At 44.2% G+C, this 57,671-nt stretch carries 51 protein-coding genes (1 of these 51 running past the window's edge); 42 read left to right on the top strand and 9 right to left on the bottom strand.

What is annotated here, in order from left to right; translation table 11 throughout:
- The 6 genes from GKR48_RS00640 to GKR48_RS17715 form a co-directional block, all read left to right on the top strand.
- Positions 1 to 1,373, top strand: partial view of an ornithine decarboxylase gene (locus GKR48_RS00640; protein WP_154626159.1) — the 3' portion only. It extends 787 nt beyond the left edge of the window; only the last 1,373 of its 2,160 coding nucleotides appear in the window; its start codon lies off the left edge, out of view; the stop codon is at positions 1,371 to 1,373.
- 99 nt (positions 1,374 to 1,472) lie between these two features.
- Positions 1,473 to 2,408: a uridine-preferring nucleoside hydrolase UriH gene (gene uriH, locus GKR48_RS00635; protein ID WP_154626157.1), complete on the top strand. Its 936-nt coding sequence runs from the start codon at positions 1,473 to 1,475 to the stop codon at positions 2,406 to 2,408.
- A gap of 16 nt (positions 2,409 to 2,424) precedes the next feature.
- Positions 2,425 to 2,898 (top strand): DUF6882 domain-containing protein, encoded by a 474-nt coding sequence (locus GKR48_RS00630; protein WP_154626155.1) that lies wholly within the window; start codon positions 2,425 to 2,427, stop codon positions 2,896 to 2,898.
- Between the two features lie 195 nt (positions 2,899 to 3,093).
- Positions 3,094 to 3,705 carry a hypothetical protein gene (locus tag GKR48_RS00625; RefSeq protein WP_154626153.1) on the top strand — a complete coding sequence of 204 codons (612 nt, stop codon included), beginning with the start codon at positions 3,094 to 3,096 and terminating at the stop codon, positions 3,703 to 3,705.
- Between the two features lie 214 nt (positions 3,706 to 3,919).
- On the top strand, positions 3,920 to 4,945 hold the full coding sequence (gene dusA / locus GKR48_RS00620) for a tRNA dihydrouridine(20/20a) synthase DusA (protein ID WP_154626151.1): 1,026 nt from the start codon (positions 3,920 to 3,922) through the stop codon (positions 4,943 to 4,945).
- Between the two features lie 97 nt (positions 4,946 to 5,042).
- Positions 5,043 to 5,216, top strand: a complete 174-nt coding sequence (locus tag GKR48_RS17715; protein ID WP_195848207.1) for a hypothetical protein — start codon at positions 5,043 to 5,045, stop codon at positions 5,214 to 5,216.
- Positions 5,217 to 5,299: 83 nt separating this feature from the next.
- Here GKR48_RS17715 and GKR48_RS00615 read toward each other — a convergent pair whose 3' ends face one another.
- Entirely contained in the window at positions 5,300 to 6,283 is a 984-nt protein-coding gene (locus GKR48_RS00615; RefSeq protein WP_154626149.1) for a quinone oxidoreductase, read from the bottom strand.
- A gap of 212 nt (positions 6,284 to 6,495) precedes the next feature.
- On the opposite strand from GKR48_RS00615, the gene dnaB reads away from it, so the two are divergent.
- The 3 genes from dnaB to GKR48_RS00600 all read left to right on the top strand — a co-directional run bounded on the left by dnaB (position 6,496) and on the right by GKR48_RS00600 (position 10,558).
- A complete protein-coding gene (gene dnaB, locus GKR48_RS00610) occupies positions 6,496 to 7,905 on the top strand; it encodes a replicative DNA helicase (protein WP_036955040.1) in 1,410 nt (469 codons plus the stop codon).
- 309 nt (positions 7,906 to 8,214) lie between these two features.
- A complete protein-coding gene (gene alr, locus GKR48_RS00605; protein ID WP_154626147.1) occupies positions 8,215 to 9,297 on the top strand; it encodes an alanine racemase in 1,083 nt (360 codons plus the stop codon).
- A gap of 64 nt (positions 9,298 to 9,361) precedes the next feature.
- Positions 9,362 to 10,558, top strand: a complete 1,197-nt coding sequence (locus tag GKR48_RS00600; protein WP_336431095.1) for an amino acid aminotransferase — start codon at positions 9,362 to 9,364, stop codon at positions 10,556 to 10,558.
- An 84-nt stretch (positions 10,559 to 10,642) separates the two neighbouring features.
- On the opposite strand, the gene uvrA is transcribed toward GKR48_RS00600, so the two are convergent.
- A complete protein-coding gene (gene uvrA / locus GKR48_RS00595; RefSeq protein WP_154602086.1) occupies positions 10,643 to 13,477 on the bottom strand; it encodes an excinuclease ABC subunit UvrA in 2,835 nt (944 codons plus the stop codon).
- A 344-nt stretch (positions 13,478 to 13,821) separates the two neighbouring features.
- Between uvrA and GKR48_RS00590 the strand changes: the two genes are divergently transcribed.
- The 4 genes from GKR48_RS00590 to ilvN all read left to right on the top strand — a co-directional run bounded on the left by GKR48_RS00590 (position 13,822) and on the right by ilvN (position 16,821).
- Positions 13,822 to 14,340, top strand: coding sequence for a single-stranded DNA-binding protein (locus GKR48_RS00590; protein ID WP_036955024.1), 519 nt, complete (start codon positions 13,822 to 13,824; stop codon positions 14,338 to 14,340).
- Between the two features lie 302 nt (positions 14,341 to 14,642).
- Positions 14,643 to 14,732: an ilvB operon leader peptide IvbL gene (gene ivbL / locus GKR48_RS00585; RefSeq protein ID WP_108479355.1), complete on the top strand. Its 90-nt coding sequence runs from the start codon at positions 14,643 to 14,645 to the stop codon at positions 14,730 to 14,732.
- A 104-nt stretch (positions 14,733 to 14,836) separates the two neighbouring features.
- Positions 14,837 to 16,534, top strand: a complete 1,698-nt coding sequence (gene ilvB / locus GKR48_RS00580) for an acetolactate synthase large subunit (protein WP_154626204.1) — start codon at positions 14,837 to 14,839, stop codon at positions 16,532 to 16,534.
- Between the two features lie 2 nt (positions 16,535 to 16,536).
- On the top strand, positions 16,537 to 16,821 hold the full coding sequence (gene ilvN / locus GKR48_RS00575) for an acetolactate synthase small subunit (protein ID WP_132497153.1): 285 nt from the start codon (positions 16,537 to 16,539) through the stop codon (positions 16,819 to 16,821).
- Between the two features lie 45 nt (positions 16,822 to 16,866).
- Here ilvN and GKR48_RS00570 read toward each other — a convergent pair whose 3' ends face one another.
- Entirely contained in the window at positions 16,867 to 17,424 is a 558-nt protein-coding gene (locus GKR48_RS00570; protein ID WP_272522383.1) for a helix-turn-helix domain-containing protein, read from the bottom strand.
- Positions 17,425 to 17,764: 340 nt separating this feature from the next.
- Here GKR48_RS00570 and GKR48_RS00565 point away from each other — a divergent pair, with 340 nt between their 5' ends.
- Entirely contained in the window at positions 17,765 to 18,961 is a 1,197-nt protein-coding gene (locus GKR48_RS00565; RefSeq protein ID WP_154626142.1) for an MFS transporter, read from the top strand.
- Positions 18,962 to 19,030: 69 nt separating this feature from the next.
- Here the strand turns inward: GKR48_RS00565 and GKR48_RS00560 are convergent, their stop codons facing one another.
- Complete coding sequence (locus tag GKR48_RS00560; RefSeq protein WP_230088542.1) at positions 19,031 to 20,716, bottom strand: ArnT family glycosyltransferase; 1,686 nt, start codon at positions 20,714 to 20,716, stop codon at positions 19,031 to 19,033.
- Between the two features lie 552 nt (positions 20,717 to 21,268).
- On the opposite strand from GKR48_RS00560, the gene GKR48_RS00555 reads away from it, so the two are divergent.
- The 3 genes from GKR48_RS00555 to GKR48_RS00545 all read left to right on the top strand — a co-directional run bounded on the left by GKR48_RS00555 (position 21,269) and on the right by GKR48_RS00545 (position 25,511).
- A complete protein-coding gene (locus GKR48_RS00555) occupies positions 21,269 to 22,615 on the top strand; it encodes an NCS2 family permease (RefSeq protein ID WP_154626140.1) in 1,347 nt (448 codons plus the stop codon).
- 292 nt (positions 22,616 to 22,907) lie between these two features.
- Entirely contained in the window at positions 22,908 to 24,557 is a 1,650-nt protein-coding gene (locus GKR48_RS00550) for a Na+/H+ antiporter (RefSeq protein WP_154626138.1), read from the top strand.
- A gap of 66 nt (positions 24,558 to 24,623) precedes the next feature.
- Positions 24,624 to 25,511, top strand: coding sequence for a carboxylate/amino acid/amine transporter (locus tag GKR48_RS00545; RefSeq protein WP_154626136.1), 888 nt, complete (start codon positions 24,624 to 24,626; stop codon positions 25,509 to 25,511).
- Here the strand turns inward: GKR48_RS00545 and metR are convergent.
- Positions 25,408 to 26,364, bottom strand: coding sequence for an HTH-type transcriptional regulator MetR (gene metR, locus GKR48_RS00540; protein WP_154626134.1), 957 nt, complete (start codon positions 26,362 to 26,364; stop codon positions 25,408 to 25,410). The two genes, GKR48_RS00545 and metR, sit on opposite strands and share 104 nt — an antisense overlap.
- A gap of 108 nt (positions 26,365 to 26,472) precedes the next feature.
- On the opposite strand from metR, the gene metE reads away from it, so the two are divergent.
- Positions 26,473 to 28,752, top strand: coding sequence for a 5-methyltetrahydropteroyltriglutamate--homocysteine S-methyltransferase (gene metE, locus GKR48_RS00535; RefSeq protein ID WP_154626132.1), 2,280 nt, complete (start codon positions 26,473 to 26,475; stop codon positions 28,750 to 28,752).
- Positions 28,753 to 28,809: 57 nt separating this feature from the next.
- Here metE and GKR48_RS00530 read toward each other — a convergent pair whose 3' ends face one another.
- Positions 28,810 to 29,199, bottom strand: a complete 390-nt coding sequence (locus GKR48_RS00530) for a YidB family protein (RefSeq protein WP_154626130.1) — start codon at positions 29,197 to 29,199, stop codon at positions 28,810 to 28,812.
- Positions 29,200 to 29,625: 426 nt separating this feature from the next.
- Here GKR48_RS00530 and ltnD point away from each other — a divergent pair, with 426 nt between their 5' ends.
- The 17 genes from ltnD to tatC all read left to right on the top strand — a co-directional run bounded on the left by ltnD (position 29,626) and on the right by tatC (position 45,522).
- Positions 29,626 to 30,534 carry an L-threonate dehydrogenase gene (gene ltnD, locus GKR48_RS00525; RefSeq protein ID WP_154626128.1) on the top strand — a complete coding sequence of 303 codons (909 nt, stop codon included), beginning with the start codon at positions 29,626 to 29,628 and terminating at the stop codon, positions 30,532 to 30,534.
- Positions 30,531 to 31,808 (top strand): 3-oxo-tetronate kinase, encoded by a 1,278-nt coding sequence (gene otnK / locus GKR48_RS00520; RefSeq protein WP_154626126.1) that lies wholly within the window; start codon positions 30,531 to 30,533, stop codon positions 31,806 to 31,808. The genes ltnD and otnK overlap by 4 nt, the downstream gene beginning before the upstream one ends.
- On the top strand, positions 31,801 to 32,442 hold the full coding sequence (gene otnC, locus GKR48_RS00515) for a 3-oxo-tetronate 4-phosphate decarboxylase (RefSeq protein WP_154626124.1): 642 nt from the start codon (positions 31,801 to 31,803) through the stop codon (positions 32,440 to 32,442). The genes otnK and otnC overlap by 8 nt, the downstream gene beginning before the upstream one ends.
- A 10-nt stretch (positions 32,443 to 32,452) precedes the next feature.
- On the top strand, positions 32,453 to 33,232 hold the full coding sequence (gene otnI, locus GKR48_RS00510; protein ID WP_154626122.1) for a 2-oxo-tetronate isomerase: 780 nt from the start codon (positions 32,453 to 32,455) through the stop codon (positions 33,230 to 33,232).
- Positions 33,233 to 33,241: 9 nt separating this feature from the next.
- On the top strand, positions 33,242 to 34,009 hold the full coding sequence (locus GKR48_RS00505) for a DeoR/GlpR family DNA-binding transcription regulator (protein ID WP_036954967.1): 768 nt from the start codon (positions 33,242 to 33,244) through the stop codon (positions 34,007 to 34,009).
- A 56-nt stretch (positions 34,010 to 34,065) separates the two neighbouring features.
- Positions 34,066 to 35,025 carry a D-erythronate dehydrogenase gene (denD, locus tag GKR48_RS00500; RefSeq protein ID WP_154626120.1) on the top strand — a complete coding sequence of 320 codons (960 nt, stop codon included), beginning with the start codon at positions 34,066 to 34,068 and terminating at the stop codon, positions 35,023 to 35,025.
- Between the two features lie 11 nt (positions 35,026 to 35,036).
- Entirely contained in the window at positions 35,037 to 36,413 is a 1,377-nt protein-coding gene (locus GKR48_RS00495; protein WP_036954960.1) for a GntP family permease, read from the top strand.
- 300 nt (positions 36,414 to 36,713) lie between these two features.
- Complete coding sequence (gene udp, locus GKR48_RS00490; protein ID WP_006658334.1) at positions 36,714 to 37,469, top strand: uridine phosphorylase; 756 nt, start codon at positions 36,714 to 36,716, stop codon at positions 37,467 to 37,469.
- A 281-nt stretch (positions 37,470 to 37,750) separates the two neighbouring features.
- Positions 37,751 to 38,533, top strand: a complete 783-nt coding sequence (locus GKR48_RS00485) for a tyrosine-protein phosphatase (RefSeq protein ID WP_154626118.1) — start codon at positions 37,751 to 37,753, stop codon at positions 38,531 to 38,533.
- 184 nt (positions 38,534 to 38,717) lie between these two features.
- A complete protein-coding gene (locus GKR48_RS00480) occupies positions 38,718 to 39,248 on the top strand; it encodes a DedA family protein (protein ID WP_154626116.1) in 531 nt (176 codons plus the stop codon).
- A gap of 105 nt (positions 39,249 to 39,353) precedes the next feature.
- Positions 39,354 to 40,709 carry a DNA recombination protein RmuC gene (rmuC, locus tag GKR48_RS00475; protein WP_336431094.1) on the top strand — a complete coding sequence of 452 codons (1,356 nt, stop codon included), beginning with the start codon at positions 39,354 to 39,356 and terminating at the stop codon, positions 40,707 to 40,709.
- Positions 40,710 to 40,784: 75 nt separating this feature from the next.
- Positions 40,785 to 41,540: a bifunctional demethylmenaquinone methyltransferase/2-methoxy-6-polyprenyl-1,4-benzoquinol methylase UbiE gene (gene ubiE / locus GKR48_RS00470; RefSeq protein WP_154626114.1), complete on the top strand. Its 756-nt coding sequence runs from the start codon at positions 40,785 to 40,787 to the stop codon at positions 41,538 to 41,540.
- 1 nt (position 41,541) lies between these two features.
- Positions 41,542 to 42,195, top strand: coding sequence for a ubiquinone biosynthesis accessory factor UbiJ (locus GKR48_RS00465; RefSeq protein WP_154626112.1), 654 nt, complete (start codon positions 41,542 to 41,544; stop codon positions 42,193 to 42,195).
- Positions 42,182 to 43,816, top strand: a complete 1,635-nt coding sequence (gene ubiB, locus GKR48_RS00460) for a ubiquinone biosynthesis regulatory protein kinase UbiB (RefSeq protein ID WP_154626110.1) — start codon at positions 42,182 to 42,184, stop codon at positions 43,814 to 43,816. The genes GKR48_RS00465 and ubiB overlap by 14 nt, the downstream gene beginning before the upstream one ends.
- 113 nt (positions 43,817 to 43,929) lie before the next feature.
- Positions 43,930 to 44,217, top strand: a complete 288-nt coding sequence (gene tatA / locus GKR48_RS00455) for a twin-arginine translocase TatA/TatE family subunit (protein ID WP_154626108.1) — start codon at positions 43,930 to 43,932, stop codon at positions 44,215 to 44,217.
- A 3-nt stretch (positions 44,218 to 44,220) separates the two neighbouring features.
- Positions 44,221 to 44,757 carry a Sec-independent protein translocase protein TatB gene (tatB, locus tag GKR48_RS00450; protein ID WP_036954940.1) on the top strand — a complete coding sequence of 179 codons (537 nt, stop codon included), beginning with the start codon at positions 44,221 to 44,223 and terminating at the stop codon, positions 44,755 to 44,757.
- 3 nt (positions 44,758 to 44,760) lie between these two features.
- Positions 44,761 to 45,522: a Sec-independent protein translocase subunit TatC gene (gene tatC / locus GKR48_RS00445; RefSeq protein WP_036954937.1), complete on the top strand. Its 762-nt coding sequence runs from the start codon at positions 44,761 to 44,763 to the stop codon at positions 45,520 to 45,522.
- 86 nt (positions 45,523 to 45,608) lie between these two features.
- Here the strand turns inward: tatC and rfaH are convergent, their stop codons facing one another.
- Positions 45,609 to 46,103, bottom strand: coding sequence for a transcription/translation regulatory transformer protein RfaH (gene rfaH, locus GKR48_RS00440; RefSeq protein ID WP_154626106.1), 495 nt, complete (start codon positions 46,101 to 46,103; stop codon positions 45,609 to 45,611).
- 174 nt (positions 46,104 to 46,277) lie between these two features.
- Here rfaH and pepE point away from each other — a divergent pair, with 174 nt between their 5' ends.
- From pepE to fre, 3 genes are all read left to right on the top strand, one after another.
- A complete protein-coding gene (pepE, locus tag GKR48_RS00435) occupies positions 46,278 to 47,003 on the top strand; it encodes a dipeptidase PepE (RefSeq protein WP_036954932.1) in 726 nt (241 codons plus the stop codon).
- A 111-nt stretch (positions 47,004 to 47,114) separates the two neighbouring features.
- Positions 47,115 to 48,587, top strand: a complete 1,473-nt coding sequence (gene ubiD, locus GKR48_RS00430; RefSeq protein WP_006658346.1) for a 4-hydroxy-3-polyprenylbenzoate decarboxylase — start codon at positions 47,115 to 47,117, stop codon at positions 48,585 to 48,587.
- Positions 48,588 to 48,597: 10 nt separating this feature from the next.
- Positions 48,598 to 49,299, top strand: a complete 702-nt coding sequence (fre, locus tag GKR48_RS00425; protein ID WP_036954929.1) for an NAD(P)H-flavin reductase — start codon at positions 48,598 to 48,600, stop codon at positions 49,297 to 49,299.
- Between the two features lie 248 nt (positions 49,300 to 49,547).
- Here the strand turns inward: fre and fadA are convergent, their stop codons facing one another.
- Positions 49,548 to 50,714 (bottom strand): acetyl-CoA C-acyltransferase FadA, encoded by a 1,167-nt coding sequence (fadA, locus tag GKR48_RS00420; RefSeq protein WP_154626104.1) that lies wholly within the window; start codon positions 50,712 to 50,714, stop codon positions 49,548 to 49,550.
- A 4-nt stretch (positions 50,715 to 50,718) separates the two neighbouring features.
- A complete protein-coding gene (fadB, locus tag GKR48_RS00415; RefSeq protein ID WP_154626101.1) occupies positions 50,719 to 52,911 on the bottom strand; it encodes a fatty acid oxidation complex subunit alpha FadB in 2,193 nt (730 codons plus the stop codon).
- Positions 52,912 to 53,169: 258 nt separating this feature from the next.
- Between fadB and pepQ the strand changes: the two genes are divergently transcribed.
- The 4 genes from pepQ to hemG are packed head-to-tail and all read left to right on the top strand — an operon-like array spanning position 53,170 to position 57,170.
- Positions 53,170 to 54,504: a Xaa-Pro dipeptidase gene (pepQ, locus tag GKR48_RS00410; protein WP_154626099.1), complete on the top strand. Its 1,335-nt coding sequence runs from the start codon at positions 53,170 to 53,172 to the stop codon at positions 54,502 to 54,504.
- Positions 54,504 to 55,130 carry an IMPACT family protein gene (locus GKR48_RS00405; protein ID WP_154626097.1) on the top strand — a complete coding sequence of 209 codons (627 nt, stop codon included), beginning with the start codon at positions 54,504 to 54,506 and terminating at the stop codon, positions 55,128 to 55,130. The genes pepQ and GKR48_RS00405 overlap by 1 nt, the downstream gene beginning before the upstream one ends.
- Positions 55,131 to 55,145: 15 nt before the next feature.
- The gene (gene trkH / locus GKR48_RS00400; RefSeq protein ID WP_108479348.1) at positions 55,146 to 56,597 is read left to right on the top strand and encodes a Trk system potassium transporter TrkH; all 1,452 of its coding nucleotides are present in this window, start codon (positions 55,146 to 55,148) and stop codon (positions 56,595 to 56,597) included.
- A gap of 48 nt (positions 56,598 to 56,645) precedes the next feature.
- On the top strand, positions 56,646 to 57,170 hold the full coding sequence (hemG, locus tag GKR48_RS00395) for a menaquinone-dependent protoporphyrinogen IX dehydrogenase (protein ID WP_154626095.1): 525 nt from the start codon (positions 56,646 to 56,648) through the stop codon (positions 57,168 to 57,170).
- Positions 57,171 to 57,671: the final 501 nt, after the last annotated feature.

Genomic DNA, 57,671 nt, shown 5'->3' with positions numbered 1-57,671 from the left:
AATACTTAAGAAACGCGGTGAGCGAAGTGAAGCCTGAAAAAGCACAGGCAGAAAAACCGTTCCGTCTTGCCGTGATCCAGCTCGGGACTTATGACGGCACGGTCTACAACGCGAGGCAAGTGGTGGATAAGATAGGGCATCTTTGCGAATACATTCTGTTTGATTCCGCGTGGGTGGGTTACGAACAGTTTATTCCGATGATGCGCCAATGCTCGCCGTTACTGCTGGAACTGAACGAGAATGACCCCGGTATTATGGTGACTCAATCGGTTCACAAACAGTTAGCGGGCTTTTCCCAAGCGTCACAGATCCATAAAAAAGATAACCATATCAAAGGCCAAGAACGCTTTGTTTCCCATAAGAAACTGAATAACGCGTTTATGATGCACGCCTCTACCAGCCCGTTTTACCCGCTGTTTGCTTCACTGGATGTGAATGCGCGTATGCACCAAGGGGAAGCGGGGGAAATGATGTGGATGGAGTGTGTGAGACAAGGAATTGAGGTCAGAAAATCCATTATTCAGCACTGCCGTTACTTTAGACCGTTTGTGCCAGAGTTAGTGGATGGCAAGCCGTGGCATGAATACCCAACCGAGCAAATTGCGTCGGAACAGCGTTTCTTTAATTTTATTCCGAAAGAACGTTGGCACGCGTTTGATGGCTACGCGCAGGATCAATATTTCGTTGACCCGTGCAAGCTGATGCTAACGACACCGGGGATTGATGTCGAAAGCGGGGAGTATGAATCTTTCGGGGTTCCGGCAACAATTTTGGCGCATTTCCTGCGTGAACACGGCGTTATCCCTGAAAAATGCGATTTGAACTCCATCTTGTTCTTGTTAACCCCTGCGGAATCGCGTGAAAAGCTCGAACTGCTGGTTTCTCATTTAGTGCGTTTCGAGCAGCTTCTGGATGAAGACGCGTTATTTGAAGACGTATTACCGTCAGTGTATCAGCGTTATCAGGAACAGTATCAAGGGTATACTTTGCGTCGATTATGCCAAGAAATGCATCAATTAAGCGTGGATTTTAATATTAAACAGCTGCAAAAAGAGATGTTCCGTAAGGCGCATTTCCCTGTGGTGAAAATGAACCCACAACAGGCACATCTGGAGTTTATTCGTGGCAATGTGGAGTTACTGCCTCTGGATGAACTAGAAGGGCGTATTGCTGCAGAAGGGGCGTTGCCTTATCCGCCGGGCGTGCTGTGTGTCGTGCCGGGGGAGGTGTGGTCGGGTCCTGTTCTTCAGTATTTTAAAGCACTGGAAGCAGGAATTAATGCCTTGCCGGGCTTTGCACCTGAGCTGCAAGGGGTCTATATTTCGAAAAATGAAAATGGGCCAAAACGCGTGTATGCGCATGTTTTGAAATAAATTTCATCGTATTCAGACATCAAGCATAGATTTTGCCGAATGAGATAGCTAAATTGGGATCCGCGAAATGTGGATCCCGATTGACGATAAGGCAACCCTATGACGAAAAAGATTATTTTAGACTGTGACCCTGGGCATGACGATGCCATCGCTATGCTACTGGCTTACGGTAATCCAGACATCGATTTACTCGCCGTCACCACGGTTGCAGGCAACCAAACTCTCGAAAAAGTCACCCGTAATGCCCGCGCTATTGCTGAAATGGCGAATATTCGCGGTATTCCTTTTGCAGCAGGCTCTGCGCGCCCATTAGTGCGTGAAGTGGAAGTGGCACCCGATATTCATGGAGATTCTGGGTTGGATGGCCCTGAACTTCCAGTACCTACGTTAGCGTTGGATGAACGCCATGGGGTGAATTTGATCATCGATACGATTATGTCCCACCCACCAAAAACCGTTACTTTAGTGCCTACGGGGGCGCTGACCAATATCGCATTAGCCGCAAGATTAGAACCTCGGATTGTGGAGCGCGTGAAGGAAGTGGTGTTGATGGGCGGGGGCTACCATGTGGGAAATTGGAGCCCGGTTGCGGAATTTAATATCAAAATAGACCCAGAAGCGGCACATATTGTTTTTAATGAAAAGTGGCCGTTAACGATGGTTGGTTTGGATCTCACTCACCAAGCATTGGCAACGCCAGATGTGGTGGCGAAAATTGCCGAAATTGATACTAAATGCTCGCAGTTTGTCGTCGAATTGCTGGATTTCTTCGGCAAAATGTATAAACAGGCTCAGGGCTTTGATGCACCGCCGGTGCATGATCCTTGTGCCGTTGCCTACGTGATTGACCCGTCGGTGATGACTACCCAGAAAGTCCCTGTGGATATCGAATTAACGGGAACGCTGACTCTCGGTATGACGGTGGCAGATTTTCGCCATCCAGCCCCAGCGGATTGCCATACGCAGGTTGCTGTGAAATTAGACCGCGATAAGTTTTGGCAAATGGTTATCGACGCACTGAAAAATATTGGCTAACGGAATTGTATTTAACATGAACAGTGAATTAGAACAGATGCCTTACGAGGCATTAATTGAACGCAGCATGAATTCCCTGCAATTGAAAAACCAGTTCCATTGCGATAATTGGAAACTGGATGAAGCCAGTTGGTCAGTGGATCAAGATGAAGGCACCATTATTTTTCATGCGCCGGACAATATAATGGTGACGGCGCCTGTGCAAATAGTTGGTACTTATGATCAAAATGTGGGGAGTTGGATGTGGGGCTGGGCGAATAGCTCTATTGACCCATCATTAATGCAGGATGCGATTGCGGTTAAAGCCTACGGCGAGCGCCAAGATAATAGCTTGCTGACTTCCCGCGTGAGTGATATCGAAGAGTATGATGCATGGCAACTCGCTGCATTAGCATGTGAGCTAAATCAACAGCAAGGTGTTTATCGTGGCGTTGCAGGAAGTACACTGATTTTTATGACATTCGGTCAAATTTCCCTTCAAAAAATCTAAGCCATAAACGCCTTTTTTATTGTTGATAAAAAGGGCGTCTGGTTTCAGTCTGTTTATTCTTATTAACTCATGATTAGCTTGCTAATTTTTATTCGGAAAAAGTGTTTTTCTATATGCGTTATATTCAGAAATTCAGAAAGTATTGGAATGCGAATATTTTCTATTTTTTTTCATGAAACGCATAAGGAACCTTACATGTACGAAGGCCAAAAACCGGAAAAGGCATTACCTGAGAGCGCACAATTGCAATGGGTTATCCAAGGGATGGGGGCTTACAATACCCTAAAAGCCACACTAGAAAACCACATAACGAATATCACGAACAAAGTAGATAGCAATCATGAAATTCTGAAGGAAAAACTGGATGATAAGCATGATTCTGCTTTGGCAAGAATGGATGATAGGTGTGGTGTTTTGCAAGAAAAAATAGATGCTTTACAAATAAAAATGGATGAGCGATGTAATGCTTTGCAAGAGAGGATGGATGAACGATGTAATGCCTTGCAAACAAAAATGGATGAACGATGCAACAGTTTGCAACAGAAAATGGATGAACGATGTAGTGCTTTGCAAGAGAAAATGGATGAACGATGTAATGCTTTGCAAGCAAGAATGGATATTCGATGCGATGCTTTGCAAGAAAAGATAGATGATAAATATAATATATTAGTTCAGTCTATTTTGAGATCAGAACAATCAGTTCTTAACCAGATTAAGGATATGCAATCCGCTAATTTAAAATGGTTTATTGGGATTATTGCTGGCACAGGCATTGCATTTTATAAAGTATTTACCATGAGCCCATGAGGTTGAAATCCAGCCAACGTCTTCTTGCTTTTTAATTATTTGAATATCGATAGAACATTATTAAAACAAAAATCCCAGAAAGTTGCTTAATTCCTCGAAAATGATCCGCACAGTTTATTATGACAAAAGAAAGCCAGCTGTTAAAATGCGGCTTTCTTTTGCTATTTCACAACAGCATAAGCCTTAAATTCGATATCAACGCCAAAAGACCAACATGCAACAAAATCAAACGATAGAAAAAAATACACCATCAACAACAGATGGTTACAAAAATCTTAACCGCTTCTCGGTTGCGCCTATGCTTGATTGGACCGACCGTCATTGTCGTTATTTCCATCGCTTATTAACGAAAAATACGTTGCTGTATACCGAAATGGTGACGACGGGTGCGATCATTTATGGCAAAGGCGATTATCTTGCTTACAGTGAAGAAGAGCACCCTGTTGCTTTGCAATTGGGCGGCAGTGACCCTGCGGCTTTAGCGCAATGCGCAAAATTAGCGCAAGAACGTGGCTACGATGAAATCAACCTGAACGTTGGTTGCCCATCAGACCGTGTGCAGAACGGGCGTTTTGGTGCATGTTTAATGGCGGATGCTCAGCTGGTCGCAGATTGTGTCAAAGCGATGCGTGACGTGGTGTCTATCCCTGTGACGGTGAAAACACGTATTGGGATTGATGAGCAAGATAGCTACGAATTTTTATGCGAATTCATTGATACCGTCTCCACAAAAGGGGACTGTGACATGTTTATTATTCATGCTCGCAAGGCGTGGTTATCAGGATTAAGCCCAAAAGAAAACCGTGAAATTCCCCCGCTGGATTACCCTCGCGTATACCAATTAAAACGTGATTTCCCGCATCTCACTATGGCTATCAATGGGGGAGTTAAAACTCTCGAAGAAGCTAAAGAGCATCTAAAACATTTAGATGGCGTGATGGTGGGTCGTGAAGCGTATCAAAATCCGTCAATTTTAACCGCAGTAGATAATCAATTGTTTGATGAAACAATGCCAATTGTCGATAGCGTTGCCGCTGTTCGTAGCATGTATCCATACATCGAAAAAGAGCTGTCTAACGGGGCTTATTTAGGGCATATGACTCGCCATATGTTAGGGATTTTTCAAGGCATTCCGGGCGCTCGTCAATGGCGTCGCCACTTAAGTGAAAACGCCCATAAACAAGGTGCCGACTTATCAGTGGTTGAACAAGCTCTCGCGTTTGTGACTCGTGGCGAGTAAATATTACTTAAATGAAATTGCGATTTTGGTTGATGCGGGCTGAATAGGATTATCTGCATGCTATGATAAAACTCATTAATGAATGAGGAAGAATCAGATGAAAACATTAATCGCAACCTCTTTGCTGCTGTTAGTTGCTGGATGTTCGGGGTCAGGTGGGCAGATGCGAGAACCACCAAAGCAAGATCCTTATGAGGGAACGGTGCTAAACACCATTAAAGAGAACCAGCAGATCTACAAAGAGCAGCAAGCACGCAAAGGGCACTATTAATTAGTGCAACTGAAGCTCGTAAAAATTGCCGTTGTTAGAATTTTAAAAGCGCCAGTTATTGATAGCTGGCGCTTTTTTATGAATTAAGGAATGAGCAAGCTTGAGCCTTGGGTTTTACGTTGTTCCAGTGTTTGATGGGCTTTTTGGGCATCTTTCAGTGCAAAAATTTGGGATACCGGCACATCCACATTCACTTTGCCACTTAAAATCATGTCAAACAGGGCTTTGCTGGCTTGGTCTAACTCTTCTCTGTTAGTGACATAGCCACCTAGTGATGGGCGGGTAACATACAGAGAGCCTTTTTGATTTAAGATCCCTAAATTAACCCCAGTTACGGCTCCAGAAGCATTACCAAAGCTCACCATCAAACCGCGACGTTTCAGTGAATCTAAAGACGCCAACCACGTCGCTTGACCTACGGAGTCATACACGACATTCACTTTTTCGCCGTGAGTGATTTCTTTTACTCGCTCAGCAATATTTTCGGTTTGGTAATTAATGACTTCCCATGCGCCTGCGGCTTTCGCACGCTGCGCTTTCTCTTCAGAGCCAACGGTACCAATCATTTTCGCGCCTAACGCTTTTGCCCATTGGCAAGCAATTAGACCAACACCACCTGCTGCAGCGTGGAATAAGAAAACTTCATCTTTTTGAACTTGGTAGGTTTGATTGAGCAGGTAGTAAACCGTCATACCCTTAAGCGAACAGGCTGCTGCTTGTTCGAAGGTGATGCCGTCAGGTAAGTGTGCCACGGCATTGACGGGCACATTATGAACTTCACTGTATGCGCCTAGAGGACCTTGTGCGTAAACAACGCGATCACCCGGTTTGAAACCTGTGACTTGGGAGCCAGTTTTAACCACTACACCCGCCGCTTCTGTGCCAAGCCCACATGGCAAACTTGCAACTGGATACAGTCCACTACGTACATAGGTATCAATAAAGTTAATACCAATTGCACGGTTTTCGATTTGGATTTCGTTTTCAGCCGGTGCATTCGGGGAATAGTCGACAAAATTGAGAACTTCAGGACCACCATGTTGCGAAAATTCAATACGTTTTGCCATGATCATCTCCAATGAGTGAGTTTGTTTTTATTAACAGTATCAATTGCTCCATCATAACGCGATGCTTTAATGAGAAGAATTATCGGTTTGTGCGCTGCGTTAAGATTGTGCCTGCAATAATATCTTGTGCAGATAACAATAAAGACGCCACATGACACCTAAGATTGGCGTATACTAACTGTTGGTTAATTATAGACGTGGATATTTCAAGTATGGCTAAAAAACCCTCCTCAGATTACAAGACAAACCCACCGCGCGATCAGCAAATGGAAGGCTTAAAACTTCCGCCGCACTCTATCGAAGCGGAACAGTCTGTATTGGGGGGACTGATGTTAGACAACGAACGTTGGGATACGGTGTCCGAGCGTGTTACATCAGCGGATTTTTTTAGTCGCCCTCACCGTACTATCTTTGCACAAATGCAAATCCTGCTTGAGCAGGGCAAGCCTATTGACTTGATCACCTTGTCAGAATCCCTCGAACAGCAAGGGGAATTGGACAGCGTTGGGGGCTTTGCTTACTTAGCTGAATTATCGAAAAACACCCCAAGTGCGGCGAACATCAACGCTTATGCAGACATCGTCCGTGAACGTGCCATTGTGCGCGATATGATCTCCGTCGCCAATGATATTGCTGATGCTGGGTATGACCCACAAGGCCGCAGCAGTGAAGATCTCCTCGATTTCGCGGAAACCAAAGTTTTCCAAATTGCAGAATCGCGCGCGAATAAAGATGAAGGTCCGAAAGGGATCGAAGCGATTTTGTCGGAAACCGTTGAGAAAATCGAACAGCTTTATCAGCAGCCTCATGATGGTGTCACCGGAGTTTCCACGGGCTATCAAGATTTAGATAAGAAAACTGCGGGGTTACAAGGCTCAGATTTGATTATTGTTGCAGCACGTCCATCTATGGGTAAAACCACCTTTGCGATGAACTTGTGTGAAAACGCCGCGATGACTGAAGAAAAACCGGTGCTTATCTTCAGTTTGGAGATGCCCGGCAACCAGATCATGATGCGTATGCTCGCGTCACTGTCTCGCGTCGACCAAACTCGCATTCGTACAGGTCAGCTTGATGATGAGGATTGGGCGCGTATCTCAAGTACCATGGGCATATTGATGGAAAAACGCAATATGTACATCGATGACTCATCGGGGTTAACACCAACGGAGGTACGTTCTCGTGCTCGCCGAATTTATCGCGAACACGGTGGGCTAAGCCTGATTATGATCGACTACCTTCAGTTAATGCGTGTGCCAGCGTTGTCCGATAACCGTACATTAGAAATCGCTGAAATTTCTCGTTCTCTCAAAGCGTTAGCAAAAGAATTAAACGTACCAGTAGTGGCGCTTTCCCAGTTAAACCGTAGCTTGGAGCAACGAGCAGACAAACGTCCAGTAAACTCCGACTTACGTGAATCAGGCTCCATCGAGCAAGACGCCGACTTAATCATGTTTATCTACCGTGACGAGGTCTATCACGATAACAGCGACCTCAAAGGGGTGGCGGAAATTATTTTAGGTAAACAGCGTAACGGCCCGATAGGGACGGTGAGGCTGACGTTTAATGGGCAGTGGTCGAGGTTTGATAATTATGCGGGGCCGGCCTACGACGACGAATAACCTCGTCATACTTCACACTGTGGCGTTGTTGGCTGCGTTCGCTAACCTGAGTCACATACTTATGTATGCTCCCCAGGCTTAGCTTCTCTTGCCGCCTAGCCACAGTGCGAATTATTTAGAGGTTGGTAAGCTCGTCATATTTTGAGCTGTAGCTGTGTTGGTTGCTCTCAGCTACCCTAGTCACATACTTGTGTATGCTCCTAGGAATAGCTTCGTTTACCGCCTTGCTACAGTTCAAACTATTTAGAGCTTATAGAAAATTGAAGACTAAATAAGTTAAATTTTAAAATGAATAATTAAGAGGAAGAAATGAAAGCGGCAACCGCATTAATAAACCGCCGCGCTCTGCGACACAACCTGCAACGCGTGAGAGAATTGGCGCCGAATAGCCGTCTGATTGCAGTTGTTAAAGCAAACGCTTATGGTCATGGATTAATTGGAGTTGGCACCGAAATTCAAGGAATTGTCGACGGTTTTGGGGTGGCGCGTTTAAATGAAGCCCTGCTGCTTCGACATCAAGGCGTGACAAAACCGATAGTTTTATTAGAAGGTTTCTTCGAAAAATCCGATTTGCAGTTGATGGTGGAATACAACATCGATACGGTGATCCACTGCATTGAACAACTGGAAATGCTGGAAAATGCCCAGCTTGCCAAAAAAATCAAAGTATGGATGAAACTCGATACTGGCATGCATCGCCTTGGCGTACTTCCTCAGCATGCGGAAAGTTTTTACCAACGTCTTCAAAGCTGTAGCAACGTTGATTTACCTATCAATATTGTTAGCCACTTCTGTCAGGCCGATGCGCCTGAACTCCCAACCACCAAAAAACAAATCGAATGCTTCCAACAGTTTGTGTCTGACAAACCGGGTGAAAAATCCATCGCGGCATCCGCGGGGATCCTCTTATGGCCAGAAGCCCATTATGACTGGGTTCGCCCCGGTATTATGATGTATGGCGCCTCACCGCAAGAAGGTAAAAGCGCTGCAAGCTTCGGTTTATTACCCGTCATGACCTTAAAATCCAGCCTGATTGCTGTGAGAGAGCATTCGGCAGGGCAGTGTGTTGGCTACGGCGAAACATGGTGCAGTGAACGTAATACCCGCCTTGGGGTGGTAGCGATTGGTTATGGAGATGGTTATCCGCGTAACGTGCCATCAGGAACGCCTGTTCTAGTCAATGGACGAAAAGTGCCGATTATTGGACGAATTTCCATGGATATGACTGTCGTGGATTTAGGGCCAGATGCCACCGATAAAGTGGGGGATGACGTCATTCTATGGGGAAATGCTCTGCCAGTGGAAGAAATTGCCGCACAAACAGGCATTATTAACTATGAGCTTTTGACGAAATTGACCTCACGAGTCGCAATGGAATATGTAGACGAATAGGTTTTAAAGGGTTATTTTCACAAGACAAAAGTAATAAAGAAAACCTACAAGTAGGAGATATCCTGTGTACCAACATGTTGATGCTTATCCGGGCGACCCAATTTTATCGCTGATGGATGAATTTAATAAAGATACTCGTGAAGGCAAAATTAACCTGAGTATTGGTCTTTATTATGATGCAGAGGGGAAAACCCCTGAGCTGGAAACCGTCGGCACAGCGAAAGCTGCACTGAGAAAACTTCCGGCAAGTGCATCGCTTTATCTGCCAATGGAAGGTTTGAAAGATTACCGTACTGAATTACAAAAATTGGTGTTCGGCGAAAATTGCCCGTTAATCGCTCAAGAGCGTATCGCTACCGTACAAACCATTGGTGGCTCTGGCGCACTGAAAATCGGGGCTGATTTTTTACACCATTATTTCCCGAATTCAGAAGTCTGGTGCAGTAACCCAACATGGGAAAACCACGCTTCTATTTTCTCTGGCGCTGGCACAAAAGTGCATTATTACCCTTATTTTGATGAAAAAACCAAAGGGGTTAAATTTGATGAAATGCTGGAAACTTTCAAGAAGTTACCAGAAAATAGCATCATCTTAATGCACCCATGCTGCCATAACCCAACAGGCTCCGATTTAACGCCTGCTCAGTGGGATGAAGTGACGAAAGTGGCACTTGAACACAAATTGATCCCATTCTTAGATATCGCATATCAAGGTTTTGCGGAAGGTATCGATGAAGATGCTTATGCAATTCGCACGATGGTAAAAGCGGGTCTGCCAGTATTCGTCAGTAATTCATTCTCGAAAATCTTTGGTATCTACGGTGAACGTGCGGGTGGTTTATCTGTTATCTGTAAAGATAAAGATGAGCGCGATCGCGTGCTGGGGCAATTGAAAGCGGGCGTTCGTCGTCTGTATTCAAGCCCACCGTCTAACGGCGCGAAAATTGTTGCAGCAGTACTGACTGATAGCCAACAAAAAGCTAAATGGCTGGATGAAGTGGAAGAGATGCGCCTGCGTATTTTAGATATGCGCACCGTCTTGGTGGATGAGCTGAAAAAAGCGCTACCAAACAAAAACTTCGACCACCTGTTAAAACAACGTGGTATGTTCAGCTACACTGGTTTTTCTCAACAACAAGTTGACCGTCTGAAAGATGAGTTTGCGGTTTATTTAGTTGGAACCGGTCGTGTGTGTATGGCTGGGGTGAACCGTCATAACGTGAAGCGTATCGTGGAAGCGTTTGCAGCAGTTAGCCAGTAATAGTTAGTAACGAACGGTTATATAAGCATTAAAAAGGGGAACTCAGTTCCCCTTTTTCTATCTTAATTGACGGTTTTAGTTAACTCAGTAGCCACGCGCTAAGATAGGCTTCAAGAAACGCGCAGTATGGGATTTTTTACATTCAGCCACTTGTTCTGGGGTACCTGAAATTAAAATTTCACCGCCACCGCTACCGCCTTCAGGGCCTAAGTCGACAATCCAGTCTGCCGTTTTGATCACATCCAAGTTATGCTCGATGACGACGATGGTATTGCCTTGGTCACGTAGTTGATGCAAGACCACAAGCAGTTGCTGGATATCGGCAAAGTGCAATCCGGTGGTTGGTTCATCTAAGATATAGATAGTTTGTCCGGTGCCGCGTTTAGACAACTCGCGAGCTAATTTCACGCGCTGGGCTTCACCACCTGACAAGGTTGTCGCAGATTGGCCTAAGCGAATATAAGACAGACCCACATCCATCAGTGTTTGTAACTTACGCGCGAGTGCAGGTACAGCATCAAAGAACTCACGGGACTCTTCGATGGTCATATCCAGCACTTCATGGATACTTTTACCTTTGTATTTGATCTCTAAGGTTTCGCGGTTATAGCGCTTGCCTTTACATTGGTCACACGGCACATAGACATCGGGTAGGAAGTGCATTTCCACCTTAATCACCCCATCCCCTTGGCACGCTTCACAACGGCCGCCTTTGACGTTAAAACTGAAACGCCCTGGGTTATAGCCACGAGTCCGTGACTCTGGTACACCTGCGAACAGCTCACGAATTGGTGTAAAGATACCCGTGTAAGTGGCTGGGTTCGAACGTGGAGTACGTCCAATAGGGCTTTGGTCGATATCGATCACTTTATCGAAATGCTCTAAACCTTCGACATTGGTATACGGCGCAGGGTTAATCACTGTAGCGCCATTTAACTGACGCTGAGCGATAGGGAATAACGTATCGTTGATAAGCGTCGATTTACCGGAACCAGAAACCCCTGTAATACACGTAAATAAACCAACAGGAATATTCAGAGTAACATTCTTCAGGTTGTTGCCTGTTGCGCCAGAGACAGTCAGCACTTTATCTTTATTAAACGGAACACGCGTTTGTGGAATATCAATCTTGCGCTCGCCGCTTAAGAACTTACCGGTTAACGATTCAGGGTTAGCAACAATATCTTCCAATGTGCCTTGCGCTACAATTTGCCCACCGTGAACACCGGCTCCTGGGCCAATATCAATCACATGGTCGGCTGCTCGGATCGCATCTTCATCATGCTCAACCACAATGACGGTGTTTCCCAAATTACGTAGGTGAATCAAGGTTTCCAGTAATCGGTCATTATCGCGCTGATGGAGTCCTATAGACGGTTCATCCAGCACATACATTACCCCAACCAGACCCGCTCCAATTTGGCTTGCTAGGCGGATGCGCTGCGCCTCACCACCGGATAAGGTTTCTGCGGAGCGTGAAAGGCTTAGGTAATTCAGCCCCACATTCACTAAAAACTTCAGGCGGTCGCTGATCTCTTTCAGAATTTTTTCGGCAATCTTGGCGCGTTGTCCGCTGAGTTTTAAGTTTTGGAAAAATTCCATCGCATGACCGATGCTGTAATCTGCAATTTCAGGCAGCGTGGTATTTTCCACAAATACAAAACGGGCTTCTTTACGCAGACGGGTTCCTGCACAAGTCACGCAAGGGCGGTTGCTAATGTATTTTGCTAACTCTTCGCGCACCGCGGTGGATTCCGTTTCTTTATAACGGCGTTCCATATTGTTAAGCACACCTTCGAATGGGTGATGGCGTACGGTAATATCTCCGCGATCATTACGGTATTTGAATTCAATAGTTTCTTTGCCTGAACCATACAAAATGACTTTTTGAATGGCAGGGCTGAGTGAGTCATAAGGGGCTTCAACATCGAACTTATAGTGTTCGCCCAATGACATTAACATCTGAAAATAATAGAAATTACGACGATCCCAGCCGCGGATAGCTCCACCCGCAAGGGAAATTTCGGGATTTTGAATCACGCGCTCAGGGTCAAAAAACTGCTGAACCCCTAAACCGTCGCAGCTTGGGCAGGCCCCTGCTGGGTTGTTGAATGAGAATAGGCGCGGTTCTAACTCCATCATGCTATAGCCACAAACGGGGCACGCAAAGTTAGCGGAGAACACTAATTCTTCAGCTTTCGGATCATCCATATCTGCGACAACAGCGGTGCCGCCAGACAGTTCCAGTGCAGTTTCAAAGGATTCCGCAAGACGCTGGGCGATATCGTCGCGTACTTTGAAGCGGTCAACCACCACTTCAATGGTATGTTTTTTCTGTAATTCGAGTTTTGGTGGATCGGATAAATCACAAACTTCACCATCAATACGGGCGCGAATATACCCTTGGCTCGCTAAGTTATCGAGTAACTTAACGTGCTCACCTTTACGCTCTTTCACGACCGGAGCCAGCAGCATCATACGGCGATCGGTCGGCTGTGCGAGGACGTTATCCACCATCTGGCTAACGGTTTGTGCCGCAAGCGGAATATCATGATCAGGACAGCGAGGCTCACCCACACGGGCAAACAATAGGCGCAGGTAATCATGGATTTCGGTAATGGTCCCGACCGTTGAACGCGGGTTATGGGAAGTGGATTTCTGTTCAATGGAAATAGCAGGCGACAGCCCTTCGATATGGTCAACATCCGGTTTTTCCATTAAAGAAAGGAATTGACGAGCATACGCGGATAGTGATTCAACATAACGACGCTGACCTTCAGCATAGAGGGTATCAAAGGCGAGGGAGGATTTCCCTGAACCAGATAGCCCTGTAATAACTATCAGCTTGTCTCGGGGGATGATGAGATTGATATTTTTTAGGTTATGCGTGCGTGCGCCGCGGACTTCGATATTCTCCATTTACCACTTCCCGAATGAATTGATAGTGAACAAAAATGAACTTGGTCGTCTTAATTAATGAGCCAGTACTAATAAACGATTTAGTATTGCACAAAATTTGCTGAATGGATATACAGTATATGTGCTCTTTCTATATCATTTCATAGGGGGCTGATGGCAACTTATCTGTGACGCCAATAATTAGCGTCTATACTAAAAAACAGTAATGCAGATTTCACTTAAATTTGGAAAGCGCTTCGCAACTTATCATCAAGCAATCTCAATTTATGGTGCAATACAGATAGGTCGTGGTAAACTTCACGGTCAGTCCAGAGATTAAAAATTCAATGCATCAGGAGTAATAAATGGCCACCAGAGGCGTAAATAAAGTAATTCTTATCGGTAACTTAGGACAAGATCCAGAAATCCGTTATATGCCTAACGGCGGAGCTGTCGCTAACCTGACTCTGGCAACTTCTGAAAGTTGGCGTGACAAGCAAACCGGTGAAATGCGTGAAAAAACCGAATGGCACCGTGTTGTGATTTTCGGCAAATTAGCCGAAGTTGCTGGTGAATATCTGAAAAAAGGTTCACAAGTTTATATCGAAGGTTCACTGCAAACCCGTAAATGGCAAGACCAAAGCGGTCAAGATCGCTACACCACCGAAGTTGTGGTCAATATCGGCGGTTCAATGCAGATGCTTGGTGGTCGTGGCGGTGATGCACCATCACAAGGTCAAAGCGGTGGGCAAGGCGGTTGGGGTCAACCACAACAGCCACAAGCAGCACAACAGTTCAGTGGCGGCGGCGCAGCGCCAGCGCGTTCACCAGCTCCACAAACCAATGAACCACCAATGGATTTTGATGACGATATCCCGTTCTAATTTCTAAATTAGAAAATCAAAATCATCGATTAAAGCCCTTAATTTTAAGGGCTTTAATTTTTTATGAGCAATTTCAGCTCAAATTATCACGCCTCAGCAACATTCTGTGATATGCCTCTCATTTGAAATCCACAACCAAGAAAAACGAAAAAAAGGGTTGTGAAGGTTAGGATTTTATGGTTTCTTAAATGCAGCAAGCACAAAAATGAAAAATCAGACAGACTTTAGCTAAACATGAAATTCATTAAATATGGATTTTGGCTAAATCAGACAGAATTAAATGACAGGAAATTCTCGTGAAAATGACTGCTAACCGTTCAAACCTACTACTTACCGCGCCACTAGCCGCGGTAGTCGTGCGTGTGGTGGTGGTCGTGGGCTTAGCGCCGTAACGGGAACAAATCACGCGATTTAGAAACCCCGCCGGCGCAAACCGAGCGGGGTTTTTTTATGACCTAAAACTCGGATCCGCAGGCTAGTGAAGGAATAAAAAATGATGAGCGAGTCGGGCACAACATCACCACAAAAAACCTGTTTTACAGGCGCAGAATTAATCGTCCATTTATTGGAAAAACATGGCATTACCATTGTTTCGGGTATCCCTGGCGGGGCAGCATTGCCATTCTATGATGCACTGGGACAGAGCAAAAAAATTCGCCACATACTGGCGCGTCACGAGCAAGGTGCGGGTTTTATTGCACAGGGAATTGCGCGTAGCACAGGCAAAGCGGCGGTGTGTATTTCCTCAAGCGGTCCCGGCGCCACTAACTTAGTGACTGCCATTGCGGATGCGAAACTGGATTCAATTCCACTGGTATGCATCACTGCGCAGGTGCCATCTTCGATGATTGGTACCGATGCGTTTCAGGAAGTGGATACTTACGGCATTTCAATACCGATTACGAAACACAACTATTTAGTGCGCAGTATTGAAGAGCTGCCTCGCGTTATCTGCGAAGCATTCCGTATCGCTGAGTCTGGGCGTCCAGGGCCTGTTTGGATTGATATTCCAAAAGATGTTCAGACTGCAACCATTGAGTTAGATGTGTTGCCAGAGATTTTACCGAAAGATAAAGCCCCAAGTTTCGATATGGAAAAAGTGATCCAAGCGGCGGAAATGATCAACCGTGCGAAGCGTCCAGTACTTTATTTCGGGGGCGGGGTGATTAGCTCTGATTCAACCGCGACGGCTATCGCTTTTGCCGAAAAAGCCTCTTTACCAACGACAATGACTTTGATGGCATTGGGGACCATTCCGATGCGTCATCCGCTGTATTTGGGCATGTTAGGCATGCATGCGGCACGTAGCACGAACATGATCATGGAAGAGTCTGATTTGCTGATTGTTATCGGTGCTCGCTTTGATGACCGCGCCATTGGTAAAGCGGAAAAATTCTGCCCGAATGCCAAAATCATTCACGTTGATATTGATAAAGCAGAAATCAGTAAAATCAAACGTCCAGACATTGCTATCCATGCGGATGCAGGGCAAATCTTAGAATTACTGTTACCGTTAGTTGAGCGCAATGATCGTCAAGAGTGGGTTCAACAAGTCAATGAGCTGAAAAATAATTATCCACTGAACTTAGCTAATGCGGATGATCCATTAGATCACTACGGTTTGGTATTAGCCACCGCACGTGCGGCAGGGGAAGAGGCGATTGTCACGACGGATGTTGGACAGCATCAAATGTGGGCGGCGCAAGCTTATCCATTGTCACGTCCTCGCCAGTGGTTAACATCCGGTGGTTTGGGCACCATGGGCTTTGGTTTACCGGCAGCGATTGGCGCTGCATTGGCTCACCCCGATAAAACCATCGTTTGTTTTTCAGGTGATGGCAGCTTAATGATGAATATTCAGGAACTGGCGACAGCGGCAGAGCATCAATTAAACATTAAAATCATTTTAATGAATAACCAAGCGCTGGGTATGGTGCATCAGCAGCAAGACCTATTTTTTGAGAATCGTATCTTTGCTGCGGCTTATCCTTATCAGACCGACTTTATTAAAATTGCCTCTGGGTTTGGTTTCCAAACGTGTGATTTAAATAATGAAGCCGAGCCTGAAATGGCGCTGGAAGCGATTATGAACACTAAAGGGCCTTGCTTAATTCATGCCTTGATTGATGTCAATCAGAAGGTATATCCAATGGTTCCTCCTGGTGCCGCTAATATTGATATGATCGGAGCGTAATTATGGTATTTGAACATCACCCAATCGCCTTAGAATTAATTGTTCGCAACCATCCGGGCGTTATGTCACATATTTGCGGGTTGTTTGCGCGTCGAGCATTTAACGTGGACGGCATTCTATGTATGCCAATTAAAGATAGGGACGAAAGCCGCATTTGGTTATTAGTTCAGAAAGATGAGCGTTTATCCCAGATGGTTAACCAAGTTGAAAAACTGGAAGACGTCCGTGAAGTTCGCTTTAGCGATGACCTGCGCGTGTTTGAAACCATGCAGGATTATTTGCAGTAATTCTGAATAAATAAGGTCGGCTTACAAGGAGCGTAGGCTGACGAGTTACACGCCATCACTTAAATGTGAATAGGTCATCACGACGGTGGCGTGCACATCCCCCTCAATGCATAAGTAAGCATGAGGAAAGTCTCCGCTGAACGCGTAAAAATCCCCAGCCTCAAGAACGACATTTTGTTCATTTTCTAAGCGCAGCATTAGGGAGCCCGCGTGTACCATAATGTGTTCATGGGTACCGACCATATGCGCGGGGCTATTAATAATGGCGCCTCTTTTCATACTAAGTTGCCAAATTTCAGAGACGTTACCCATACTGATACGGAATTTAAATTGCTCTAAATAATCACCTTCGAGTGGCGTGGCCTTCACCAAATAGGGGTAAGATTCATTTTGGCGTGTAAATAAATCGCTGAGCGGAAAACGCAGAGCTGCCGCAATGGACTCCAAAGTGTCGATGCGCGGATTTGAATCCCCTGATTCCAACTTAGAGAGGGCGGCTTTAGAGATCCCTGATAAATGAGAAAGCTCACTCAGAGAAAGGTTTCTCGCCTGACGTAGCAGACGCACTTTCTGACCAATTTTTATATTTATTTTATTTTCCACGACACTGTCTTCCACAATATTGCTTTTATAAATTCTCATTTCTGCTGTCAATTCTAACATCTTAAATATGAAATGTCAGAAACCCGATATTATGAAAATAATATTTTGCTGAATGCGAATAAATGGAAAAATAATCTAAAAATTATTTTTTAAATACACGGTTATAAAAATAAGATTTATTGTTTTTTCAGTGTGTTATTTTGTTGAATGAATTCATGATATAATTTAATTTGTATTATTCTAATGACTGAATGTGTCACAGTGTTTTATTTCAAATAAATAATATCTTTTCGGAGTTTATATCTGACAATTAATCCTAATTGAGCAGATTAATACAAAAATGAACCCTGCTAATTCGAGTTTTCAACATTTTCGACGTTCTGCTTCTTTTGCTATTTTTACGATTACAACCAGCATTGCCGTTATCGGCATCGTGATTGGTCTCAGTATCCCGATGGTGGCGCTGCGACTGAATAATTTTGGTGTGAGTGAGCTGTACATTGGTATTATCTCTGCGGCTCCAGCCTTGGGGATGTTTTTGATTGCCCCTGTGGTACAGCGCATTGTGAAGTGGTGTGGGAAGCGCAAAGCGATGTTAATCGCGACGGTGATCTCAGCCATTAGCTTACTGCCACTGTTAAGTTCATTGCCTTTATGGTTACTTTTCCCTTTGCGGCTGATTACGGGACTTGCAAGCGGGGTGATGATTTGTTTGGGGGAAACGTGGATCAACGAATTATCCCCTGAAAACAAGCGAGGGCGTATATTGGCGATTTACACGACGGTATTTACCGTAAGCCAATTATTAGGTCCGTCATTTATTGCCTATTATGGTGTGGAAGATAAATCCCCGCTGTTTATTTGTACCTTAATTCACTTAATTTCTGTGGCTTTATTCCTACTTATGGATCAAAAAGTGGGAGATAGGCTCGCAGAAACGGCGTCAGAATCTAACTTTTCAATTGTGCAGTTCGTGAAAGTTGCTCCTGGAATTTGTGCCGGAATTCTATTTTTTGCTTTTTTCGATGGCACTATCCTGTCAATGTTCCCAATTTACGGGATGGGCATGGGGCATACCGAGGCGGTTGCGGCGATGATGATCAGTGCAATTTTGGCGGGAGATGCGATTATGCAAATGCCATTTGGTTGGTTAGCTGACCATATGAATCGCGAAAAACTGTACCGAATTTGCGGCGTGGTGACGTTAGGGGCAAGTATGTTGCTACCGTTCTTAATTACGCACACTTACTTTATTTGGGTTTTACTGTTTGTGTTGGGGGCGACGGCTGGGGCCATTTACACTATCGCTTTAGTACAGATTGGCCAATACTTCAGAGGGAATGAGCTAATTATAGCCAACGCCGCAGCGGCAATGTTATGGGGAATTGGTAACCTTTCGGGTCCATTGTTGGCTGGCGCTGCAACGGCGATTTCGCCATCAGGTCTGCCGATATTATTGATTGGAATAGCGGGACTATTTTTATGGTTTACCCGTGAAAAATATGGCGCTCAAGCCATTGAGCAACAAGCTCAGTAACATTTTTTCCTCAATATATAAAAAATCCCCGAGTTCAGTTCTGGCTCGGGGATTTTTATTCGCTATCAACTATTCTGTCACTCGATAAACCACTAAATTCTCGCGGAATTCATCAGGACGATGATTTGACCAAAACAATTCCATGCCTTCAGGCGCAGGTTGAATTTCTTTGGATAACACAATCAGCCAGCGGCACTGTTGCGGCTTCTCAAATCCCAGCTGCCTTTGATGTAAAATACCCGTGTAGTAATAGAGCATCGGCGCTTCTGATTCCCCAAGGTTTTCGGAAGCCATACAGTCATTCTGGGTAAATTGCCCTTCTAAATGATGACGAAGGTCTACAAAAACGCCTTCATAGCCTTTTGAATAATCAATCCAACCAACAAACAATGTGAGAATAATGCTCCACACACTCACCATCCCTAGAGACCAGTTTCTTATCGCTTGGAAAGCGCTGTTTGAAGAGGAAATAAGACGATTGCGGAAGAACCAAAAACAGGTAATAAAAATGCCCGCTATCAACGCAAACACAGAAAAATGCATTTGGTAATCAAGCGGTAACCAACGACCAAAAACAGGTAACCATTGGGCGTGATGACCCGTTAATACAATAATGTAGCAAGCCCACAGAAAGAGAATTAACCCAGACCAGAAAAAGGCAGCGAAGAGTGCAAATGCGTTCAAGATTTTCTCTGAAAACCAGCCAAGAGCCTGCACACCGAGGATCGCCATCGGAGCAATAAAGGGCAGTAAATAGAGCGCTCGCCCACTGGCAGATATTTGCAAGAATACCACGCCAAGGACAGGAAATATGGCAATCAAATATTCATTATGATCGCGCAGGCGTTTGAGTGGATGACGTAAAAAATAGGCTGTCGCCAGTAGCCCTGCAGGAAGGGCAAAGAATGCAATAGCGGAAGGAATTCGCGTAAAATTAGCTTTAGCTCCTAACTTTTCAACGGAAAATCCAAGGAAACGGCCAATATTATTTTCCCAAAACCAAGTCACGAACAGCTCTGGATGCTGCACATACAGCATAATTGGCCAAGGCAGGATAGCGATGAGAGAGACTAATCCTGCGAGTAGCGCGGGTTGCCAAAACTGTTTAGATCGGCACTGAACAAGAAATACAGGCGCCAAAAATAGGCTGATCCACAGAACGCCGGGAATAAATACGCCTTTAGATAAGGTGGTGATAATGGTTCCAAGGCAGAGCCAGAAGGCGGACGTAGCAATTTTCTGTTGCTGAATTAACCCTAATAAACCATATAAGCCGATGGTAGCCCCTGTAATTAACGAAACATCCGTGAACATTTCATGGGTGTGTCGCAATACTCCCGGCGCACAAACGTACAGTGCAAATGCTGTCCAAATACGGGCATCAGAAAAACTGTCAGATTTAAAAAAGCGGCGAGCTAATAAAACAAAAAAATAAAAATTAATAATAGAGAAAAATAAACTGGCGCTGCGTGCGGCATCGTATAGCGGCATCACTCCGGAGAGTAAATGAGAAAAAATTGTCGCCGTCCAATAATAGAATGGCGGTTTTTCCATGAAGGGTTCACCAGCATTAGTAGGAACTAGCCAATTTCCAGTTTCATACATGGTTTGAATAATACCGAAACTGTAGTTTTCATCTTGCTTCCATGGGCTATGGCCATAAATCCCGGGAAGGAGATAAACCAGTAAAAATACAGCAAAAAGTATTAAGGCACTTTTTGGCATTGTTTTAATTGAGGTTGTAATGGTTGACATAATATTTATAGCGAGTGTTAAGTATTATTAAAAAATATATTTATAAAAATAATCACCAGAGAAATGAGTTATTTAATTAGCATTAGAGAATAAATACTTTCATAAACAGATTATTTATTAAAAACTCAATATTAGTGGGAATTTTAGCAACACTCTTACACATGTATTTAAACAAAGGGTATATAGAACGAAATATGACTGACTTTTATGGAGGATTGTAAAAATACGGCGCAGTTTTTATGATTTTTGACTGAAAAGTAGCCCATCATAAAACACTTGATCAATTCCCCCCTTTCGAACGATAATTACGCTCTTCACAATTCGCCTCACTTTGTTCTGAAAGCCAAACGTTTGCGCACTGTCCCTAGAGAGTCATTCTGTTTACCTGTTATCTCAGTTCAGTGAATATTTTTAAAAAGGTAATCGTTTACGTGAGTTTCAGTGTGAGGCGATATTCGCTAAGCCACCAAGCAAAAAATGAATAAATGCTTATGAAAAGCTTAGCAAAAATAGTGACATAGAATTTTCTAAAATTAATAGCAGAGGTATACCATGGCAGGCCAACAGGCTTCATCCAATTGCAAATTGGATTCATATTTTAAGATCACAGCGCGTGGCTCATCAGTGCGCCGCGAAATCATTGCGGGATTAACGACATTCTTAGCGATGGTTTATTCTGTCATCGTCGTGCCGGGTATGTTAGGACAAGCAGGCTTCCCACCTACTGCAGTATTTATCGCAACCTGTTTAGTAGCGGGTTTCGGTTCTTTATTAATGGGGTTATGGGCGAATCTGCCAATGGCAATTGGCTGTGCAATCTCATTAACGGCGTTTACCGCCTTTAGCTTAGTGTTAGGGCAACACATTAGTATTCCAGTTGCGCTGGGTGCCGTGTTCTTAATGGGGTGTTTATTCACCATTATCTCTGTGACAGGTATCCGCAGTTGGATTTTACGTAACATGTCAATGGGCGTGGCTCATGGTACGGGTATTGGTATTGGTCTGTTTTTACTCTTGATTGCAGCAACGGGCGTTGGCTTAGTGGTTAAAAACCCAAATGCAGGCTTACCCGTTGCGCTGGGTGAATTTACTTCATTCCCTGTTTTAATGTCTCTGATTGGTTTAGCGGTGATTTTTGGTTTAGAAAAACGCCGTGTACCGGGTGGGGTGTTATTAGTCATTATCGCGATTTCGATTATTGGTTTGATTTTCGACCCTGCCGTTAAATACCAAGGTTTCTTTAAATTGCCTTCATTTGGTGAAGATGGTTTAGCGCTGATGTTTAGCATGGATATCATGGGTGCACTTCAAGCTGCGGTTCTGCCAAGCGTTCTGGCATTAGTAATGACGGCAGTTTTTGATGCAACGGGGACTATCCGCGCGGTTGCGGGTCAAGCGAACTTACTGGATAAAGACGGTCAGATTATCGATGGTGGAAAAGCGTTAACCGCTGACTCTGTAAGCAGCATTTTTGCAGGGGCTATCGGCGCATCGCCAGCCGCGGTATATATCGAATCTGCTGCAGGAACCGCAGCAGGCGGTCGTACAGGTTTAACCGCCGTAGTTGTTGGTGTTTTATTCTTATTTATCTTGTTCTTATCTCCATTGTCTTATCTAGTACCGGCCTATGCAACGGCGCCAGCACTGATGTATGTGGGTCTGTTGATGCTGAGCAATGTCTCGAAATTAGATTTCGATGATTTTGTGGATTCGATGTCAGGTTTACTGTGCGCGGTATTTATCGTATTAACCTGTAATATCGTCACCGGTATCATGCTAGGTTTCGCTTCACTGGTTATCGGGCGTATCTGTGCGGGTGAATGGCGTAAACTGAATATTGGTAGCGTGGTTATCGCGGTTCTATTGGTAGCGTTTTATGCTGCCGACCTCGCTATCTAAAGGTAATTCTAATGATAGGGCGGCAGCTGCTGTCGCCCTTTAACGGATTGTTGCGATTCGTTCTAAACTCCAAATTATTTTCCCGTCAGATAGCCTGTAAAGGATAGAATAGTGCTAAGGCGGTATATGAAGTGAAAATGCCTATTTTCAACCAGTGGCTGCCTTGACTGAAAATCTCATGGTCTGGACGGTGCTATTTCTTACTATGCGGCGGCAGGCAAATTTTGGGTTATCCCGTTATACTTTAAGCTGCGATATTTAGGGTATGCATTAGTTAATAAGTAAGGGCAACATGGAAATTTTCTTTACTATTCTGATTTTGATCTTGGCTGTCTCTGTTTCTGGTGTGGTGACGAAAGTCATTCCCATCCGTATTCCCCTTCCTCTTATTCAGATTGCTATCGGTGCATTATTAGCGTGGCCTCAATTTGGGTTACATGTCTCTTTTGACCCCGAACTCTTTATGGTTCTGTTGATTCCACCGCTGTTATTCGTCGATGGTTGGAAAACCCCTACCCGTGAATTTTTCCAGAATGGGCGAGAAATTTTCATTCTGGTATTAGTGCTAGTATTAGTAACCGTTATCGGGATTGGTTATCTGATTTACTGGTTGATGCCTGGTATTCCACTTATTGCCGCCTTTGCGCTGGCTGCGGTACTTTCCCCAACAGATGCGGTGGCATTGTCCTCTATCGTTGGGAAAGGACGAATTCCCAAGCGCATGATGAGCGTACTCGAAGGGGAAGCATTGATGAACGATGCTTCCGGTCTGGTGGCGTTGAAGTTCGCCGTGGCGATTGCCATGGGAACGATGGTCTTCAGCGTATCGGGCGTTACAATCGAATTCTTTAAAGTCGCAGTCGGTGGTCTATTGGCGGGTGTTGCTGTGACGTGGCTATACAGTAAGTCTCTACGCTTAATGAGCCGCTGGAGTGGGGATGACCCCGCAACGCAAATTGTCTTCATGCTGCTGTTACCATTCGCATCCTACATGATTGCGGAACATATCGGTTTCTCGGGTATTTTGGCGGCGGTTGCTGCGGGTATGACTATCACCAAGTCTGGCGTTATCCGTAATGCACCTTTGGCGATGCGTTTACGTGCCGATAGCGTCTGGTCGATGTTAGAGTTTGTCTTTAACGGCTTAGTGTTCATTATGCTCGGTCTGCAATTACCGGGGATTTGGGAAACGTCGGTTATTCAAGCGGAACTCGACCCAAGCGTCGAAACTTGGATGCTGTTTACTGCGGTCGTTATCATCTATTTTGCCTTGCTGATTTTACGTTTCTGCTGGCTATGGTTGATGAAGAGATTCAGTCGACTATTCCTGAAAAAACGCCCATTACAGTTCGCGAACTATACAGTCCGTGAATTGTGGTTAGCGTCGTTTGCCGGAGTTCGTGGGGCAATTACCTTAGCCGGTGTGCTCTCGGTGCCATTGTTTCTAACCGATGGTTCTCCGTTCCCAGCAAGGTACCAGCTGGTGTTTATCGCCGCAGGGGTTATTTTATTTTCCATTTTTGCGGGCGTTGTGGCGTTACCACTCCTGCTGCGCAATTTTAAAGTGGGGGATAAAGAGGCGGATATCAACGAGATCCGTATGGCGAAAGCCGCAATGGCAGAAGTGGCGATTGTCAGCTTGAACAAGATGCAAGAGCGTTTATCGGCGGATGCGGAAGAGCAATTAGATTCGGAAGACATCAACGAGGTCGCGACAAGGGTGATTGGTCATTTACGCCGTCGAACCGCCGACCAAGACGAGATGGAACACAACTTGCAGGTTGAAGACCTTGAACGGCGTTTTCGCTTAACGGCGCTACGTGCAGAACGTGGTGAGCTCTATCACTTGCGTGCAACACGGAAAATCAGTAATGAAACCTTGCAAAGCTTGCTGGTGGATCTGGATTTATTAGAAGCTGTACTGATCGAAAAAGAGCATTAAATCGAAAAAACGCGTATTCTACGGGCATCTTGTTTGTTAAATCATTGTGCTTGAGAGTGAACAACAATGTGGTTACTCGTTTTCACGACGCTGCTCTGGGCAGCGTCTTTTAGTTTAATGGGGGAATACCTCGCAGGGCAGGTGGATAGCTGGCTATCTGTGCTTATCCGCGTGAGTTTAGCCTCTTTGGTATTCCTACCTTTTCTGCGTTGGCGCAACTTCAGCGCCAAAGTGATCTCACTGTATATGTTGGTAGGTGCTTGCCAGCTGGGGATCATGTATTACTTTGTTTTCCAAGCCTATAAATACCTGAGTGTGGCAGAATTTTTGCTATTTACGGTATTAACTCCGCTATATGTTACGTTGATTTATGACCTTTTAGAGCGCCAACGCCTACGTAAAGGCTATCTGTTTAGCTCGATATTAGCCGTGATTGGTGCTGCCATTATTCGTTATGATCACCTTAGCGAATCATTCTGGATTGGTCTGATGTTTGTTCAGCTTGCCAACATCTTCTTTGCATTGGGGCAAGTGGGATATAAGCGCTTAATGGAAGTGCACCCGATCCCCCAGCATCAAGCCTTTTCATGGTTTTATCTCGGGGCGACGTTGATTGCCTTGATGGGATGGCTACTGTTTGGAAATAAGGCGATGGTGCCGACAAGCCAAGCTCAATGGATAGTTTTACTCTGGTTGGGTGTGGTTGCGTCGGGGATTGGTTATTTTCTGTGGAACTATGGCGCCACAAAAGTGGATGCCGGAACCCTCGCGATAATGAATAACATGATGGTTCCAGCCGGTTTATTAGTGAACTTTGCTATTTGGCAGCAACATCCTAATTGGCTCAGTTTTACCATGGGGTCGAGCCTGATAATTGCGTCTCTGTGGGTGCATAAGCGTTGGATCCTCGCACCGACTTCACGTAAGACAAATTCTCCACCGCGTGATCAGTAGCGGTATTGGTAAATGTTTCAATGGCTGGCTGGCGCTGTTCGCCTTCACGACATGCAGCGTACAGTCGGCTCCATAACCCACTTCCTAAAGTTTTCGTCGTAATCAAACCTTGTTTTTCAAAGGAATCCACCGCCCAGTGTGGCAGTGCCGCAATCCCCATTTTAGCCGCCACCATCTGAATTAAAATCAGCGTATTGTCGACGGTTTTGATATTAGGTGAAACACCCGCTGGCTGTAAGAAATGACGCCAGATATCAAAACGTTGGCGCTGAACTGGATAAATCAGCAATGTCTCTTTGGCAAGATCATGAGGCTCAATCAACGGTTTTTTAGCTAATGGATGGTCATTCGCCACCACCAGTTTCACTTCATAATCAAACATCGGTGTGTAGTGTAAATCTTGATCCGCAAGGATATCGGAGGTCATCACGATGTCTAATTCTCGCGAAAGTAATTCAGGCTGCGGGTCAAAGGTTACGCCAGATTTAAAATCGACGGTCACTTGTGGCCATGCTTGCCTAAACTGTTGTAGCGCAGGGGTCAACCACTGAATGCAGCTATGGCACTCAATCGCGATACGCAGCGTACTGACGGTCGGTTCATTGCAGACACGAATCGCGTCTTTCACCATTGGCAAAATACGTTGCGCTAATTGTAGCAGCACTTCCCCTTGCGGTGTGAAATGGATGGGCTGAGTTTTACGAACAAACAGTTTGTAGCCTAAGCGATGCTCTAAATCACTAAATTGGTGAGATAGCGCCGACTGAGTCTGGTGCAGGTGCGTCGCAGTGGCAGCTAATGATCCGTATTGGCTGAGTGCCTGCAACGTTTTTAAATGTTTTAATTCGATCATGAGAAACCTTCAAGTAGACGATGAATAATTTGCGCTTGTGCTTTATACAGTACCTGTTGATTATAGATGTGTAAACATCTAGACGGCTAAATATTTTAAGGGGTCAATATGTCTGTTATAAATCATACACTTGGTTTTCCACGTGTCGGTCTAAAAAGAGAACTCAAACGTGCACAAGAAGATTATTGGGCAGGCAAAATTGACCAATCTGCACTTCTTGAAACGGGTTATCAATTACGTGTTCGTCACTGGGAACAACAAAAAAATGCCGGTGTCGATCTGCTACCCGTCGGTGACTTTGCGTGGTATGACCAAGTTTTAACCACTAGTTTATTACTAGGAAACGTTCCGCCGCGTCATCAAAATGAAGATGGCACTGTCGATTTAGATACCTTATTCCGTGTGGCTCGTGGTCGTGCGCCAACAGGCAAGCCAGCGGCGGCGGGAGAAATGACGAAATGGTTTAATACTAACTATCACTATATCGTGCCGGAATTCCAGCAAGGGCAACAATTTAAACTGTCGTGGAATCAACTGTTTGACGAAGTCGACGAAGCATTAAAACTCGGTCACAACGTTAAACCTGTCGTCATTGGCCCGATTACCTACCTGTGGTTAGGAAAAGTGAAGGGACCTGCCTTCGACCGCCTATCGTTACTGAAAGATTTACTGCCTGTTTACCAAGAAATTCTAACTAGACTGGCTGAAAAAGGCGTGGAGTGGGTGCAAATTGACGAGCCCGCACTGGTACTCGATTTACCTCTCGAATGGCAGGACGCATATCAACAAGCGTATCAATCCCTAGCAGGTAAAACTAACTTACTGTTAACCACTTATTTTGACGGTATTAGCCATCACTTGGATGTGATTAAACAACTGCCAGTGCAAGGATTGCATGTGGATGTGGTTGCGGGTAAGGATGATATCGCGGCACTGCATCAAGCACTTCCTAAGGACTGGGTGCTTTCGTTAGGGTTAATTAATGGGCGTAACGTATGGAAAGGGGATTTAGGCGAAAAATTCCAACGGGTGAAACCGCTGCTAGGAGAGCGCACTCTGTGGGTCGGTTCATCTTGCTCGTTACTGCATAGCCCAATTGATTTAAATGATGAAACGCGTCTGGATGCCGAAGTGAAAAGCTGGTTTGCGTTTGCGCTGCAAAAATGTGAAGAACTGGCACTATTGACGAAAACACTCAATCAACCAACGGCAGAATACATCGCAGCGCTAGAAACCTATAGTGCGCCAATTCGTGCTCGCCGCACCTCTTCTCGAGTCAATAATACGCAGGTCGCTCAGCGCTTAGCGGCAATTAACGCGAAAGATACCGAGCGTACTCGTCCTTATGTAAAGCGTGCTGAACTTCAGCGCCAACGTTTTAATCTGCCGTTGTGGCCAACCACGACGATTGGCTCTTTCCCGCAAACCAGTGAAATTCGTTCTTTACGTCTTGATTTCAAAAAAGGTCATGTGGATCAACTGAATTACCGTACCAGTATCAGTGAGCATATCAAACAAGCTATCAAGGAGCAGGAGCTACTGGATATTGACGTCCTCGTGCATGGTGAAGCCGAGCGAAATGACATGGTGGAATACTTCGGTGAACACTTTGATGGCTATGTCTTTACGCAAAATGGTTGGGTACAGAGTTACGGTTCTCGCTGCGTGAAGCCACCTGTGATCATTGGTGATATTAGCCGCCCAGAAGCCATTACCGTGGAGTGGGCGAAGTATGCACAGTCGTTGACGGATAAACCGGTCAAAGGAATGCTGACAGGCCCGGTGACAATCCTGTGCTGGTCATTCCCTCGGGAAGATGTCAGTCGTGAAACGATAGCCAAGCAAATTGCGCTGGCATTGCGTGACGAAGTGGATGATTTACAAAAAGCGGGTATTGGCATCATTCAGATTGATGAGCCTGCATTACGTGAAGGGCTGCCGCTGCGCCGCGATGAGTGGAATGACTATCTGACTTGGGCGGTAGATGCCTTTAAATTAAGTGCCGCTATCGCCGATGATGAGACACAGATTCACACCCATATGTGTTATTGCGAGTTCAATGACATTATGGATTCGATTGCTGCGCTGGATGCTGATGTTATCACCATTGAAACGTCGCGCTCGGATATGGATCTATTAGACGCATTCGAAGATTTTGATTACCCAAATGAAATTGGTCCGGGGGTTTATGATATTCACTCGCCTAACGTCCCAAATGTAGAGTGGATTGTGGCGCTATTACGTAAGGCTGCACAGCGAGTGCCCGTGGAGCGTTTATGGGTGAATCCAGACTGCGGTTTAAAAACTCGCGGATGGACAGAGACTCGCCAAGCACTGGCTAACATGGTGGAAGCGGCGAAAAAACTGCGAAATGAGTATCAAAGCTAGTTCAGTAAAAAGCCCACTTTAAAGTGGGCTTTTTGTTATCTGTGCTGAGTGCAGATCTTAACCGAACAGTTTTTGTTTCAGTAAGTTCATGCCAATTGACGCTAAATCAATATTTTCTGGCAGCACACCATTCGGGCTAGCACTATCTACGATAGTCGGTAAGTACTTAGCGACCATATCTGTTGCTTGTTGTGGATCTAAACCAACGCGCTGAGCGAGTTCTTGGATCCCTGAATCACCGAAAACTTGCATTAACTGGCTAGCATTAACTGGCAAATTTTCACCTTCAGCAATCCATGATGAAACGATCCCGCCTAAGCCTTCAGTGTTAAATTTATCGACGACACCTGAGAGCCCACCTTGCTTTTCAACCCAATCAATAACAGATTGAAACTGTTGCATTTTATCACCTGCAACCATGCCTAACACTTGATCAAACAGACCCATTTTGACTCCTCGATAACGTAATTGATGCGTTCAATACCAAGTATGGAACATTTTACAAAAAATAATAGGCGGCTATTTTGGGGAATTTACTCAACAGGTCAATGAAAATCAGAGACAAAGAGGGAATTTAATCGGTATAAAAACCAATGGATTAAAAAATAGCCAAATCAATCACAATTTTTATCACACTTTCTTGTGAAGGGAGATATCAGATTGTTAAATTAAAAATTATTTAAATATCATGAAGATATAGGATAATTGTTTAAAATTTATATTATCTTTAGTGTGATGGTAGTCATGTGTTTGTGAATTTGGTTATGTGAAAATTCACAATATTCACCAGAATTAACAGTACTTACCAAAACTAAACTAACAGTATTCACCAGAATTTATCATTTGTTGGAACTGACAACATCAGGGGGCTAGATGAAAAATACCGTTAACCATGTTGGCGTTATTGGTCTGGGTTCGATGGGGATGGGGATCGCGCAATCACTAATAAGAAATAAGATCCCAACCTATGGGTTTGATTTAAATCCACAAGCCTGTGAGGCGCTACTCGAATATGGGGCGCAAGCTACAGGTAAAGATGCTGCGCAGTATGCGCAACAGCTAGATGCACTACTTATGGTCGTTGTTAATGGCCGACAAGTTGAGGCGATTTTGTTTGGTGGTGAGAAACCACTGGTCGAGCAGCTTCGTCCAAATACTGCCATTGTGTTGCACAGCACACTGGCGGCGGAGCAGACAAAACAGATAGCTCAGCGCCTTGCCGAATACCAGCTTCCATTAGTCGATGCGCCTATATCTGGCGGCGCGATTAAAGCGGCAGAAGGCAAACTGACCGTCATGGCATCGGGTTCTCCAGAGCTATTCACTCAGCTTGCGACGGTATTTGAGGCAATTTCAGAGCGCCTTTATCGTGTGGGGGATGAAATCGGCCTTGGCTCAACCGTGAAAACTATCCACCAGCTACTGGCGGGGGTGCATATTGCGGTTGCTGCGGAAAGTATGGCGCTGGCGGCAAAAGCGGGTATCAATTTAGATGTGATGTATGACATCGTCACCCATGCCGCTGGTAACTCATGGATGTTTGAGAACCGCATGCAGCATGTACTTGATGGAGACTATACACCTAAATCGTCAGTCGATATTTTTGTGAAAGATCTCGGTTTGGTGATGCAAACCGGAAAAGCGCTGAATTTCCCGCTACCTCTCGCGGCAACAGCGCATCAAATGTTTATCTCAGCCAGTAATGAAGGTTTTGGCTTACAGGATGATAGTGCCGTTATCAAAACCTTTAAGGGAATTACTTTACCGGAGAAAAAGGCATGACAGTGAAATTAGGCGTGATTGCTGATGATTTTACCGGCGCGACAGATATTGCAGGCTTTATGGTACAAAACGGCTGGAAAGTGGTGCAGCTACTGAATGAGCCGAATGAAAATACCCCAATCCCTCAAGATGTGGATGCCATTGTGGTGAGCTTGAAAAGTCGTTCTTGCCCTGTGGATGAAGCCATTAGTGCCTCGGTGAATGCCTGCCGCTGGCTGAAGGAATCGGCGCAGTGCCAGCAAATTTTCTTTAAATATTGCTCCACATTTGATTCAACCGAGAAAGGCAACATTGGTCCAGTCACCGATGCACTGATGAAGCAGCTGGATACCTCATTATCGCTAGTGTGCCCTGCATTGCCTGTTAACGGTCGAACCGTGGTACATGGGCACCTGTTTGTTAACGGTCAATTGCTCAATGAAAGTGGAATGCAGCATCACCCAGTGACACCAATGACCGATGCCAACCTGATGCGGGTCATGGAAAAACAGTCCGCAGGTAAAGCGGGGCTGATTAACTTGGCAACCGTACAAAAGGGTAGCGCCGCTATCACAGAGCAGTTAGAACAGCTACGCCAGCAAGGTATCAGCTATGCGGTTGTGGATAGCTTCACGATGGATGATTTACTGCCGATTGCTCAGGCTTCGCAATCACTGCCTTTATTAACGGGCGGGTCTGGATTGGGGGCTGCACTTGCGAATATTGATAGCCAAGTAGCTTGGGGGCAAGGGGAAAGCCGTGGCGCTAAGCCGACGGGCAAAGAGAGAAAAACGGTCATTCTATCAGGTAGCTGCTCGCTAATGACCAACAAGCAAGTACAAAGCTATCAACAAGTTGCACCTAGCAAAGCGCTAGATGTGGGTGAATGCATCAATAATCCAGACTATGCAACTGTATTAGCGCAATGGGTTAAAGACCAGAAAATCACTGGGTTAGCGCCTCTGTTATATGCAACCCAACCACCTGAGTTGTTGAAACAAACACAGGAAAAATACGGCGCCGCATTATCGAGTACCGCGGTGGAAAATGTGTTTGGGCAGGTAGTGACGTTACTTCAGCAGCAAGGTTATAACACTTTTATTATCGCAGGTGGTGAAACCTCTGGGAAAGTGGTGCAAAGCCTTGGAACTGAACAATTAAGTATTGGCTCACCTATCGCGCCAGGTGTGCCTTGGGTACAAGACTTAGCGAGCGGTAACTGGTTAGCACTGAAATCAGGCAATTTTGGTCAAGAGAATTTCTTCCAGTTAGCACAGGAGATGGTTAATGAGTAATGAAAAGGCGCTACGCCAAGAGTTAGTGGATTGGGCTAAATCAATGTTTAATCGCGGCTACAGCAGCGGTGGTGCAGGCAATATCAGCGCACGCTTGCCGGATGGCTGCATTATTGTCACCCCGACTAACTCGAGCTTTGGTGATTTAAATCCTGAGCGCCTGAGCAAGCTCGATGCGCAAGGTAACTGGATTGATGGTGACAAGCCAACAAAAGAAGTTTCCATGCATATGGCAATGTATTTGCAGCGTTCAGATTGCCAAGCGGTGGTTCATCTACATTCACCTTGGCTAACGGCACTGTCGTGTTTACCGAATTTAGATACCGCAAACTGCTTACCGCCGATCACGCCTTATTACGTGATGCGTGTGGGCAAATTACCGTTGATTGAATATTTACCACCGGGTGATGACCGTATTGGTGAAGAAATCGCAAAATTAGCGCCAAATCATAATGCGATTTTACTCTCTAACCACGGCCCCGTTGTTGGCGGAAAAACCTTAAGACAGGCGTTTTTCAATGCGGAAGAATTAGAAGATACCGCGCGTCTATACATTACATTGCGCCCACACGGCTTCACCACGTTAACGCAAGAGCAGGTTCATGAGCTCGAAAGCCGTTATCCACAGAAATGAGGCGATAGATATGGCTAAATTTGCAGCAAATCTCAGTATGATGTTTAACGAAGTTCCGTTTATTCAACGCTTTGAACGTGCCGCTCAGGCTGGCTTTAAGGGCGTTGAGTATCTTTTCCCTTATGAAGAAGATGCGGATGTTATTGCGATTGAATTAAAAAAACATCAGCTTACTCAAGCACTATTTAATATGCCTGCGGGAAATTGGGGCGCTGGCGAGCGTGGAATGGCGTCTATTCCCGGTCGTGAAGCAGAATTCGCTCAAGGGGTACAAACCGCCCTGAAGTACGCTTTAGCATTAGGCTGCAAGCAAGTGCATGCTATGGCAGGAAAAGTGGATGATAAATTCACGCCTGAAGAGCAAAAAACGTGTTTTATTAAGAATATACAGTATGCTGCGGATGTGATGGCTGAGCACGACATTCGTGTGCTTATCGAGCCGATTAATACCCGCGATATGCCGGGGTATTTCTTAACGACCCAAAAGCAGGCTGAAGCGCTGTTACCTGAAATCAATCGCGACAATGTATTTATTCAATTGGACTTGTATCACTGCCAGATTATGGAAGGTGACTTATTGAAAACAATTGAGCGTCTTTGGGGTAAATTTAGTCATATTCAGATAGCATCAGTACCTTTTCGCCATGAACCTGATAGCGGTGAAGTCAATTACCCATGGATTTTTAATCAACTTGATGAAATGGGATATGAAGGCTGGCTGGGATGTGAATACCACCCAGCAGGACGCACCGAAGACGGTTTAGGCTGGCTAAAGCAAGCTAATTCCTAGGAGAACCGAATGATCCCTTCCGAACGTCGTGATTTTATTTATCGCTATGTCTATGAGCACCAAACTGTGTCTATCAATGACTTAGTTGGTTTAATGAATGTCTCTCATATGACGGTTAGACGTGATATTCGCATGTTGGAAGAGGAAGGGAAGGTTGTCGGAATTAGCGGTGGAGTTCGGTTAAATGATGCGTTACGCCAAGAGCTACCATGGAGCGAAAAGGCGAGGCTTCATCATCAAACGAAACGCGAAATCGGGCAGTTTGCCAGTTCACTGGTTGAAGATGGTCAGGTGGTTTACCTCGATGCAGGCACCACTACCTTTGAAATTGCCCGCGTATTAGGTGAGCGTTTTAATCTCACTATCGTGACCAATGATTTTTCCATCATGCAGTACTTGATGAATAAATCACAACTGAACCTGTATCACACTGGCGGGCAGGTTGATAAACGCAATCACTCCTGTGTTGGCAATACGGCGGCCGCTATGTTGCAGACACTGAATGTAGACATCGCGTTTATTAGTACCAGCTCGTGGGATCTGCAACATGGGGTTTCCACTCCTCATGAGGAAAAAGTCCAAATAAAACAAACTTTATTGGATGTTGCTCGTCGATGTGTACTGGTTTCAGACAGCAGTAAATTCGGTAAATACGGTATGTTCCGTGTCTGCCCATTAGATCAATTGCACGACATCATTTGTGACCAACATTTACCGTCTGATGTGGTGCAACGGATACTCGAAAAAAACATAAAACTTCATTTAATAAATACATAAAAAACATCTTACCTACTGATGCATAGCCCGACAGGGTTATAGCAAGGAGAATGACAATGAAAGTTATTATTACTGGTGGCGCAGGCTTTCTGGGCCAGCAGCTAGCCGCTGCTTTGCTTAAAAACAACCAAGGATTAAAATTTGACCAGCTCGTTTTAGCGGATATTCAGTGCCCTACATCGCCTATTGAAGACTCTCGCGTGAGTTGCGTTGCATTAGACTTAACCCAGCCAGAAGCGGCCGATAAGCTGATTGACGCGCAAACTGATGTGGTATTCCACCTTGCGGCGATCGTCAGTAGCCATGCTGAAAGTGACTTTAACTTAGGCATGAAAGTGAACTTCGATGCGACTCGCCAATTGCTTGAAGTCGCTCGCGCTAAAAACCCTGCCATCAAGTTTTTATTCACCAGCTCCCTTGCGGTTTTTGGCGGTGAATTACCGGATGTGATCACCGACCTGTGTGTTGTGAACCCTCAGTCTTCTTATGGCGCTCAAAAAGCCATGTGTGAATTGATGGTGAACGACTATTCCCGTAAAGGCTATGTGGATGGACGCGTGATGCGCTTACCTACCATTAGTATTCGCCCGGGAGTCCCGAATAAAGCGGCATCTTCTTTTGCTAGCGGTATTATCCGCGAGCCTCTCAATGGGATTGAGAGTGTTTGCCCAGTGTCTCCAGAGTTGGCGCTATGGTTATCTAGCCCTGAAACGGTCATCAACAACTTCATCCATGCGGTTTCGATTCCAGCAGAGAAATTTGGTCTTTCACGCACAGTGAACCTGCCAGGGATCACCGTGACAGTGCAAGAGATGATTGATGCCCTGCGTGATGTCGCTGGTCAACAAGCAGTTGATTTAATTCGCTTTGAACCGGATGAAGCCGTCAACCGCATCGTAGCTAGCTGGCCGGGTAAATTCGATATTCGCCGTGCACTGGATTTAGGTTTTAAAGCTGATGGATCATTTAGCGATGCGATCCGTTCCTTCATTAAGCACCACGGCTGTGCAAAATAGGAGATTAAACAATGTCCTATATTCCTATTATTGGCCTCGCGGTGGCCATATTTGTCCTTATCTTTTTAGTATTGCGAACGCGGGTTCACGCCTTGTTAGCGATGTTGATTGCGGCTGCAATCGCAGGGTTATCAGGGGGATTAACTGCGGCGGAAACCGTCACCGTTATTACAAAGGGCTTTGGTTCGACCCTCGGTAGCATTGGTATTGTTATCGGTCTCGGGGTAATGATGGGAAGGGTGCTGGAAGTGTCCGGCGCTGCTGAGCAGATAGCTTATAGTTTTATCAAATGGTTAGGTAAAAAACGCGAAGAGTGGGCGCTGGCAATTACCGGTTATATTGTCAGTATTCCTATCTTTGTCGACTCTGCATTCGTTATTTTGTATCCGCTGGCAAAAGCGTTAGCGAAGAATGGGAAGCGCAGTATTTTAACCCTTGGTGTCGCATTGGCGGGTGGTCTGGTTGTTACCCACCATACTGTGCCACCAACTCCGGGCCCTCTCGGTGTTGCTGGGATCTTCGGGGTTGATGTTGGTGCCATGATTTTAGCGGGTATGACGCTGGCAGTGCCGTGCGTTATCGGGATTGTGTTCTACGCCAAGTGGCTGGGAACTAAATATCCTGAATTTATGCCAGATGAGACGGGCAGCGAAGATTTAAAAGAAGTACATGCGCGTTACATGGAAGAAAAAGCCAACAAACCATTACCGAGCTTATTCTTATCATTGTTACCAATTATCACGCCAATTCTGTTGATTTTTATTAATGCTATCAACGGATTATTACTGAAAACAGCCGCCTTCCAAGGCATGGATGATAATTGGTACTTCCAATCATTCCAATTCTTGGGAGCACCGATTATCGCCTTATCTATTAGTGTCCTGATTTCGGTCTATACGTTAATGCCAAAAGCATCGAAAGAAGAAGTTATCGACCGTATGGAAGAAGGTTTACAAGCAGCGGGTATCATCCTGCTTGTGACAGGTGCTGGTGGAGCATTAGGTGCAGTATTGCGTGACAGCGGGACGGGAACCATTCTTGCGGAGCATGTCGCGAATTTACCGATTACGCCCGTATTAATCCCGTTTATTATCGCGACATTAGTGCGTTTAATTCAGGGGTCTGGAACGGTAGCAATGATCACCGCGGCTTCAATCTCTGCACCAATCATTAGCCAAATTCCTGATATCAACTTATTAGTTGCGGCCCAAGCGGCAACGATGGGGTCTCTGTTCTTCGGTTACTTTAACGACAGCCTTTACTGGGTGGTGAACAGAATGATGGGGATCAAAGACGTTAAACAACAAATGATTGTTTGGTCTATTCCAACAACAATAGCTTGGGCTATCGGGTTGGTTGGGGTCTTGATCCTTGACGTAGTGTTGTAATCTGATGTAGCACTGTAAATCTAGTGCATTGATATTATAGTGTTTTTTTCTTCTGCCTAATAAAAGCGCCCGAATGGGCGCTTTCTTTCGATAATCACAAACATTCATCTATACTGGGTGTATCTCATTATTCACATTCATCTTAAGATAATTTATTTGTGATCACGATCTCATTTTAATGAAATTCATATGTATCTGTTTCTATTAAAGTAGATATTGGTCACTAAATTAATCAAAGCTAAGCGCTATATTGACAATAACGTACTAATTCAATGATGCCATTGTGTAAAGGAGTTTGATATGTCTGACGTTTTCCACTTAGGTTTAAAAAAGAGTGACTTACAGGGTGCGACCGTTGCTATTGTTCCTGGGGATCCTAACCGTGTTGAAAAAATTGCACGTCTGATGGACAACCCTGTACATCTGGCTTCATTACGCGAATTCACCTCATGGCGTGGCGAGCTTGATGGCAAAGCCGTGATTGTCTGCTCAACCGGTATTGGTGGCCCATCAACCTCTATCGCAGTTGAAGAACTGGCTCAGTTAGGTATCCGTACCTTCTTACGTATTGGCACAACAGGCGCAATCCAAGAAAACATCAATGTGGGTGATGTACTTGTCACCACAGGTGCGGTTCGTTTAGATGGCGCAAGCCAGCACTTTGCACCACTGGAATTCCCTGCAGTTGCTGACTTCACGTGTACTAATGCGCTGTATGCTGCGGCGACAGAAGCGGGTGCAACTGTACACGTTGGTATTACCGCATCTTCCGATACTTTCTACCCAGGTCAAGAACGTTACGACACCTATACAGGCCGTGTAATGCGTCACTTCAGAGGTTCAATGAAAGAGTGGCAAGACATGGGCGTGATGAACTATGAAATGGAATCTGCAACGCTGTTAACCATGTGTGCAAGCCAAGGCCTGCGTGCAGGTATGGTCGCTGGAGTTATCGTAAACCGTACTCAGCAAGAAATTCCAAATGAAGCGCTTCTGAAAAAAACAGAAGGCAATGTTCTGAGTATCGTTGTCGAAGCTGCTCGTCGCCTGCTGTAACCCTAATTAGCTGACCCGTTTACTGACTTCACTCGGTTGTGGATTTTCGGTAAACGGGTTCAGTTATCATCGTGCTACCCATGTATCTTAAATATTCTTGTATCTCTAATTGATCAGCGCAAAATTTATTTTCTCGCGTTTTTCCTATTCCCTTCATCGATGAATCTGTTATTGTCATTTAAAACAATTAATAGAAGCCTCTTAAGTTACTCAAATTACAAGTAATTGATGATTTCGTTTATTTTTGTTTGAGCAATGACAGAGCTAAAAAGGGAAAACGTATGTCAACCAAACCTTACCTTCACCCCTCTGTACTACCTTTAACAGGTGGAATTAACTTTCGTGATTTAGGGGGAAAAAAGCTTTCCAATGGTGGAAAAATAAAGCCCGGTGTTTTATTTCGTTCTGGGGCGCTCGACCGCTTAACCCAAGATGATGAAAAAGTTTTACAGTCACAAAACCTTTTCCAAATCATCGACTATCGCGATGAAGCTGAAATTTTGGATAAACCGGATGTGGTGTGGAGTGGCGCTCATTATGTGCATGCCCCTGCGAACCCGCTGGCAAAAGAAGTGAGTGCGAATCTTGATAAACTCACCCCAGAAGTACTAGAACAGTTTGATCCTCAAGCTTTTATGTTCCGCCTCTATGAGTTGCTTCCGCTGAATAATGCCGCTTATCACCAATTAGTGAGCATGTTGAAGCAGCCAGAAAAAGGTGGACTTGTGCAACACTGTGCCGTGGGTAAAGATCGCACTGGGGTTGGCTCGGCGCTCGTGTTGTTTGCGTTGGGTGCAGATGTGAATACCGTGATGGATGATTACCTTTTAACGAACGAGACGTTAGCGCCATTCCGTAACCATTTACTCGAAGAGTTCTCCAAAACCATGAGTGAAAACGTGGTGAAAAAATTCGAATATGTGTTTTCTGTTCGTGAAGAATTTTTACAAACTGCATTGAAAAGTATAGAAAATAATTATGGTGGTGTGGATGGCTGGCTAGAAAAAGACTTTGGTTTAGATAAAGCTCAGCGCAGCGTATTACAAAGTTACTTCCTCGAATAAACCTCTGCGGAATTGAAGTTGCAATACGCCAGTTTTGTTGCAACTTTATTTACTTCCAAGAACTATAATATATTCACTTAGCGGCGTAATAATTGCTTATCTTAATAACAGTTAATTAGCTGAATAATAGTTACTTAGTCTACTCATAGTTAACATACCAATCTCAAACCGTAGGAATTCGCCCTTGAGCATTAATGAAATTGTCACGGTCATTACAGAATTCACTCGCGCTCACGAAGTGTGGGCTATCCCGATTGTGTTCATTCTTGCGTTTGGCGAGTCCCTCGCTTTCTTATCGTTATTGCTCCCTGCGACCGTTATCTTGCTTGGGCTAGGGGCATTAATTGGTGAAAGTGAGATTGCCTTTTTCCCGATTTGGTTAGCCGCTGCATTGGGCGCATTTTTCGGGGATTGGGTCTCTTATTGGTTTGGTTTTCACTATAAAGATAAAGTTCGTGAAATGTGGCCGATTTCCCGCAACCCTGAAATGATAGACAAAGGGCATCGCTTCTTTGAGAAGTGGGGCGTTTGGGGCATTTTCTTTGGTCGGTTTTTCGGGCCACTGAGGGCGGTAGTGCCGCTTGTTGCGGGGATCTGTGAAATGAAGCAGCGACATTTCCAAGTCGCTAACCTAGCCTCTGCGATGATTTGGGCGTTTGGCATTTTAGCCCCTGGCGCGCTTGGTTTACGTTGGTTTGCGAGTTGGATGGGATAAGCTGCGAAGCCGCTCGCAAAAAGTAGCCGTTGGGAGATTTACCTCTGGACACTTATACAGTATCCCATTACCTTACTCTAGATTTTAAAAAGTAAGGATTGAGTCGTGGATACCTCTCTTTTATATGCAATTATTGGCGCCTTAAGTGGCATTTTGGTCGGCGGTTTAGCGGTCTGGTTTTCTATTGTCCAAAAAATAGCGGGAAAAGAGCGAGAGCTACAAGAGGCATATCGCCAACTGGCGGCGAGCGATGAAAAAAATGTGCATTTAGCGCAGTGGAAAGAGGAATGTGACAGGCTCGATCAGGAGCTACGCACACAGCGGGATATTAACCGCGAACAGGAAGCTGAGCTGCGGGAAGTGATGACCCGTTTTGAACAGACGCAGCTCGCCAATGAAGAAAAACAACGGATTTTACAAAACAGCGAGCAGCGCCTTACCGCTCAGTTCGAAAATTTAGCCAATCGTATTTTTGAGCAGAACGAACGTCGAGCATCCGAACAACATCAGAAAAATTTAATGGCGATGCTGTCACCGTTTCGTGAGCAACTTGAAGGGTTTCGCCAGCAAGTACAGCAAAGCTATGGTGAAGAAGCCAAAGAACGCCATACACTCACTTATGAAATTCGCCAATTACAGCAGTTAAATAACCAAATGACCAAAGAAGCGGTCAATTTAACCCGAGCCCTAAAAGGAGATAACAAAATCCAAGGGAACTGGGGGGAAATGATTTTAACGCGGATTTTAGAAGTTTCAGGGCTGCGAAAAGGTAGTGAATTTGAAACTCAGGTAAGCATCAATACGGGGTTTAATAGCCGCTATCAACCCGATGTGATTATCCATCTTCCTGAAGGCAAAGATGTGGTGGTCGATGCGAAAATGTCGCTGGTGGCTTATGAACACTATTTTAATAGCGATGATCCAGAACAGCAGCAGCAAGGCATCAAGGAGCATGTGGCGTCCATTCGTAATCATATGAAAATGCTCAGTCGCAAAGACTACCATCAGTTACCGGGAGTTCGCTCTTTAGATTATGTGCTCATGTTTATTCCGATTGAACCTGCGTATTTACTAGCACTAAAAGAAGCGCCTGAACTACTTGATGAAGGATTAAAACTGAATATTATGTTGGTTTGTCCATCCACCTTGTTGGTGGCCGTGCGTACCATTAATAATTTGTGGCGCTATGAACGGCAAGAGCAAAATGCTCAAGAAATCGCAGATAGAGCCGCTAAAATGTACGATAAGCTGCGTTTATTTATCGATGATATGCAGGTATTGGGCTCGAGTTTAGAGAAAGCAAATCATACTTATTCTTCAGCAATGAAGCGCCTTGCTGAAGGTCGAGGTAATTTGCTTGCTCAAGCGGAAAGTTTTAAAGAGTTAGGTGTGGAAGTTAAGCAATCTATAGACCCTCAGCTAGCTGAGCGGGCTGACAAGTCTAATTGTGCGGAATCTTAGAGTTATAATAGGGTTTTCACTCAAAGGCTGGTACACTTCACAAAAAAGTTTGAACGATTAACAGGCATAATAGAAATGACCGAACCAACAAAAGAAACCATCGATTTTGGTTTCCGTACTGTAGAGAAAGAAGAAAAAGCTGGCCTAGTCGCAAATGTTTTTCACTCTGTAGCCTCTAAATATGACCTGATGAATGACTTAATGTCTTTTGGTATTCATCGTATCTGGAAACGTTTCACAATCGAAGCGAGTGGTGTGCGTCGTAATCAACGTGTACTTGATCTTGCTGGTGGAACTGGTGACCTTACTGCAAAATTCTCTCGCCTTGTGGGTGAAAAGGGTGAAGTGGTTCTGGCAGATATTAACGATTCAATGTTAAAAATGGGACGCGAGAAACTGCGCGATTTAGGCATTGTTGGTAATGTTAATTACGTTCAAGCGAACGCAGAAGAATTGCCATTCCCTGATAACTATTTTGACTGTATTACTATCTCTTTTGGTTTACGTAACGTGACCGATAAAGATAAAGCATTACGCTCCATGTTCCGCGTATTGAAGCCGGGTGGACGCCTATTAGTACTTGAGTTCTCTAAACCAATTCTTGAACCACTGAACAAAGCTTACGATGCTTACTCATTCCATATTTTACCGCGTATCGGTCAAGTGATTGTGAATGATCCTGAAAGCTATCGTTACCTCGCTGAATCTATCCGTATGCACCCAAATCAAGAAATCTTGAAAGGAATGATGGAAAACGCAGGTTTCGAGCAAGTCTCTTATGACAATATGACCGGTGGTATTGTTGCATTACATAAAGGGTTTAAATTCTAAGATGGAAGCACCATCAGCGCATATTGAAAATCCTAATACTGTTTTGTATTCCTTGATGACGGCATTAATGGAAACCTCCTTGAACCACATGTTGTTCAAGGAAAAAGTCCTGCAACCTGCAAGAATGCGTTTAGCAGGTAAAGTGATGGGGATTGAGCTTAAAGAGCTGAATAAAACTCTGACACTTATTTTTGCTGAAAATCATGTTGATGTATTAAGTGAATGGCAAGAACCTGCAGATTGCACTATCAAAACGTCACTGTTTACATTGATTAAGTTGAAAGATAAGCAGCAGCTTTCACAACTCATCAATAATGGTGACATTGTGATTGAAGGCGATATGCAAATTGTTCAACACTGGTCTTCATTACTGGATTTAGCTATCTGGAACCCGGCTCATTATTTATCCCCTTATATTGGTGATGTTGCGGCAGAAGGCATCAGTAAAGTATTGGGTAAAGGGGCTTGCCTCGCGTCTCGTTTAGTCGGTCGCCAAAAAACATACGTTAAAGACATTATTCTGGAAGAGTGGAAAATGGCACCAAGCCAGCTGGAATTGGCGCACTTTAGCGACGAAGTTGAGCAGGTTTCAAATTCAATGAGTCAGTTAGAACAACGACTCAATCAGTTGGAGGAGAAGAATGACTCCCGGTGAAATAAAACGCCTTTACTTCATTATTCGGGTATTTCTCTCTTATGGACTAGATGAGCTGATCCCTAAAATTAAGCTGACATTGCCTTTAAGAATTGGGCGGCTAGGTTTTTTTTGGATCAAAAACAGACACAAAGATAAAGATCTTGGTGAACGACTGCGCTTAGCATTGCAAGAATTAGGGCCGGTTTGGATCAAATTTGGTCAAATGCTTTCGACTCGCCGAGATTTATTCCCTCCTGCAATTGCTGACCAGCTGTCATTATTACAAGATAAAGTGGCGAGTTTCGATGGTAAATTAGCCCGTCGTTATATTGAAGAGTCACTCGGTGGTCCATTAGAACAATGGTTTGATAACTTTGATGAGCAAGCTCTTGCCTCTGCGTCGATTGCCCAAGTTCATACTGCAACATTAAAAGAAAATGGCAAAGATGTTGTTTTAAAAGTGATTCGCCCAGATATTTTGCCTGTCATCAAAGCGGATATTAAGCTGATGTACCGTATCGCCAATTGGGTTCCTCTTCTTCCTGATGGACGACGTTTACGTCCTAAAGAAGTCGTGCGTGAGTACGAAAAAACCTTAATTGATGAGCTAAATCTTCTTCGCGAATCTGCTAACGCTATCCAGTTACGACGCAACTTTGAAAACAGTTCTATGCTGTATATCCCTGAAGTTTATCCTGATTATTGCCGTGAAAACGTGATGGTCATGGAGCGTATCTACGGTATTCCTGTTTCAGACATTGCGGCATTAGAAGCGCAAGGCACGAACATGAAGTTGCTGGCAGAGCGGGGCGTAAAAGTCTTCTTTACTCAGGTATTTCGTGACAGTTTCTTCCACGCAGATATGCACCCGGGCAACATTTTTGTTAGCTACGACCACCCAGAAGATCCTCTCTATATTGGTATCGACTGTGGGATCGTGGGTTCACTTAACAAAGAAGATAAGCGCTATTTAGCTGAAAACTTTATTGCATTCTTTAATCGAGATTACCGTAAAGTTGCTGAGTTGCATGTGGATTCTGGCTGGGTTCCGCCAGATACCAATGTTGAAGATTTTGAGTTTGCTATTCGCACTGTTTGTGAGCCTATCTTTGAAAAGCCATTAGCTGAGATTTCATTTGGGCATGTGTTATTGAATCTGTTCAATACCGCCCGTCGCTTTAATATGGAAGTGCAGCCGCAATTGGTGTTATTGCAGAAAACTTTGTTGTACGTTGAAGGTCTGGGTCGTCAGTTATATCCGCAGTTGGATTTATGGAAAACGGCAAAACCATTCCTAGAGGATTGGATCCATAGCCAAGTGGGTATTCCGGCTATTACCAAAGCGTTAAAGGAAAAAGCGCCATATTGGGCAGAGAAAATGCCAGAAATCCCTGATTTGATCTATGGGGCATTAAAGCAGCACCGTTTCTTGCAGTCCAATATTGAAAAGCTTACACAAGAGTTAAAGCACCAACGCACTAAACAACGTAAATCACAGTACCTATTAGGAATTGGAGCAACCTTTATTCTTTGTGGTAGCTTATTCTTTATTTCCGACTTAACCCGAATTGCAGCAGCATTTATGGCTGTAGGTGCATTGTCGTGGCTTGTAGGTTGGTGTAAAGGAGAGGATAATTAAGTAGACTTTGTTTTGCGACAAGTTTATAAGGCTGTGATCATTTCCGTATTTAGCGTTGGTTGTATATAATAGAGTTAGTTACAATTGATCCCAAAACTATAGAGGTATTAACAATGGAATCAACTTTTGCAATGGCTGCTTTCGGTAGTCCTTGGCAATTAATTATCATTGCTTTGCTTATCATTTTAATTTTCGGCACCAAGAAATTACGTTCTTTAGGTTCTGACTTGGGCGAATCACTTAAAGGCTTCAAAAAAGCAATGAGTGATGATGAAGCTGCAAAAGCGAAAGCAGAGCAAGAGAAGCAAGACGCTGATTTTGCGCCAAAAAACATCACTGAACAACAGGCTCCTGAGAAAAAAGAGAGCCCAGTTGAGAGCAAAAATAAAGAGCAGGGATAAACCGTGTTTGACATAGGTTTTAGTGAACTACTGCTAGTTGCGATCATCGGTCTTGTGGTATTAGGCCCTCAACGTCTACCAGTGGCAGTGAGAACTGTTGCTGGTTGGATTCGTGCTATGCGCTCTATGGCTGCTAATGTCCAGAATGAGCTATCACAAGAACTGAAATTGCAAGAACTGCAAGAGACTCTTAAAAAAGTTGAAGAGAAAGCGGGTTTGGAAACTCTTTCTCCAGAACTTAAAAAGTCGATGGATGACCTGCGTCATGCTGCTTTGTCTTTACAAAGTGGTTATCAGGCAACAACCAATGATGTCCAATCTGAGTTGAACAAAGCAAAAGAGATCACAGAAAACTACGATGCTGCGGTAAAGGAATCCCATGCTAGTTCTTCGCAAACTCAAGAGTCAGACCCTGATCCTGAGTATGCTGCTAAGATGGCTGCAGTTGTTGAAGAAAAACCAGCTTCAGCAACACCAACAGACTCTAAGCCACTCGATGCTAAAGTAACAAACTCCAATCAAACAGAAAGTGAAAAATAACACATGGCTGTCAATGATGCTCAACCACTTATTAGCCACCTGATTGAACTAAGAAAGCGGCTACTAAACTGTTTGATTACGGTATTAATCGTCTTTGCGGCGCTCGCTTATTTTTCAAATGATATTTATCGCCTTGTTGCTGCGCCTTTGATTGATAAGCTGCCTGTTGGCTCTCAAATGAGTGCGACAGACGTAGCATCGACGTTTTTTACTCCGATTAAACTGACCATGATGGTATCTGTATTTGTTTCGATCCCCGTCATTTTATACCAGGTCTGGGCATTTATCGCGCCTGCGCTGTATAAGCATGAACGTCGATTAATGCTGCCGTTACTGGTATCAAGTAGCTTCCTATTCTATCTAGGAATGGCATTTGCTTACTTTGTGGTATTCCCGTTAGCTTTTGGCTTCTTTGTAAAAACAACGCCAGAAAGCGTTAACTTTATACCGGATATCAGCAAATACCTCAGTTTTGTCATGACATTGTTTATGGCTTTCGGGGCTGCGTTTGAAGTGCCAATCGCGATTATTTTACTGTGCTGGACTGGCGTAACGACTCCAGAATCACTCAGACGTAAACGCCCATACATCTTAGTAGGTGCGTTTATCGTCGGGATGTTCCTGACTCCGCCAGATGTTTTATCGCAAACTCTACTCGCAGTACCGATGTACTTGCTGTTTGAGCTTGGGGTATTACTGTCGAATTTCTATGTTGGCAAAGGTCGACGTAGAGGCGATGACGAAGAAGAAGAGCCAGAAGAATAGTCACGGTGACAACGTTATTGTGAAATAAAAAGCCCATTCAATGGGCTTTTTTTATGCCTGTTTGAAGCAAATATATCGCGAAAAACTTATTCGGACTCTTTTCTAAATTGCGTATTATCAATGACTTTTGCGACAGTGGTATTTAAGATGTTAAGCAAAAGAATTGAACGCGACTCACCATTTGGTTCATTGAAGATGGCCTTAACGCCAGCAAAAATGCCTTCAGTAATAACAACACTGTCTCCCTGAGAAGGGAGATCCGGAGATTGAGTCTGGCTGATAGGCGTCTGCTGTATGAGGTCAATTATCTCTTCAGGAACTTCAGCCGGTAATGCGCCAAAACGAATAAAGTGGCTGACACCGCGTGTAGATTGGATAGTGGTTGTATGAATTTGCTCATGGTCGAATTTTACAAACAGGTAATTGGGAAATAGTGCTTCAGTGATAACTGTGCGTTTGCCTCGAACGACTTTTTCCATTTCAGTCATTGGAGTCATGCAAGTCACATCTTGTCGAGTTAAGTGCTCAACCGCTCTATCCAGTTGCCCTCGTTTGCAATACAGCAAATACCATTTTTCCATTTTTTGATCCCATCCAACAAAGTTATGCTCATGATAACAAATTAAGGCATAAGAATGTGACTAATGATGAGTAGCACAATATTATTCATCTACACAAGTATCGATTAATTCGATAGTTACGAAATTAGATACACAATAAACACAGCAGTTAATACACTTTTTGTAGGAGACACCATGGATATCTTTTTACTGAGTAATGGCAAACTTTCCGGTAACCCTGTATGGCTAAGTTACGCATTACCAAGAATTAGCGAAATGATTGAACGTAAGCAGATTAAGTCTGCAGTATTGGTGCCTTATGCTGTTTTACGTGGCTCTCACGATGAGCGTGCGGAGCAGTTAAGCGATGCTTTAGGTATTAAAGTGACGTCGATTGAACATTTTGAAAGCCCAGTAGAAGCCATCGAACAAGCAGAATGTATTCTGGTGAGTGGCGGTAATACATGGTGGTTAAATAAATGCTTGCATGAGAATGGCTTAATTGTTGCTATCCAACGTGCAGTACGTGAACGCGGTGTACCTTACATTGGTTGGAGCGCAGGTTGCAACGTGGCGACTCCAAGCATTCGTACAACGAATGATATGCCTGTGAGTAATGCAGTTATCATGCCGTCCTTGGGTCTGTTCCCAATGCAAATCAACCCACACTATATTGATGCGCATATTTCTGGGCATATGGGTGAAACACGCGATGAGCGCCTACAAGAATTCTGTGTTATTAACCCTCATGAAGTGGTTGTTGCGTTACGTGAAGGTAGCGGATTACAGATCAAAGGTAATGAGTTAAGTTACTTCAGTGGCAAAAATGAAGGCTTCAAGCTGTTTCAGCACAACAAAACATTCCCTGAGCAATTTGATACCGTATCATTAAAGGATTATGTTCCGTTTGATTGCAAGTAAAGTGATATATTTAATCTGAAGACATTGATTATTAAGTATGTTTAACAGTAACTTGTAACCTTGGCTGGGAACCTTATAATGAGGTTCCCCCTGTAATAGTAAAAGAAGATAATGAAATACCGTGACCTTAGAGATTTCATCGCGCAGCTTGAAAAGCAAGGCGAACTAAAACGCATTACGATGGAAGTCGATCCTTACTTGGAAATGACTGAAATCGCAGATCGTACACTAAGAGCAGGGGGGCCAGCCTTACTATTCGAAAATCCTAAAGGCTATAACATGCCCGTTCTGTGTAACTTGTTTGGTACAACCAAGCGCGTTGCTATGGGAATGGGGCAAGAAGATATTAAAGCCTTACATGATGTGGGTAAGTTGCTCGCCTTCTTGAAAGAACCGGATCCTCCGAAGGGTTTTCGTGACTTAATGGACAAATTGCCGAAATTCAAGCAAGTGCTGAACATGCCAGCTAAACGCTTGAGTTCAGCGCCTTGCCAGGAAGAAATTTGGGCAGGTGATGATGTTGACCTGACTAAAATCCCAGTTATGCATTGCTGGCCGGAAGATGCTGCGCCGCTGATTACTTGGGGTCTAACGGTCACGAAAGGCCCTCATAAAGAACGCCAAAATTTAGGTATCTATCGCCAGCAAGTCCTTGGTAAAAATAAAGTTATTATGCGTTGGTTATCTCATCGCGGTGGTGCGCTGGATTTCCAAGAGTGGTGTCAGGCACATCCCGGTGAACGATTCCCAGTCGCTGTGGCGCTAGGTGCTGACCCCGCAACGATTTTAGGCGCAGTGACGCCGGTTCCTGATACGCTATCTGAATATGCTTTTGCTGGGTTACTCCGGGGCAATAAAACGGAAGTTGTAAAGTGTATTTCTAATGACTTAGAAGTTCCCGCTGGGGCTGAAATTATCCTTGAAGGGTATATTGAACCTGGCGAAATGGCACCAGAAGGTCCTTATGGCGACCACACGGGTTATTATAATGAGATTGATGATTTCCCGGTATTTACTGTGACTCATGTGACTCAACGTCGCGATGCGATTTATCACTCTACTTATACAGGTCGTCCTCCGGATGAACCTGCAGTATTAGGGGAAGCCCTGAACGAAGTTTTAGTGCCTATTTTGCAAAAGCAGTTCCCTGAAATTGTGGATTTCTATTTACCACCAGAAGGTTGTTCCTACCGTCTGGCGGTTGTTACCATGAAAAAACAGTATGCAGGACACGCAAAAAGAGTAATGATGGGCGTCTGGTCTTACCTGCGCCAGTTCATGTACACTAAGTTCGTGATTGTTTGTGATGATGATATCAATGCTCGTGATTGGAAAGATGTTATTTGGGCCATCACAACACGTATGGATCCCGCTCGCGATACTGTCATGATGGAAAACACGCCGATTGATTATCTCGATTTTGCATCACCGATTTCTGGACTTGGTTCCAAAATGGGAATGGATGCGACCAATAAATGGCCGGGAGAAACCAACCGTGAGTGGGGACGCCCAATTGTCATGACGCAAAGTGTCAAATCCCGCGTAGATGATATCTGGGAACAGTTAAATATTATTGAAAAGTAAGAGGAAAAGCATGGCAACTTTGAGCTGTAAAGTCACATCTGTTGAATCTATCACGGATACAGTTTATCGGGTTATTTTGTTGCCAGACGGACCTTTTCATTTTAAAGCGGGTCAATATCTTATGGTCGTTATGGATGAAAGAGACAAACGACCATTCTCTATGGCTTCTACACCTGAAAATAATCAATCTATCGAACTGCATATTGGCGCGTCAGAATTTAATTTGTATGCGATGGCGGTGATGGATCGTATTTTAGAACAGCAACGTATTGATATTGATATTCCTCATGGCAAAGCGTGGTTCCGCGAAAATAGCCAAAACCCGATGATCTTGATCGCAGGCGGAACTGGCTTCTCTTATACTCATTCTATTTTATTGGCTGCACTGGCTGAAAACCCTCAACGAGATATTACTTTCTATTGGGGCGGTCGCCAGTTGGAGCATTTGTATGATCTCGGTGAATTACAAGCTATTAGTGAGCGTTATCCTAACTTGAAAGTTGTCCCTGTTGTTGAGCAACCGGATGAAAATTGGCGTGGAAGAACGGGAACTGTTTTGAGTACCGTGCTAGAAGATTTCGGTGATTTGTCTGGGCATGATATTTATATTGCAGGGCGTTTTGAGATGGCGAAGATTGCGCGGGATAGGTTTTGTAATGAGAGGGGGGCAAAGTCCACCCAGTTGTTCGGCGATGCCTTCGACTTTCTATAACTCGTCATATTTCAAGTTGTAGGGGTGTTGGCTTCATAAAGCTCCCCTATCACATACTCCAGTATGCTAAAGATTGCCGCCTACCTGTGACCTGAACTATTTAAGGGATGTATGGAGTTGTATTTAAAATTCGAATTGATTTATTTTTCGATTTTGACTGAGCTGATTGTGCTGTTTGAAGATAAAAAAATCCCGCCCCTGACTAGGCGGGAACATTGCAAGATACGACAATGTAACGGCAAAATGAATTAGACTCTTTCGATAATTGTGGCGATGCCTTGCCCAAATCCAATACACATTGTAGCTAAACCAAACTGCTTATCATGTTGCTCTAACTGATTAAGTAACGCGGTTGTGATCCTTGCGCCAGAGCAGCCGAGAGGGTGCCCTAAAGCGATTGCTCCACCACTTAAATTCACTTTCTGATCCACTTGGCTTTCTGAAATTTGCAGACCTTTTAGGCAAGCAATAGACTGAGCCGCGAAAGCCTCATTAAGTTCAATAATATCAATATCATTCAACGTCAAACCTGCCCGCTTTAACGCTAACTCAGAGGCTGGAACTGGCCCAAAACCCATGATTGATGGATCGCAGCCAACCACGGCCATAGCGCGAATTTTTGCACGAGGTTTCAATCCATGCTGTTTAGCATAAGATCCACTGGCAAGTAGCATGGCTGAAGCACCATCAGACAGTGCTGATGAATTGCCTGCGGTCACAGTACCACTGACAGGGTCGAAAGCGGGTCTTAGTACAGCGAGCCCTTCCAAAGTGGCATCAAAGCGGATGACTTCGTCATAGTTAATTGAAATAAGATTGCCATCAGCATCATGCCCTGCAATCGGAACGATTTCACGATTAAATTTACCATTCTTGGTTGCCGCAGCCGCGCGTTGGTGAGATCTCAGTGCAAAAGCATCTTGCTCTTCTCGGCTGATTTTATACATTTTAGCAAGCATCTCAGCAGTTAAACCCATTGCTCCAGAGGCTTTTGCTACGCGTAATGTAAGCTTTGGATTGAAATCAATACCGTGAGTCATTGGAACATGCCCCATATGCTCAACACCGCCAATCAAAACGGAGTGTGCATCGCCCGTCATAATGAAACGGCTTGCATCATGAATGGCTTGCATTGAAGAGCCACAAAGGCGATTGACTGTAACGGCTGGCACGGTGTGCGGGATATCAGTTAACAGTGCCGCATTTTTGGCGATATTAAAACCTTGCTCTAAGGTTTGCTGAACACATCCCCAAATAATGTCATCCAACTCTTTCTTTTTCGCATTTGGATTGCGTTCAAAAATTGCATTCATCAGGTGTGCAGAGAGGTCTTCTGCTCTTACATGACGAAATACACCGCCTTTGGAACGGCCCATTGGTGTGCGTATACCATCAATAATGAAGACATTTTCCATAGGATTAACCTCTCGCAACTTTTTTAACATCAATAGCCACAACCGGTGGCTGCGGATAGTATTTGGCGTTAGTGGCCGCTTTTTCTTTTAATCCATTTGGAACCTGATAAAGCGGGCTTAAATGGGAGTGGGACTCCGCAGTTTTGACGTAAGACTGGCTACCGAGTGTGTCAAGATAGCAGAAAACACCTCCACGGAATGGTGGGAAGCCTAGTCCATAAACTAGCGCAATATCTGCATCTGAAGGGCTTTGAATAATACCTTCTTCAAGGCAGCGAACCACTTCGTTCACCATTGGTGCCATCATTCGAGCAATAATTTCATCTTTAGTAAAAGAACGCTTACTTTGGCGAATCGAACTTAATAATTCATCGGTTTTTGGGTCATCAATTTTCTTTGGTTTTCCTTTTTTATCTTTTTCATATTGATAAAAGCCTTTGCCATTTTTCTGACCAAAACGTTGTTGTTCAAACATAATATCGATGGCGTTTTTATCTACTTTTTGCATTCTTTGCGGGAAGCCTTGAGCCATGACTTGCTCTGCATGAAATGCGGTATCAATCCCGACAACATCAAGTAGATAAGCAGGCCCCATTGGCCAACCAAACTCTTTTTCCATGACTTTATCGATTTCTCTAAAATCGGCACCATCTTGAAGCAGCAAGTTAAAACCAGCGAAGTAAGGGAAAAGAACACGGTTAACGAAAAAGCCAGGGCAGTCATTTACAACAATAGGGGTTTTCCCCATTTTATTCGCGTAAGCAACCACTTTAGCGATGGTGGCATCACTGGTTTTTTCACCTCGAATAATTTCGACTAAAGGCATACGGTGAACAGGATTGAAAAAATGCATGCCACAGAAGTTTTCTGGGCGTTTAAGAGAATTTGCTAACTCGGTAATTGGAATGGTTGAAGTATTAGAAGCCAGTATAGTCTCTGATGTGATGAGTGATTCTACTTCAGACAGTACGGCAGCTTTAATTTTAGGATTTTCAACGACAGCTTCAACGATCACCTGAGAATTTTCAATACCAGCATAGGACAACGAAGGGTGAATAGCTGCTAGTGTTGTCGCCATCTTATCTGCAGTTATTTTTCCCCGTTCAAATTGACCATTAAGAAGCTTTTTCGCTTCATCAATACCTAAATCTAATGATTTTTCATTGATATCTTTCATTAGAACGGGAACGCCTTTGCTCGCAGATTGATAAGCAATGCCGCCACCCATAATACCCGCACCCAAAACAGCCGCATGGGTCGGAGCACCTGCGGAGCCTGCAATTTTTTTACTGGTAGATTTAACCTGTTGATCATTTAGGAAAACACTAACTAATGCACGAGCAACATCACTGTGAGCTAACGGGACAAACGCGGCAGTTTCATGTTTCAACGCTTCATCGCGGGTGCAGTTAGCGGCTTTTTCGATGGTATTGACGGCGCTCATTGGTGCAGGGTAGTGTTTCCCTGCAACTTGATAAACCATGCCTTTAGCAACATTAAAGCTCATTGCCTGCTCAAGTGCGCTAAGTTTTAACGGCTCAAGTTTTGGCTGTCGTGCTTGACGCCAATTTAGTGCACCAGAGATAGCTTGCTCGATGATTTGTAAGGCCGCTTGTGGTAATTTTTCAGTTTCGACAATCGCATCCACTAAACCGAGTTTAAGCGCTTGAGGCCCACTAACATCTTTACCTGCAGTGATAATTTCCAGAGCGCTATCAAGACCAATAAGCCGAGGTAAACGTACTGACCCACCAAAGCCAGGCATAATCCCTAACTTAGTCTCAGGTAGGCCAATTCTGGCATCCGGTGACGCAATTCTAAAATCAGTAGCGAGTACACACTCACAGCCACCACCCAGCGCATAACCATTAATGGCACTAATCGTTGGGACGGGAAGGTCTTCAAGGCGATTAAAAATGCTGTTTGCATAGCCAAGCCAGTCACTGAGGGTTTCTTTGGATGCTTCGAATAGGGATAAAAATTCTTTGATGTCGGCGCCAACAATAAAAGCGGGTTTATCTGAGCGCAAAATAACGCCTTGTAAATCGCTTTGTTGTTCGAGTACTGCAATAGCTTCATCAAGTGAAGCGACGGTATGTGTATCCAATTTATTGATTGGTCCTGATGAGTTAAACACCAGTTCTGCAATACCTTTTTTCAACCATTGAATAGAGATTGTCTCACTTTGATAAAGCATGCTGTTCTCCTTTATGTGGCGGTCTTATCTGGTATGACCAGATGGAAATTAGTGTGACGATAATGTTAATTAAATGCAAATGGTTAATAACAAAACTGGAAGGCGGCTCACAGGAATTAAGGTAAATAACACAAGGTGAAAATGATATTTTCATTAATAATCAATGCATTAATTTTATCTTGTCATTGAGTGCATACACGTTATTAGCAGAACGTGATAAGCTTGATTTTTCTAACTAATACTGAAAGGTTGAACGAAATGGAAAAACTGGCTGGACTCTACGCAGAACATATTAAAACGTTACAAGAAACGACTCAGCAAGTTTTACAACGCAGTAAATTAGATGCCATCTTGATTCATTCGGGAGAGCCAATTCGCATTTTTCTCGATGACAGTGACTACCCATTTAAAGTAAATCCGCATTTCAAAGCTTGGGTTCCTGTGACGGATGTCCCTCACTCCTGGTTATTAGTCGACGGAGTGAATAAGCCGAAGTTATGGTTTTACTCACCCGTTGATTATTGGCATAGCGTTGAACCTTTACCAACTAGCTTCTGGACGAAAGAAGTTGAGCTTATTCATCTAAAAAAGGCGGATGAAATTAAAGGCTTTTTAGCTAATTTACCGAAAGAGCATCTAGCTTATATTGGCTCCTCTGCAAACAAAGCTGAATCTCTAGGTATTTCGACACACAATATCAATCCAAAACCTGTACTCGATTATTATCATTATCACCGTTCATATAAGACAGATTATGAGCTGTACTGCATGCGTGAAGCCCAAAAAATGGCGGTGAATGGTCACTTATCAGCTTTCGAAGCTTTCCAAGCTGGAGCAAGTGAATTTGATATTAATATTAGCTATTTAGAAGCGACAGGGCATCGTGATACGAATGTACCTTACGGTAACATTGTGGCTTTAAATGAAAATGCAGCCGTGCTTCACTACACTAAATTACAGCAAACAGTTCCGAGTGAATTACGTAGTTTCTTGATTGATGCCGGTGCTGAGTACAATGGTTATGCCGCTGATATTACTCGTACTTATGCCGCTAAGAACAAAAGCGAATTTGCAGAATTAGTTGCGGATTTGAATACAGAACAACTCGCGCTGATCGCGTCTATTAAAGCTGGCGTACGTTATACCGATTATCATGTCGATATGCATCACCGTATTGCGAAATTACTCGCTAAACATGGAATCGTGAAAGGAATTAGCGAAGATGCGATGGTTGAAAATGGTCTAACAACACCATTTTTACCACACGGATTAGGCCATCCATTAGGTCTGCAAGTGCATGATGTGGCAGGTTTTATGCAGGATGAAGATGGTACTCATTTAGCTGCACCGAAAATGTATCCATTCTTACGCTGCACTCGTATTTTGGAACCAAGAATGGTGTTAACTATCGAGCCGGGCCTTTACTTTATTGAGTCTCTGCTTTCTACGTGGCGTACAGGGGAGTTCAGTCAGCACTTTAATTGGGATAAAATCGAGCACTTCAAACCTTATGGTGGTATTCGAATTGAAGATAATATTGTTATCCATCATAACCATATTGAAAATATGACTCGAGATTTGCATTTACCGTAATGAAAGCGTACTCAATTCCGGCAGAAACGATCTCTTTTTCGGAAGAGATCAAAAAAAGCCGTTTTATTACTTATATCGCTCATACCGAGGGTATTGAAGCTGCGAAAGATTATATTCAATCGATTAAAGCGCAATACCCCGATGCCCGGCATCATTGCTGGGCATTTGTGGCGGGGCGACCTGATGATTCTCAACAGTTAGGTTTTTCTGATGATGGAGAGCCTACGGGAACGGCAGGTAAACCCATTATGGCGCAGCTATTAGGTAGCAACTTAGGTGAGATCACTTGCGTTGTTGTGCGTTATTTTGGTGGAATAAAGCTAGGTACGGGTGGACTAGTCCGTGCTTATGGCAGTGGGGTTCAGCAGGCACTGAAGTTGCTCCCAACACAAACGAAAGTCCCTCAAAAAATCTTCAATGTGGTATGTGATTACTCACTTATCAATGGAGTTGAGCAATTATTAGCTCAGGTAAATGGTACTATATTGCTCAGTGATTATAATGAGTCTGTATCTTTGCAAATTTCTATTCCTGCTACTTGTGAGCAGGAGGCTAATGATAAATTACGTGATATCAGTCGTGGGGAAGTTACTCTCTTAGAATCGTCACAAGAGCAAACAGCATAGCAAGGAACCGGCCGAATGCATTTTCGCGCAATAACTCGTATTGTCGGGTTACTCGTCATTATCTTCTCTTTTACTATGGTCATACCTGGTATTGTCGCACTGATATATCGCGATGGTGCGGGACGAGCATTCAGTCAAACTTTTATAACGGCATTGCTGATTGGGCTTTTTTTATGGTTACCTACGCGAAATAGCCGACATGAATTAAAAGCAAAAGAAGGTTTTTTAATCGTTGTTCTGTTCTGGACGGTGCTAGGAAGTGTCGGGGCGCTGCCATTTATCTTCTCTGAAAAACCCAATTTATCTGTTACAGATGCCTTCTTTGAATCCTTTTCTGGGCTAACAACTACCGGTGCAACAACTCTGACGGGATTAGACTCTCTTCCGAAAGCGATTTTATTCTATCGGCAGATGCTGCAATGGCTTGGAGGGATGGGGATTATTGTACTTGCTGTCGCGATTTTGCCTCTCTTAGGTGTCGGGGGGATGCAGCTCTATCGGGCTGAGATGCCGGGGCCATTAAAAGATAACAAAATGCGTCCGCGAATTGCGGAAACGGCAAAAACCCTTTGGCTTATTTATGTATTGCTAACTATTGCGTGTGCGATTGCATTATGGATCGCCGGTATGGATGTGTTCGATGCGATATCACACAGTTTTTCAACCATCGCGATCGGTGGGTTTTCTACCCATGATGCTAGCATCGGCTACTTTAATAGTCCTGCCATTAATACCATTATTGGCGTCTTTCTAATTATCTCGGGTTGTAACTTTGGTTTGCACTTTGCGGTTCTAACGGGAAGAAGCCTTGGAATTTATTGGCGCGACCCTGAATTTAGAATGTTCATCAGTTTCCAGTTTGTTCTAGTCGTGATCTGTACCGCGGTGCTGATGTATCACTCCGTATATGCTGGCTTTGGACAAACGCTGGATCAAGCCTTTTTCCAAGTGGTCTCGATGGCGACTACCGCGGGCTTCACCACCGATAGTTTTTCTGGCTGGCCGCTGTTCTTACCAATGCTCCTATTATGTGCGGCGTTTGTCGGTGGATGCGCAGGGTCAACGGGAGGGGGATTAAAAGTTATTCGTATCCTTTTACTGTTCCTGCAAGGCTCACGAGAATTAAAGCGATTAGTACATCCTAATGCGGTCTATACCATTAAATTAGGGCAGCGGGCGCTGCCTGAAAGGATCATTGAAGCTGTCTGGGGGTTCTTCTCTGCTTATGCTTTAGTTTTCGTGGTTAGCTTGTTGCTTTTAATCGCCACTGGGGTGGATGAGTTTTCTGCATTCTCAGCGATTGCAACAACGTTGAATAACTTAGGTCCTGGCTTAGGTACTGTTGCTGATAACTTCACAACAATGAATCCTGCAGGTAAATGGATTTTAGTTGTCACGATGCTGTTTGGTCGTTTGGAAGTGTTTACTTTATTAGTGTTACTGACCCCAACTTTCTGGCGTGAGTAATATAACTGCGTCGCTAACGTATATAGATAGTAACGATTAGGAAGAAAAATGAGTTATCTACTTTTGCACTCAAGCACCGATGGGCAAACCAAAAAAATCATACTTAAAATGGCAGATCAATTACGTCGCGCTGGGCGTGAGTGTGATATTCGTGATTTGAATTCAGATAAAAGCTTTAACTTATCTGCTTACGAAAAGGTTCTAGTGGGAGCTTCTATTCGTTATGGACATTTCAATAAGCAGTTAGTGCGTTTTGCCACAACCCATCAAAATCAACTTAATTCGATGAAGACGGGATTCTTTGCCGTTAACCTTACAGCAAGAAAAGAAGGTAAGAATACTGTTGAGACGAATGCCTATACTCGTAAGTTCTTAGAGAAGTGTCCATGGCAACCGACCGTGAAGTCTGTTTTTGCAGGTGCGCTGTTTTATCCCCGCTATAAATGGTTTGATAGAGTGATGATCAGACTGATTATGAAAATGACAGACGGGCCAACCGACCCAAATACAGAAATTGAATACACTAATTGGAATGATGTCGCTGAGTTCGCAACGAGATTTGATAATATCTAGGCTTATTTTTAAACAAATCGTGGTTGATTTATACGATTTGTTTAAAAAGAAAACGGTCGAATAAAAATATTCAAAAAACACTTGCAGGATTTCTGCGACTCCCTATAATGCGCATCCACTGACCGGGAACAAGCCAACGCAAAGCGCGATGGACACTGAACCGGCAGCGAGAGAATCTGAAAAGATTAAGCAAAAAAATGCTTGACTCTCACTGAGGAAAGCGTAATATACGCCACCTCGCGACAACGACCTAGGTTGATAAAAACTGAGTCGAATTTCTCAAGAAATGTCGCACCGCTCTTTAACAATTTATCAGACAATCTGTGTGGGCACTCACAGGACACTATCAAAAAAATATTTGATTTTAAGTCTTGAAGAGTGACTAACACGTTAATTCATATATATGAACTAATAGGTAATTTGGTTTCTTCGGAAATCAAACGACAGTAAACATTCTTTGAGCATCAAGCTTTTTAATTGAAGAGTTTGATCATGGCTCAG

The sequence above is a fragment of the Providencia sp. wls1943 genome (genome assembly GCF_009706275.1).
Lineage (GTDB): Bacteria > Pseudomonadota > Gammaproteobacteria > Enterobacterales > Enterobacteriaceae > Providencia > Providencia zhijiangensis.
The sequence above is the reverse complement of the archived record's forward strand: the minus strand, read 5'-3'. Positions and strand labels throughout refer to the sequence as shown.

Coding starts and splice junctions, on each gene's coding strand:
- uriH (WP_154626157.1), top strand. CDS start 1,473: ATGACGAAAAAGATTATTTTAGACTGTGACCCTGGGCATGACGATGCC.
- GKR48_RS00630 (WP_154626155.1), top strand. CDS start 2,425: ATGAACAGTGAATTAGAACAGATGCCTTACGAGGCATTAATTGAACGC.
- GKR48_RS00625 (WP_154626153.1), top strand. CDS start 3,094: ATGTACGAAGGCCAAAAACCGGAAAAGGCATTACCTGAGAGCGCACAA.
- dusA (WP_154626151.1), top strand. CDS start 3,920: ATGCAACAAAATCAAACGATAGAAAAAAATACACCATCAACAACAGAT.
- GKR48_RS17715 (WP_195848207.1), top strand. CDS start 5,043: ATGAAAACATTAATCGCAACCTCTTTGCTGCTGTTAGTTGCTGGATGT.
- GKR48_RS00615 (WP_154626149.1), bottom strand. CDS start 6,283: ATGGCAAAACGTATTGAATTTTCGCAACATGGTGGTCCTGAAGTTCTC.
- dnaB (WP_036955040.1), top strand. CDS start 6,496: ATGGCTAAAAAACCCTCCTCAGATTACAAGACAAACCCACCGCGCGAT.
- alr (WP_154626147.1), top strand. CDS start 8,215: ATGAAAGCGGCAACCGCATTAATAAACCGCCGCGCTCTGCGACACAAC.
- uvrA (WP_154602086.1), bottom strand. CDS start 13,477: ATGGAGAATATCGAAGTCCGCGGCGCACGCACGCATAACCTAAAAAAT.
- GKR48_RS00590 (WP_036955024.1), top strand. CDS start 13,822: ATGGCCACCAGAGGCGTAAATAAAGTAATTCTTATCGGTAACTTAGGA.
- ivbL (WP_108479355.1), top strand. CDS start 14,643: ATGACTGCTAACCGTTCAAACCTACTACTTACCGCGCCACTAGCCGCG.
- ilvB (WP_154626204.1), top strand. CDS start 14,837: ATGAGCGAGTCGGGCACAACATCACCACAAAAAACCTGTTTTACAGGC.
- ilvN (WP_132497153.1), top strand. CDS start 16,537: ATGGTATTTGAACATCACCCAATCGCCTTAGAATTAATTGTTCGCAAC.
- GKR48_RS00565 (WP_154626142.1), top strand. CDS start 17,765: ATGAACCCTGCTAATTCGAGTTTTCAACATTTTCGACGTTCTGCTTCT.
- GKR48_RS00560 (WP_230088542.1), bottom strand. CDS start 20,716: ATGTCAACCATTACAACCTCAATTAAAACAATGCCAAAAAGTGCCTTA.
- GKR48_RS00555 (WP_154626140.1), top strand. CDS start 21,269: ATGGCAGGCCAACAGGCTTCATCCAATTGCAAATTGGATTCATATTTT.
- GKR48_RS00550 (WP_154626138.1), top strand. CDS start 22,908: ATGGAAATTTTCTTTACTATTCTGATTTTGATCTTGGCTGTCTCTGTT.
- GKR48_RS00545 (WP_154626136.1), top strand. CDS start 24,624: ATGTGGTTACTCGTTTTCACGACGCTGCTCTGGGCAGCGTCTTTTAGT.
- metR (WP_154626134.1), bottom strand. CDS start 26,364: ATGATCGAATTAAAACATTTAAAAACGTTGCAGGCACTCAGCCAATAC.
- metE (WP_154626132.1), top strand. CDS start 26,473: ATGTCTGTTATAAATCATACACTTGGTTTTCCACGTGTCGGTCTAAAA.
- GKR48_RS00530 (WP_154626130.1), bottom strand. CDS start 29,199: ATGGGTCTGTTTGATCAAGTGTTAGGCATGGTTGCAGGTGATAAAATG.
- ltnD (WP_154626128.1), top strand. CDS start 29,626: ATGAAAAATACCGTTAACCATGTTGGCGTTATTGGTCTGGGTTCGATG.
- otnK (WP_154626126.1), top strand. CDS start 30,531: ATGACAGTGAAATTAGGCGTGATTGCTGATGATTTTACCGGCGCGACA.
- otnC (WP_154626124.1), top strand. CDS start 31,801: ATGAGTAATGAAAAGGCGCTACGCCAAGAGTTAGTGGATTGGGCTAAA.
- otnI (WP_154626122.1), top strand. CDS start 32,453: ATGGCTAAATTTGCAGCAAATCTCAGTATGATGTTTAACGAAGTTCCG.
- GKR48_RS00505 (WP_036954967.1), top strand. CDS start 33,242: ATGATCCCTTCCGAACGTCGTGATTTTATTTATCGCTATGTCTATGAG.
- denD (WP_154626120.1), top strand. CDS start 34,066: ATGAAAGTTATTATTACTGGTGGCGCAGGCTTTCTGGGCCAGCAGCTA.
- GKR48_RS00495 (WP_036954960.1), top strand. CDS start 35,037: ATGTCCTATATTCCTATTATTGGCCTCGCGGTGGCCATATTTGTCCTT.
- udp (WP_006658334.1), top strand. CDS start 36,714: ATGTCTGACGTTTTCCACTTAGGTTTAAAAAAGAGTGACTTACAGGGT.
- GKR48_RS00485 (WP_154626118.1), top strand. CDS start 37,751: ATGTCAACCAAACCTTACCTTCACCCCTCTGTACTACCTTTAACAGGT.
- ubiE (WP_154626114.1), top strand. CDS start 40,785: ATGACCGAACCAACAAAAGAAACCATCGATTTTGGTTTCCGTACTGTA.
- GKR48_RS00465 (WP_154626112.1), top strand. CDS start 41,542: ATGGAAGCACCATCAGCGCATATTGAAAATCCTAATACTGTTTTGTAT.
- ubiB (WP_154626110.1), top strand. CDS start 42,182: ATGACTCCCGGTGAAATAAAACGCCTTTACTTCATTATTCGGGTATTT.
- tatA (WP_154626108.1), top strand. CDS start 43,930: ATGGAATCAACTTTTGCAATGGCTGCTTTCGGTAGTCCTTGGCAATTA.
- tatC (WP_036954937.1), top strand. CDS start 44,761: ATGGCTGTCAATGATGCTCAACCACTTATTAGCCACCTGATTGAACTA.
- rfaH (WP_154626106.1), bottom strand. CDS start 46,103: ATGGAAAAATGGTATTTGCTGTATTGCAAACGAGGGCAACTGGATAGA.
- pepE (WP_036954932.1), top strand. CDS start 46,278: ATGGATATCTTTTTACTGAGTAATGGCAAACTTTCCGGTAACCCTGTA.
- ubiD (WP_006658346.1), top strand. CDS start 47,115: ATGAAATACCGTGACCTTAGAGATTTCATCGCGCAGCTTGAAAAGCAA.
- fre (WP_036954929.1), top strand. CDS start 48,598: ATGGCAACTTTGAGCTGTAAAGTCACATCTGTTGAATCTATCACGGAT.
- fadA (WP_154626104.1), bottom strand. CDS start 50,714: ATGGAAAATGTCTTCATTATTGATGGTATACGCACACCAATGGGCCGT.
- fadB (WP_154626101.1), bottom strand. CDS start 52,911: ATGCTTTATCAAAGTGAGACAATCTCTATTCAATGGTTGAAAAAAGGT.
- pepQ (WP_154626099.1), top strand. CDS start 53,170: ATGGAAAAACTGGCTGGACTCTACGCAGAACATATTAAAACGTTACAA.
- GKR48_RS00405 (WP_154626097.1), top strand. CDS start 54,504: ATGAAAGCGTACTCAATTCCGGCAGAAACGATCTCTTTTTCGGAAGAG.
- trkH (WP_108479348.1), top strand. CDS start 55,146: ATGCATTTTCGCGCAATAACTCGTATTGTCGGGTTACTCGTCATTATC.
- hemG (WP_154626095.1), top strand. CDS start 56,646: ATGAGTTATCTACTTTTGCACTCAAGCACCGATGGGCAAACCAAAAAA.